Raw genomic sequence first — 57671 nt, 5'->3', positions numbered from 1 at the left:
CCGGACTCCGGAGGGTCACGCGGTCGCGGTCCGGCAGGGCAACCTGCTCGCCACCTCGTTCCACCCGGAGATCACCGGTGACCACCGGGTCCACTCCCTGTTCGCCGCGATGGTGCGCACCCACGTCCACAGTTCGGGGGTTTCCGGCCCAGTCTGATCCAGGCCGGGTGATCCGACCTGTGTGATCCGAATCGTCGGCTCGGAACAGGAACCGCCGGTTCGCGGTTGGTTAGCGTGGGTAACGAACCGTTTCCGCGTCGAACCGAGAGCCTGATGACCGAACTGAGCCCCCGCCGCCGCCGGCTGGTTCTGCTGATCTGCTGCATGAGCCTGCTGATCGTCGGCCTGGAGGCCACCGTCCTGAACGTGGCGCTGCCCGCGTTGCAGGAGGACCTGGACGCCTCCGTGTCGGGCCTGCAGTGGGCTATCGACTCCTACACGCTGGTCCTGGCCAGCCTGCTGATGCTCTCCGGCTCGGCCGGGGACCGGCTGGGCCGGCGCCGGACCTTCCAGACCGGCCTGGCGATCTTCGTGGTGGCCTCGCTGCTGTGTGCCCTGGCACCCAGCCTGGGCTGGCTGATCGCCTTCCGGATGCTGCAGGGGGTGGGCGCCTCGATGCTCAACCCGGTGGCGCTGTCGATCGTCACCAACGCCTTCCCCGAACCCGGCGAACGGGCCCGGGCGATCGGGGTGTGGAGTGCGGTGGTGGGGGTGAGCATCGGTCTCGGGCCGGTGCTGGGCGGCCTGCTGGTCGAGACCGTGGGCTGGCGCTGGATCTTCCTGATCAACATCCCGATCGGGCTGGCCGCGATCGCGCTGACGGCGGTGTTCGTGCCGGAGTCGCGGGCCGCCCGGGCCCGCCGGTTCGACCCGGTCGGGCAGGTGCTGGTGGTGCTGGCCCTGGCCGCTCTGATCTACGCGGTGATCGAGGTGCCGCACCTGGGCTGGGACTCACCCCTGGTGCTGGGGCTGCTGCTGGTGGCCGCCGCTTCGGCAGCGGCTCTGGTGAGGTACGAGAAGCGCCACGCCGAGCCGCTTCTGGACGTGCGGTTCTTCCGCAGCGGCACGTTCTCGGGGGCCACGCTGATCGCCCTCACCGCCTTCGCCGCGTTCGGCGGCTGTCTCTTCGTCAACACCCTGTACCTGCAGGGCGACCTGGGCCTGTCCCCGTTCCGGGCCGGTCTGTACCTGCTGCCGATGGCGGTGGTGATCATGGCCCTGGCGCCGGTCTCCGGCCGGATGGTGGCCCGCTACGGCACCCGGCCCTCGCTGGTGCTGGGCGGGCTCGGGATGACCGCGGGCACGCTGACCCTGACCTTCGTCGAGCCCTCCCGGCCGACGGCCCTGCTGTTCGTGGCCTACGTGCTGTTCGGGGTCGGCTTCGGCATGATCAACGCGCCGATCACCAGCACGGCCGTGTCCGGGATGCCGCCCGCGCAGGCCGGACTGGCCGCCGCGGTGGCCTCGACCAGCCGGCAGGTCGGCACCACCGTGGGGGTGGCGGTGGTCGGCTCGGTCTACACGGCGGCGTCGCGCGGGGCCGGGGGCAGTCTGGACGCGGCCCACGCCGGCTGGTGGGTGGTGGCCGGGTCCGCGCTCCTCGCCCTGGTTTTCGGGGTGGTCTCGTCCGGGCCGCGGGCCCGGGCCAGCGCCGAGCGGGCGGCCCGGGCGACGTCCACGTCCGAGGTCACCCCCGCGCATGGGTAGCATGACTCGCTGAGCTTTGGTTTCTGATTGATTTGCGTAACGGGAGGCGACCCGATGTCGGGCCATTCCAAGTGGGCCACCACCAAGCACAAGAAGGCCGTCATCGATGCCAAGCGCGGCAAGATGTTCGCCAAGCTGATCAAGAACATCGAGGTCGCGGCCCGCACGGGTGGCGGTGACCCGGCCGGCAACCCGACGCTGTACGACGCCATCCAGAAGGCCAAGAAGTCGTCGGTGCCGAACAACAACATCGACAGCGCGGTCAAGCGCGGCTCCGGCGCCGACACCGGTGGGGCCGAGTACGTCACGATCATGTACGAGGGCTACGGCCCCAACGGCGTGGCGATGCTGATCGAGTGCCTCTCGGACAACCGCAACCGGGCCGCCATGGAGGTCCGCACCGCGATGAGCCGGAACAACGGCACGATGGCCGACCCGGGCAGCGTGGCGTACCTGTTCAACCGCAAGGGTGTGGTGATCGTCCCGAAGACCGACGGGATGACCGAGGACACCGTGCTCGAGGCGGTGCTCGAGGCCGGGGCCGAGGAGGTCAACGACCAGGGCGAGGTCTTCGAGGTGGTCAGCGAGCCGACCGACCTGGTCGCGGTGCGCACCGCGCTGGTCGACGCCTCGATCGACTACGACTCGGCCGAGGCCCAGTTCGTGCCGTCGATGAACGTGCCGCTCGAGGAAGAGGGCGCGCGCAAGATCTTCAAGCTGATCGACGCGCTGGAGGACTGCGACGACGTGCAGAACGTCTACGCCAACTTCGACGTGTCCGACGAGGTCATGGAGCTCGTGAACGCCGAGTGACCTTCTCGGCGGGAGTGCGACGGGAACCGGGCCGGGTCGCTCCTGGCCCGGTTCCGCTTTGACTGTGATCGTGGCTGCATGCGTGTTCTAGGGGTGGACCCGGGGCTGACCCGGTGCGGGCTGGGCGTGGTCGACGGGCTGCCCGGGCGGCGGGCCCAGATGGTGGCGGTGGACGTGATCCGCACACCGGCCGGGACCGACCTGGGCTCGCGGCTGCTGGGCATCAGCGATGCGGTGGAGGGCTGGATGGACCAGGTCCGGCCCGACGTGGTGGCGGTGGAGCGGGTGTTCAGCCAGAACAACGTGTCCACGGTGATGGGTACGGCGCAGGCCGCCGGGGTCACCGTGCTGGCCGCGGCGCGCCGGGGCATCCCGGTGGTGATGCACACGCCGTCCGAGGTGAAGGCGGCCGTCACCGGGTCCGGGCGGGCCGACAAGGCCCAGGTCACGGCCATGGTGCAGCGGATCCTGCAGCTCAGTGAGGCGCCCCGGCCGGCCGACGCGGCCGACGCCCTGGCCCTGGCGATCTGTCATCTGTGGCGGGACGGGACGGCCGCGGTGATGCCGGTGTCGAAGGCGGGCGGCGGGGCGACCCGGGCCCAGCAGGCCTGGGTGGCGGCGATCGAGGCGTCGAAGAAGTCGGCCCGGGCTCGCTGAGGGCGCGCGTCCGGGCGCGTCCGGGCCCGGTGGCCGGTTCTGTCGGTGGCAGCGGCTAGATTTCCTTCTCGTACAGATGTTCGGAGGGTGAGGAGTTCGCGGTGATCGCGTCGGTGCGGGGGCGGGTGGCGGCCGTCCGGCTGGACTCGGTGGTTCTCGAGGTCGGCGGGGTCGGGCTGAAGGTGCTGGCCACCCCGGGCACGCTGGCCGAGCTGCGGCCCGGGCAGGAGGCCGAACTGGCCACCAGCCTGGTGGTCCGGGAAGACTCGCTGACCCTGTTCGGCTTCGCCGATCCGGACGAGCGCGACGTGTTCGAGATCGTGCAGACGGTCTCGGGGATCGGGACCCGGCTGGCCCTGGCCATGCTCGCCGTGCACACCCCCGAAGGGCTGCGGCTGGCCGTGGCCAACCAGGACCTGACGGCGCTGACCAAGGTGCCGGGCATCGGCCGTAAGGGCGCCCAGCGCATCGTGCTCGAGCTCACCGACAAGCTGGGGGCTCCCAGCGGTTCCGGGGCCACGGTGGCGGCGGCCGGTGCGCCCGCGGCCGACGCCGAGGGCTGGCGCGACCAGGTGCTCGACGCCCTCACCGGTCTGGGCTGGCCCGCCAAGGCCGCGTCCGACGCGGTCGACTCGGTGCTCGCCTCCTCGCCGGAAGTGAACGGGGCGGCGCCCGACATGGCCCAGGTGCTGCGGGCCGCGCTGCGCCAGCTGGGGCGGACGGGCTGATGAACGAGGACGCGCGGGCCGCCGCCGACGAGTCGCTCGAACTGCTGGCCTCCGGGGCCACCGTCGACGAGCGGGTCATCGAGGGTGCGCTGCGGCCGCAGATGCTCGGCGACTTCGTCGGCCAGCAGGTGGTGCGCGAGCAGCTCAGCCTGGTGCTCGACGCGGCCAAGGCGCGCGGCGCGGCGCCCGACCACCTGCTGCTGTCCGGGCCGCCCGGGCTGGGCAAGACCACCCTGGCCATGATCGTCGCGCACGAGCTGAACGCCCCGCTGCGGGTCACCTCCGGGCCGGCCATCCAGCACGCCGGCGACCTGGCCGCCGTGCTGTCCTCGCTGTCCGAGGGGGAGGTGCTCTTCCTCGACGAGATCCACCGGATGGCCCGCCCGGCGGAGGAGATGCTCTACGTCGCCATGGAGGACTTCCGGGTCGACGTGATCGTCGGCAAGGGGCCCGGCGCCACCGCGATCCCGCTCGAGCTGCCACCTTTCACCCTGGTCGGTGCCACCACCCGGGCCGGCATGCTGCCCGGCCCGCTGCGCGACCGGTTCGGTTTCACCGGCCATCTCGACTTCTACACCCCGGCCGAGCTGGAGCGGGTGCTGCGGCGGTCGGCCGAACTGCTCGGGGTGCGGCTCACCGCCGAGGGCGCGGCCGAGATCGCCGGGCGCTCGCGCGGCACGCCCCGGATCGCCAACCGGCTGCTGCGCCGGGTGCGCGACTGGGCGCAGGTCCGCGGTGACGGGGTGCTCGACCTCGATGCCGCCCGGGCCGCGCTCGAGGTCTACGCGGTCGACGCGCGAGGTCTGGACCGGCTCGACCGGTCGGTGCTGGAGGCGCTGTGCCGTCGTTTCGGCGGGGGCCCGGTGGGGCTGTCCACCCTGGCCGTCGCGGTCGGCGAGGAACCCGAGACGGTAGAGACGGTGGCCGAGCCGTTCCTGGTGCGCGAAGGCCTGCTGGGGCGCACCCCGCGCGGGCGCGTGGCCACCGCGGCCACCTGGGAGCACCTGGGCCTGACTCCGCCCGCGGGATTCTCCTGGGTGGGGGCGGGCACCGGCGGCAGCACGCTCACCAGTCGCTCGGGCATGGTGCAGGAATCGTTACCCGATCCCGACGTCTGACGAACTGCCCAGGTCAAGGGTCGGCTGAACAGAGCACCCAGTCTGCTGTGGGAGCATGCGTGCTCACGAGTGGCGGCCGGTCGGGCATGATGGGTCGGTTGTGACACTCACGAGAACAGCTCCGACCATGTGGAGGACGACATGGAACTGATCATCCTGGCCGTCCCGCTGGTCCTGCTCTGGCTCATGGTCAGCCGCGGCCGCAAGCAGCAGCGCGAGCTGATGGCGCTGCAGGACTCGGTCACCCCCGGCACCCGGGTGATGACCACCTCCGGTCTGTACGCCGAGGTCGTCGAGATCGACGGTGAGGCCGTCGTTCTCGAGATCGCCCCCGGTGTGCACACCCGGTGGACCCGGCGCGCCATCGCCCAGGTCGTGACCGTGACCGCCGACGACCCGGCGGCCGGCACCGAGAACAGCCAGAACATCCAGAACGTCCAGAGCACCGAAGACGCTCCGGTGGTCGACGTCCGCTCCGAGGCGGGACACGCGGCGCCCCCGAGCGACGCCGACGACACCCCCGGAACCAGCGGCCGCTAGCCGGACAGACCGCGACGGCATCCGCCGTCCTTGGGACAACGAGAAGAGACCCGCAACCGTGGCACGATCCAGCAACGCCTCCCGACCAGGTCGGGCACTGCTGTTCATGGTCGCCATCCTGGCCGTCGTGTACGCCGTGGTCGGCGTCCGCACGGTGACCTCGGACGGCGGCTGGACGCCCCAGCTCGCCCTCGACCTCGAGGGGGGCACCGAGATCATCCTCGAGCCCCGGCCGCTCAACGGCGAGAACGTCACGCCGACCGGTGAGCAGCTGGAAGAGGCCGTGAACGTGATCCGCCAGCGGGTCAACGGCTCGGGCGTCTCCGAGGCCGAGATCACCACGCAGAGCGGCAAGAACATCGTCGTCTCGCTGCCCGGCAACCCCGACCAGGCCACCCGTGACCTGGTCAAGCAGTCGGCCCAGATGAACTTCCGGCCGGTCCTGGTCGCGGCCGCGGTGGGCATGCCCACCACCACGCCGACCGAGTCCGCCACCGGTGACGAGTCGGGCGACGAGACCGGGGCCACCCCGTCCGCCTCGGCCTCCGCTTCTGCCTCGGCCACCTCCAAGGCCACGGAGAAGGCGGACGACAAGGCTGACGACAAGGCGGACGAGAAGAGCGACGAGAACAACTCTCTGGTGCCGTCGGCGCTGAGGGCCGACTCCACGCCGACCACGGAGCCCACCTCCTCGCCGTCGGGCTCGGCCGACAAGGCCGACGCAGCCGACAAGGGCGACGCGGCCGAGGAGAGCAGCGAGCCCTCGGCGTCGAGCAGCAGCACCGAGGCTCCCGACGCGACGGCGGCCACCGATCCTTCCACCGGCACGGCCTCGGACCTCGCCCAGCTCACGCCCGAGCTGCAGGAGCAGTTCCAGGCCGAGACCTGCCAGGACCTGGCCAAGATCCAGGGCGCGGCCTCCGACCCGAAGAAGCCGCTGGTCACCTGTGAGCAGGACGGCACCTACAAATACGTCCTGGGCCCGGTGGAAGTTCCCGGCTCGGACATCTCCGACGCCACCGCCGGCATGCAGTCCAACCAGCAGGGCTTCGCCACCGGCGCCTGGGTGGTCAACCTGGAGTTCAACTCCGAGGGCAGCGACAAGTTCGCCGAGGTCACCGAGCGGCTGATCCAGCTCACCGGCGCGCAGAACCAGTTCGCCATCGTGCTCGACCAGCTGGTCGTCTCGGCCCCCACCGCGAACGCGGCGATCACCAACGGCCAGGCCGAGATCTCCGGCAACTTCACCCAGGACTCGGCGCAGCTGCTGGCCCAGCAGCTGAAGTTCGGCTCGCTGCCGGTCTCCTTCCAGGTGCAGACCGAGAACCAGATCTCCGCCCTGCTCGGTGGTGAGCAGCTGGAGCGCGGTCTGCTGGCCGGCCTGATCGGCCTGATCCTGGTGGTGATCTACTCGCTGCTGCAGTACCGGGCCCTGGGCCTGGTCACCATCTTCAGCCTCGGCATGGCCGCCGCCCTCACCTACGGCCTGGTGGTGCTGCTCGGCGAGACCGAGGGCTACCGGCTCAGCCTGGCCGGGGTCACCGGCCTGATCGTGGCCATCGGTATCACCGCCGACTCGTTCATCGTGTACTTCGAGCGGGTCCGCGACGAGGTCCGCGAGGGCCGGCCGCTGGGCTCGGCGGTCGAGGCCGGCTGGAAGCGCGCCCGGCGCACCATCCTGGCCTCCGACGCGGTCAACTTCGTCGCCGCGATCGTGCTCTACCTGGTCGCCGTCGGCGGTGTCCGCGGGTTCGCCTTCACCCTCGGCCTGACCACGCTGATCGACGTCGTCATCGTCTTCCTCTTCACCAAGCCCGCCGTGACCGTGCTGTCGCGGACGCGCTTCTTCTCCGAAGGGCACACGTTGTCCGGGTTCAGCGCCAAGCAGCTCGGCCGGCCCAACGCCTACGCCGGGCGGGGCCGGGTGCGCCCGACCCCCGCCACCGCCGGGCCGGCCGCCACCTCCGGCGCTACTGCGGGTGAGAGCATCGCGGCCCGCCGGGCCGCCGCGGCCCGCGCGGCCAACGGTGGCGAGCCCGGTGATCCGGGCGGTCCGTCCGGCCAGGACCACGTCACCACGTCCGGCTCGGGGAGGAACTCCTGATGTTCAGCTTCGCCGCCTTCGGTAACGACCTGCACTCCGGCAAGCGCTCCTTCGCCTTCGTCGGCAAGCGCCGGATCTGGTACGCGATCGCCGTCGCCATGACGCTGCTGTCGATCCTCTCGCTCGCCCTGATCCGGCTGAACCCCGGCATCGAGTTCCGCGGGGGCTCGGAGTTCCAGCTCTCTCAGGTCTCCGACACCAGCACCATCATCGGCTCCGACGCGGTCGGCGAGGTGGTCTCCGGGGCCGAGGCCCGGGTCACCGTGATCGGTGACGACGGCATCCGGGTGCAGACCGAGACGCTGGACCCCGAGGAGACCGGTGAGGTCCGGGCCGCCCTGGCCAAGGCCTACGGGGTGAACGAGAGCGACGTCACCTCGAACTTCGTCGGCGCCAGCTGGGGCCGCGACGTCACCACCAAGGCCGTTCAGGGTCTGCTGGTCTTCGTCCTGCTGGTCGGGCTGATCATTGCCGCGTACTTCCGGACCTGGAAGATGTCGGTGGCCGCGCTGATCGCGCTGTTCCACGACCTGATCATCACTGCCGGCCTGTACGCGCTCACCGGTTTCGAGGTCACCCCGGCGTCGGTGATCGGGTTCCTGACCATCCTGGGCTACTCGCTGTACGACACGGTCGTGGTGTTCGACAAGGTCCGGGAGAACACCGAGCGGATCACCTCCTCGACCCGGCGCACCTACGAGGAGGCCGCCAACCTGGCGGTCAACCAGACCCTGGTGCGGTCGGTCAACACCTCGGTGGTGGCCCTCCTGCCGGTCGCCTCGATCCTCTTCATCGGTGCCTTCGTGCTCGGCGCGGGCACCCTGAAGGACATCTCGCTGGCCCTGTTCATCGGTATCGCTGCCGGTACCTACTCCTCGATCTTCATCGCCACCCCGCTGCTGGTGGACATGCGCCGCCGCGAGCCGGAGATCGTCGCGCACACCCGCAAGTTGCTCAAGCGGCGGGCCGAGGGCGGCGCCCCGGCCGCGGACCCGGCGCCCGAGTACGGCTCGGCCGACGAGGGCGAGGGCCTCTCCCCGGTGGGTGCCGGTGCCGCCACGGCGGTGCGCAACGCTCCGGCGGCACCTTCCCGCCGGGGTCCGGCGACCAGAAGGGCCGACTCCGGCCAGCGCGCCCAGCCCAAGCGGGGCAAGCGGCGGTGACCGCCGACCAGGCCGACCAGGCCGACCAGGCCGTGCTGCAGAAGCTCGAGGCGGGGCTCCGGGACATCCCGGACTACCCGTCCCCGGGCATCCTGTTCAAGGACATCACCCCGCTGCTGGCCGATCCGGCGCTGTTCGCGGCCGCGGTCGACGCGCTCGCCGCGGCGCACCGGCCGGGCAGCGGGGCCGAGGTCGATCTGGTGGCCGGGGTCGAGGCCCGGGGCTTCATCTTCGGCGCCGGGGTGGCCCTGGCCCTGGGGGTCGGTTTCGTGCCGATCCGTAAGAAGGGGAAGTTGCCCCACACCACGGTGTCGGCGGAGTACACGCTCGAGTACGGCACCGCCGTCATCGAGATGCACGACGACGCGGTACGGCCGGGGCAGCGGGTGCTGCTGCTCGACGACGTGCTGGCCACCGGGGGCACGGCCGAGGCCGCGGCCGGTCTGCTCGAGCGGGTGGGGGCCGAGGTCGTGTCGGTGGCGTTCCTGGTCGAGCTCGGATTCCTCAACGGCCGGGAGCGGCTCGCCGGGCGCGATGTGAAATCGTTGCTGAACTACTGAGAACGGGCGGTCGCCGCCCTTTGGGGCGGACGACCCCTTTTGTTCGACCTGCCGTGATGTATTCAACACGTAGGGCTCAAGTCGGGCGGTTAGTCAAGATCGGAAGTGACCGTTACCCGCAGAATCGGGAATGAATCGGCGTCCGGAGCCGCTCTGGTAACCGCTGGGCGGGCTCAAGGCGGGCGGTGAGCTTGCCGAGAGCCGAGGCACGGGAGCTTCGCGGGCCCTACACTCGTCCAGCAAGAGTCTCCGTGCGAGACGTACGACGTCGGGAGGATCGGGTGTCCGAAGAGGTCGCAGCGAGGGTCGCGCAGCAGGCGCTGCGGGACGGGCGGGAAGGCCGCCCTGCGCTGTCGACCGTGAAGGACCACGACGCCCAGGAGGCCGCCGGTCAGCCGGCCCGCCCCGTCCCCGCTCCCGCAGCACCCCCCGCGAGTTCCGGCGGTTCCGGCGAACCGGCCGGGCAGGAGCCGGCGGGCTACCAGATCCCGCCCGCGCCCGGCCGTCCCCGTCCGGCGGCGGCAACCGCGCCCCGCGCCGCGGTCGAGCCCCGCCCACGCACCAGCGAGCCGCTGGTCTCCCCGGTGCGGGTGTTCTCGCGCATCGCGCGCCTGGGCGCAGCCTCGCGCACCCCCAGTTCGCCCCTGCTCGAGCCGTTGCTGCGCAGCGTCCGCAACGCGCACCCCAAGGCCGACCTCGCCATCATCGAGAAGGCGTTCCAGGTCGCCGAGAAGGCGCACTCGGGGCAGAAGCGCAAGAGCGGCGACCCGTACATCACCCACCCGGTGGCGGTCGCCCAGATCCTGGCCGAGCTGGGCATGACCCCGGCCACGCTGGCCGCGGCCCTGCTGCACGACACGGTGGAAGACACCAGCTACGGCCTGGAAGACCTGCGCGGCGACTTCGGCGACGAGATCGCCATGCTGGTCGACGGGGTCACCAAGCTCGACAAGGTCAAGTACGGCGACGCGGCCCAGGCCGAGACCGTGCGCAAGATGGTCGTGGCCATGTCGAAGGACATCCGCGTCCTGGTGATCAAGCTGGCCGACCGGCTGCACAACGCCCGCACCTGGCGCTACGTGCCCGCCCACAAGGCCGAGAAGAAGGCCCGCGAGACCCTCGAGATCTACGCGCCGCTGGCCCACCGGCTGGGCATGAACACGATCAAGTGGGAGCTCGAGGACCTGAGCTTCGCCACGCTCTGGCCCAAGGTGTTCGACGAGATCGTCCGCCTGGTGGCCGAGCGGGCCCCGGCCCGGGAGGACTACCTGGCCCAGGTGCGCGAGCAGGTCTCGGCCGACCTGCGGGCGGGCAAGATCAAGGCGGTCGTCTCCGGCCGGCCCAAGCACTACTACTCCGTGTACCAGAAGATGATCGTGCGCGGCCGCGACTTCGCCGACATCTACGACCTGGTGGGCATCCGGGTCCTGGTCGACTCGGTGCGCGACTGCTACGCCGTCCTGGGTGCGCTGCACGCGCGCTGGAACCCGGTCCCGGGCCGGTTCAAGGACTACATCGCGATGCCCAAGTTCAACATGTACCAGTCGCTGCACACCACGGTGATCGGTCCCGAGGGCAAGCCGGTCGAGATCCAGATCCGCACCCACCAGATGCACCGCCGGGCCGAGTACGGCGTGGCCGCGCACTGGAAGTACAAGGACGACGCGAACGGCGCCCCGGGCGCGGGCACCGGCAACGCCACCGACATGACCTGGCTGCGCCAGCTGCTCGACTGGCAGCGGGAGACCACCGACCCGGGCGAGTTCCTGGAGTCGCTGCAGTTCGAGATCCAGGCGCAGGAGGTGTACGTCTTCACGCCGAAGGGTGACGTGGTGGCGCTCCCGGCCGGGTCCACCCCGGTCGACTTCGCCTACGCCGTGCACACCGAGGTCGGGCACCGGTGCATGGGCGCCCGGGTCAACGGCCGCCTGGTGCCGCTGGAGAGCTCGCTCGACAACGGCGACGTGGTCGAGGTGTTCACCTCCAAGACCGACGCGGCCGGGCCCAGCCGGGACTGGCTGAACTTCGTCCACAGCCCCCGGGCCCGCAACAAGATCCGCCAGTGGTTCTCCAAGGAGCGCCGCGAGGAGGCGATCGAGTCCGGCAAGGACGCGATCACCAAGGCGATGCGCAAGCAGAACCTGCCGATGCGCCGCCTGCTCACCCACGAGTCCCTGATGGGCCTGGCCACCGAGCTGCGCTTCCAGGACGTGTCCGGTCTGTACGCGGCGGTCGGCGAGGGCCAGATCTCCGCCGCGCACGTGGTGCAGAAGCTGGTCGACTCGGCCGGTGGCGAGGCCGGCACCGAGGAGGACCTGGCCGAGACGGTCACCCCGATGCGGCCGCGCCGGCCGCGGATGGGCGACCCGGGTGTGGTGGTCAAGGGCGTCGAGGACGTCTGGGTCAAGCTCGCGCGGTGCTGCACCCCGGTGCCGGGCGACCCGATCATCGGCTTCGTCACCCGGGGCTCCGGTGTCTCGGTGCACCGGGAGGACTGCAACAACGTGAGCGGTCTGCGCGAGGAGCCCGACCGCATCGTGCAGGTCGAGTGGGCGCCCAACCAGGCCAGCGTGTTCCTGGTGCAGATCCAGGTCGAGGCGCTCGACCGTAACCGGCTGCTGTCCGACGTGACCAGCACCCTGTCCGACGAGCACGTGAACATCCTGTCGGCGAACGTGACCACCTCACGTGAGCGGATGGCGATCTCCCGGTTCACCTTCGAGATGGCCGACCCGGCCCACCTGGGGCACGTGATCGCCGCGGTCCGCCGGGTGGACGGCGTGTTCGACGCCTACCGCATCACCGGGCGCCGTAGCGACACCGATCTCGACTGAGACGACGCCGATCCGGAGGGAGCCCGCTCCGCCTCCCCAAGGCGGGCGGGCACCCGTCCATTGTTGGAGAGCTCTTCGCAGTCAGGCCATTTCGGCCCACTCCCGCACCACCGCCCGCGCGACTGCTGCCCCTCGGGCGTAGGGCATGGCCGTAAGCAGGTCGAGCACCTGGGGCGGGTGCACGTCGTGCATCTCCTGCAGAAGCCGTAGCCGGGGGAGCGCCTCGTCGCGGGGGAGATCACGCGCCAGGTCTGCTGCGGTGCGTACCGGGGTGGTGATCTGGAGACCCTCCAGGACGTACAAATGCTCGGCGGGGACATCGATCTGGCGTACGCGCACCTGAGCCAGCCGGGGGGAGCGTCGATTTCGGCCGATGATCAGATCAAGGCGCCGTTCGTGCTCGGCCGATGCGTTGCCTGAGGGCCAGGAACCGGTGAGAACCCAGCCCGCAGTACCGAACCCGATCGAGCGCCCCCGAGCCGGATCCGTCTCCCAGTGGCCCAGCTTCTCCCGCACCGCCAGCGCCCGGATGCTCGGCGTGATCGGCGTGGAGGGTGAAACCACCACCAGATCAAGCACTTCCCGGGCCAGACCGTCGCGCAGAAGTTCGGCGCGCTCACGGTATCCGGCGACCAGGAACGGCCCTTCGCCCTCCGACATGCTCACGGGAGCAATCTGCCCGGTCCGGGTGCCGGCCCGCAGCCCGCCGGACCACGCCTGTGGATGACCGGGGGTTCCTGCCGACCGCAGCCTGCAGAAAACGCAACGGGCGCCGAGGGCAGGTGAAAACCTGCCCTCGGCGCCCGAAGTCGGGGCCTACTCGGTGAACTCGTTCATCGCCTGCTGGGCCTGCTCCAGCCAGGCGCGGCGGGAGGCCAGCGACTGCTCGAGCTCCTTGATCTTGCGGGCGTTGCCCGAGGCCTGCGCCTTGGCCAGGTCGGCCTCGGCGTCGGCGATGGTGCGCTCGAGCTGGCTGACCATGTCGTTCGCCCGGGCCCGGGCCTCGGGGTTGCTGCGCCGCCACTTGTCCTGCTCGGCGTCGCGCACGGCCTGCTCCACCCGTCGCAGCCGGCCCTCGATGCGCTGCATGTCGTTGCGCGGCACCTTGCCGGCCTCGTCCCAGCGCACCTGCAGATCCCGCAGCGCGGCCTTGGCAGCGGCGATGTCGGTGACCGGCAGGAGCCGCTCGGCCTCCTCGACCAGCTGCTCCTTGATCTCCAGGTTGCCGCGGAACTCCTCGTCCAGCGCCGAGTTCGCGTTCTGCCGGGCGGTGAAGAACGCGTCCTGCGCGGCCCGGAAGCGGGCCCAGAGCGCGTCGTCCTCCTTCTTCGCGGCCCGCCCGGCGGACTTCCACCGGGTCATCAGGTCGCGGTAGGCAGCGGCGGTGTTGCCCCAGTCGGACGACGTGCTGAGCGCCTCGGCCTCGGCGATCAGCTGTTCCTTGGCCGCCTTGGCCTGGTGCCGCTCCTCGTCCAAGGCGCCGAAGTAGTGCCGGCGCTTACGGTCGAAGGTGGTGCGGGCGTGGCTGAACCGCTTCCAGAGCTCGTCCTCGGTGTGCTTGTCGAGGCGCGACTCCTTCTGCAGGCGACGCCACTCGTCGAAGAGCTCGCGCAGCCGGTCGCCGGAGCTCTTCCACGGGATCCGCTGCGGGTCGGCCCCGGCGAGCGCCTCGGCCTCCTCGACCAGGGTGGTGCGCTCGGCCACGATCGCCGCGCGCGCCTCCTGCTTGGCCCGCTGCGTCTCCTCGCGCAGGTGCTCCACCGCCGGGGCCAGCCCGGTGAGCCGGGTCAGCAGCCCGTCCAGGTCGCCCACCGCGTTGGCGTCGCGGATCGTCGGCTCGAGCCGCTTGATGGTGGTCTCGGAGTCCGCGGGGGAGACCTGCCCGGCCTTCACCCGCTGCTCCAGCAGACTCACCTGCGCGGCCAGGTCCTCGTACTTGCGCACGAAGTAGGCCAGCGCCTCGTCCTGGCTGACACCCGGGTACTGGCCGACCTTGCGCTCCCCGTCGGCCGTCCGCACCCAGACGGTGCCGTCCTCGTCCGCGCGGCCCCACTCTTGTCCGGTCACGATCTCACGCCTTCTGCTTCGCCACCCATGTCAAACCCGTCAACCCCGTGTGCCCTGCTCACTTCTGCTCACATCTACTCGGCCAACTCGGCCACCCCGGTCGTCTCGATCGACACCGCGGAGACCGGCTTCCCGTCACCGGAGCCGGTGTCCTCGCCGCCTTCCGCGATCTTCTTCACCACGTCCAGGCCCTCGGTGATCCTGCCCAGCACGGTGTAGCCGCCCGCGGCGTCGTCCGGGATGTCGGTGTCGCCGTAGACCAGGAAGAACTGGCTGCCCATGCTTTCACCGTCGCCGCCGGCCCGGGCCATCGCCACCGTGCCCTCGGTGTACACCTGGTCCTCGGGAGCGTTCTCGATCGGCCCGTAGCTGTACCCCGGGCTGCCGGTACCGGTGCCGGTGGGATCGCCGCACTGCAGCACCTTGAAGCGCTCGGCGGTGGTCAGCCGGTGGCAGGGGGAGCCGTCGTAGAAGCCGTCGCGGGCCAGCTGGATCATCGAGGAGACCGCCTGCGGGGCGGCCTTGCCGTCGAGTTCGACGGCGATGTCGCCACACGTGGTCTTCATCTCGAGGGTCCAGCTCTTGCCCGCGGCGAGGCTCTTGTCCGGGACCTTGTCGAACTGCTTCGGGCTCTCCGGGGCCTTGACCTCGACCGGAGGGCAGGTGGAAGCGGCGGCAGAGGCGGTCGCAGCGGGGGTGGTGCTGCCGGCCGAGGGCGTCGACTCGTCGTCGTCCGCCTCGTTCATCAGCAGGAACGCCATCACCATCACGAGCACGACGATCAGCGCACCACCACCGATGGCCAGTCGCTGCCGGATCTGCTGGGCGCGCACCTGCTTCGCAGAGAGCCGGCCCTGCCACTCCTCGTAACGACGCTTCTCGTACGCGCGCTCCCGATTCTTCGGGGTCACGTGCTTCCCTCCAGCCGTTGTCGCCCCGTCGGTACACCTGCCGCGGGTCACCCGTTAGGCAGTCTAGGGGGTACGGAGTGAGTGATCGGCGCAGTGAGCTGCCACGACGTGCCGAGCGGTGGACGGTAGGAGGCCGGGGAGCCGTCAGGGGACTGAGTACGCTCGGGGAATGCTCTTGCTGGGGTTCCCGTCAGAGGTGTTCGGCACCAACTGCTACATCCTCGCCCCGGCGGCGGGCGAGGAGTGCGTGATCGTCGACCCGGGGGTGGCGGTGCTCGACCGGCTCTCGGCGGTTCTGCGGGAGTACCGGCTGAAGCCCGCATCGGTACTGGTCACCCACGGGCACATCGACCACGTCTTCTCGGTGACCCCGGTGTGCGGGGCGCACGGCGTGGCGCTGAGCGTGCACGAGGACGATCGTTACCGGCTGACCGATCCGCTGGGCTCGCTGCCGGAGGCCTTCGGCGACATGCTCCGCCAGCAGTACGGCGCGACCAGCTGGAAGGAGCCGGACGACATCCGCACGATCAGGGACGGGGAACGCCTCACCCTGGCGGGGTTGGACCTGGGCGTGGTGCACGCGCCGGGACACACCGAGGGGTCGGTGATGTTCTCGCTGGACGGCGTACCGGCGGGGATGGCGGCCGAGGCGGGACTGACCTCGACCATGCTGACGGGGGACGTGCTGTTCGCCGGTTCGATCGGGCGTACGGATCTGCCGGGGGGAAGTTCGGAGGCGATGAACCGGTCGCTGCGCGAGCAGGTGCTGCCGCTGGACGACGCGACGCTGGTGATGCCCGGGCACGGGGACCCGACCACGATCGGGCGAGAGCGCCGGGACAACCCGTTCCTGCGCGCGGTGATGTGAGGTTGTATCCCGGGTTTCGAGCCTGAGGACGGGTCACAGCAGTTTGAGTTGCTCGCGGACGGGGCTGTCGGTCGCCTTCGGAGAGGTGGGCCGGATCGTCGCAGGCTGGTCGCCGTCTGTTCGGCCGGAGCCGCCGCCGGGCATGCTGCCGGCCGGAAAGCGGCTCTCCGGATCGCCCGGGATGCCTTCCATTCCAGCGCCTCGGTCGCCCCGGGTTCCCGCCCCGGCCTGATGAATACCGTGCCGACGTAGCAGCGGCTGCACCCGTTCGGCCAGCCATCGGCGGTAGTCGGGGGTGGCGTAGGCGCCCTTGCCGTAGAGCTCGCGGTAACGCCGGACCAGCTTGGGGTGCTCGCGCTGCAGCCAGGCGAAGAACCACTCACGGGCGCCGGGCCGCAGGTGCAGGGGGACCACGGTGACCCCGGTCGCCCCCGCGGCGGCCAGCCGGCCGATCGCCTCGTCGAGGTGCTCTTCCGTATCGGTGAGCCAGGGCAGCACCGGCGCCAGGAAGACCCCGCACGGCAGACCCCGCTCGCGGGCGGCCCGGACCACCTCGAGCCGGGCCTTCGGGCTCGGTGTGCCCGGTTCCAGACTGCGGTGCAGCGACTCGTCCCAGATCGCGATCGACATGCCCAGGCCGACCTGCACGTCGGCGGCGACCTGCTGCAGCAGCGGCAGGTCGCGGCGCAGCAGCCCGCCCTTGCTGAGGATCGAGAACGGTGTGCCCGAGCCGGCCAGGGCGCGGATCACCCCGGGCATGAGCCGGTAGCGCCCCTCGGCCCGCTGGTACGGATCGGTGTTGGTGCCCATCGCCACGTGCTCGCGCTGCCACGACGGGCGGGCCAGTTCGCGCTGCAGCACCTCGACCAGGTTGACCTTGACCACGATCTCGGTGTCGAAGCCGGAGCCGGTGTCGAGCTCCAGGTAGGAGTGGGTGCCCCGGGCGAAGCAGTACACACAGGCGTGGGAGCAGCCGCGGTAGGCGTTGACCGTGTAGCGGAACGGCATCGGTGAACCGCCCGGCACCTGGTTCAGCGCACTGCGGGCGGCCACCTCGTGGAACGTCATCCCGGCGAACTCGGGCGTGGTGACCGAGCGCAGCAGACCGCTGATCGCCCGGACGGCCGGCGCGTCGAGACCGGGCAGAGCCGGAGCCACCACCGGGCCGGTCCCTCCGAGCGGCCCGGTGGTGGCTCGATGGGCCTGGCCCACCCGTTGTGCATCCCAACGCATGCCAATATTCGAACACGTGTTCGAAGCTACGGGCAAGTACGGAAAGCGGCCCTGCGTGTCACCGGTGGGAACCCGGGTGAAGCCGTCGCCGTGGATCCGTAGAATCGCCGTCGTCCAGACAGGAACCACCAACTTTCGAGAGGCCACACCGTGCTGCGCACCCATCAGGCCGGATCCCTGCGGTCCGGCCACGTCGGCGAAACCGTCATCCTCACCGGATGGGTCGCCTCCCGCCGGGATCACGGCGGGGTGGCGTTCGTCGACCTTCGGGATGCCTCCGGCGTCGCCCAGGTGGTCGTCCGCGACGAGGCCGTCGCCCACGGCCTGCGCTCGGAGTTCTGCCTGCGGGTCACCGGTGAGGTCTCGCCCCGGCCGGAGGGCAACGAGAACCCGGCCCTGGCCACCGGTGAGATCGAGGTGATCGCCACCCGGGTCGAGGTGCTCAACGAGTCGGCGCCGCTGCCGTTCCAGCTCGACGACCACATCGAGGTCGGCGAGGAGACCCGGCTGAAGTACCGCTACCTGGACCTGCGCCGCAGCGGCCCGGCCGCGGCCATCCGGCTGCGCAGCAAGGTCAACCAGGCCGCCCGCAACGTGCTGCTCGACCAGGACTTCGTCGAGATCGAGACGCCGACCCTGACCCGCTCCACCCCCGAGGGCGCCCGCGACTTCGTCGTCCCGGCCCGGCTGAAGCCCGGCTCCTGGTACGCCCTGCCGCAGAGCCCGCAGCTGTTCAAGCAGCTGCTCATGGTCGGCGGGATGGAGCGCTACTTCCAGATCGCCCGCTGCTACCGCGACGAGGACTTCCGGGCCGACCGCCAGCCCGAGTTCACCCAGCTCGACATCGAGATGTCGTTCGTCGAGCAGGACGACGTGATCGCGGTCGGCGAGCAGATCGTCAAGGCGCTGTGGAAGCTGATCGGCCACGAGATCACCACGCCGATCCCGCGGATGACCTACGGCGACGCGATGGCCCGGTACGGCTCCGACAAGCCCGACCTGCGCTTCGGCAACGAGCTGGTCGACATGACCAAGTACTTCGCGGGCACGCCGTTCCGGGTGTTCCAGTCCGAGTACGTGGGCGCCGTGGTGATGCCCGGTGGTGGCTCGCAGCCGCGCCGGCAGCTCGACGCCTGGCAGGAGTGGGCCAAGCAGCGCGGCGCCCGGGGGCTGGCCTACGTGCTGATCGCCGAGGACGGCACGCTGTCCGGCCCGGTGGCCAAGAACATCTCCGAGGCCGAGCGGGCCGGTCTGGCCGAGGCAGTCGGCGCGAAGCCGGGCGACTGCGTGTTCTTCGGCGCCGGCGTCACCTCCGAGGCCCGGGCCCTGCTGGGCGCCGCCCGGCTGGAGATCGGCAAGCGCTGCGGCCTGATCGACGCCGACCGCTGGGAGTTCGTCTGGATCGTCGACGCCCCGCTGTTCGAGCCCGCCTCGGCCGCGGTGGCCAGCGGTGACGTGGCCGTCGGCTCGGGCGCCTGGACGGCCGTGCACCACGCCTTCACCTCGCCCAAGCCGGAGTGGATCGACAAGTTCGAGTCCGACCCGGGCAACGCCCTGGCCTACGCCTACGACATCGTCTGCAACGGCAACGAGATCGGCGGCGGGTCGATCCGTATCCACCAGCGCTCGGTGCAGGAGCGGGTCTTCGCGATGATGGGCCTGAGCGACGAGGACGCCCAGGAGAAGTTCGGCTTCCTGCTCGACGCCTTCAAGTTCGGCGCCCCGCCGCACGGCGGCATCGCCTTCGGCTGGGACCGGATCGTCATGCTGCTGGCCGGGGCCGACTCGCTGCGTGAGGTCATCGCGTTCCCGAAGAGCGGCGGCGGCTACGACCCGCTGACCGCTGCTCCGGCGCCGATCACCCCGGCCCAGCGCAAGGAGGCCGGGGTCGACTTCGTGCCGCCCAAGCCCAAGCCGGCCACCGACGAGGCGTTCGTGGAGCAGGGCCTGGAAGGCCAGAAGCAGGCCTGATTTCCGCATTTACGATCCCCGGTCCGCGTCGTGCGGGCCGGGGATCGTGTTTTGCTGCCCCGGCACCGCCCTCCAATTAATGGACGCTTCGTGCCCCCGTACCGTCGTTGGGTTGGGGGGAGAGGGGGAGACATGGGTAACGGGGCGATCGTGCTGACCGTCGAACTGGGCGTCGCCGTGTTCGCAGGCTTGGTGAGCCTGCTGGGCGGGGCATCCGTTCCGGTCGCGCTGGGCATCACGGCAGGCGCCTTCGTGGTCGCCTTCGTCGTGGGAATGATCTGGAAGCGGATGACCGCATCATCGGTCGCCGGGGGGACGAAAGGCCGGGGAGTCGGCTCGTCCGGTGCGGCGGGCGGATCGGCCGCTTCTTACGACGGCGGCTGGAGCCCTCCGTCAGACAGCTCCGGCGGCGGTAGCGATGGGGGTGGCGGCGGGGCAGTTACTGAAACCCCGGCATTTTCCTCTTCGCCGGCATCGCGACCCTGGCCGCCACTGCCGACCCGGCCGTGGCAGCCGTCGTGCTGTCCCCGGTTCGGGCCTCTACGGTGGTGCTCATGAGACACAACAGCCACAAGGTCCGGTCGTGAGCCCTCAGTTGCTGCGGTCGTTCCTGTTCCCGGCCGTGGCCTTCGTGATCGCCCTGGTGCTCAACCTGGTGCTCGGCAACGGTGTCGTGGTGGGGCTGGTCCTCGGCCTGGTGGCCGCCGTGCTCTCGTTCGGCGTCGACTGGCTGCTCAACCGCGGCCAGAACGGCACCCCACCCCGCTGATCACCCTGCGGCGCATCGTTGTCGGTGGCTGCGGATAATCTGCGACCGATGGCCGATCTGTTCTCCTCCGACGAAGCCGAGGCCCCCGACGCGGGGGCGGCGGCCGCGCTCAACCCTGTCCGCCCCGGCAGCCTCGGCCACGCGGGCAGCGGCGACCGCCCGCCGCTGGCCGTCCGTATGCGTCCACGCACCCTCGACGAACTGGTCGGCCAGGAGCATCTGCTCGGCCCCGGTTCCCCTCTGCGCCGCCTGGCCGAGGGGGCCGACGGGCTGGCGGGCCCGGCGTCCGTCATTCTCTGGGGCCCTCCGGGAGCCGGGAAGACCACGCTCGCGCACGTGGTCTCCAACACCGGCGGCCGCCGGTTCGTCGAACTGTCGGCCGTCACCGCCGGCGTGAAAGACGTGCGCCGGGTGATGGAAGAGGCGCGCCAGCTGCGCGACCGGTCCGAGACCCGCACCGTCCTCTTCCTCGACGAGATCCACCGGTTCACCAAGTCCCAGCAGGACGGCCTGCTGCCGGGGGTGGAGAACCGCTGGGTCATCCTGGTCGCCGCGACCACCGAGAACCCCTCGTTCAGCGTGATCTCCCCACTGTTGTCCCGCTCGCTGCTGCTCACCCTGCGGCAGCTGGAAGACGCCGACATCGCGGGTCTGCTGCAGCGCGCGGTGCAGGACGAGCGCGGCCTGAACGGCACGGTCGAGCTGGGTGAAGAGGCCACGGCGGCGCTGGTCCGGCTCTCCGACGGAGACGCCCGCCGGGCCCTCACCTCGCTCGAGGCGGCAGCCGGCAGCGCGCTCAGCCGGGGCGAGCACGAGACCGTCACCGTGGAGGACGTGGAGCAGGCCGTCGACAAGGCGATGGTCCGCTACGACCGCGAGGGCGACCAGCACTACGACATCACCAGCGCGCTGATCAAGAGCATCCGCGGTTCCGACGTCGACGCCGCCCTGCACTACCTGGCCCGGATGCTCGAGGCCGGTGAAGACCCGCGGTTCATCGCCCGCCGGCTCATGATCGCCGCCTCCGAGGAGATCGCCATGGCCGACCCGACCGCGCTGCCGGTGGCCGTGGCGGCGGCCCAGGCGGTGCAGATGATCGGCATGCCCGAGGGGCGGATCATCCTGGCCCAGGCCACGGTGCACCTGGCGATGGCGCCCAAGTCGAACGCCTCCTACATGGCGATCAACGCGGCCACCCAGGACGTGCGCTCCGGGCTGGGCGGTCCGGTGCCGCCGGACCTGCGCGACGCGCACTACTCCGGTGCCAAGAAACTCGGCCACGGGCGGGGTTACAAGTACGCCCACGACCATCCCCACGGGGTGGTGGCCCAGCAGTACCTGCCCGACGACCTGGCCGGCCGGGAGTACTACGCCCCCACCGACCGGGGCGCCGAGCGAGGTATGGCCGAACGCCTGGCCCGCCTGAGATCCGTGCTCCGCGGCGGCAACCGGCGCCGCTGAACGCCGCTGCGGCACCGGCCGGGGAGTGTCGCAGAACCACCGGGACAGCGGTACCGCCGGACCGCGATAGGGTCAACCCCGTTCGGCCGGGAAGTGACCGGTTTACCGGACCTGGCCGAACCAGTCCGCAGCGCGCGATGAAAGGGATAACTCATGGTGGGCGACATCGCCGGGCTGATCGCAGCCATAGCCTTCGTCCTCCTCGTCGGCGTGATTGCGATCCCCCTGATCAAGCTGGGCAAGGTGCTGGACGAGACGCGCAACACCGTGCGTGGCCTCTCCGACGGTGCGCTCCCGCTGCTGTCCGAGGTGACCACCACCGTGGCCTCGACCAACCAGCAGCTGGGCAAGGTCGACACGATCACGAACAACGTGGCCCAGGTGTCCACCAACGTCTCCGCGCTGACCGCGCTGTTCGCCGCCACCCTGGGCTCGCCGGTGGTCAAGGTCGCCGCGTTCACCTACGGCGTGCGCCAGGCCGTCGGGGGCCGCAAGGCCGCCGGTCAGCGGAAGCGGTGAGGCACTGATGGCCAGGCTCTTCTGGATCGCGGTCGGCGCCGGGGCCGGCGTCTACGCCGTGCGCAAGCTGACGAAGACGGTCGAGCAGTACTCCCCGGCCGGGATGAGCGACTCGCTCTCCTCGTCGATCTCCTCCCTCGGTGACGGCCTGCGCGAGATGGCCGCGGTGATCCGTGAGGGGATGGCCGAGCGCGAGCAGGAGCTGCGTCTCGCCCTGGGTGTCGAGGCCGGGACGATGAGTCCCGAGGCCGCGCAATCGCTGGTGGACGACCCCACCGGCCCGTCCCGCCCGGGGCAGTACCCCCGGTACGACGACGAGGACGAGTTCGGCCTGGGCGGGCCGGGCAACGGTCGCCGCCCCTACTGAATCGCCGGAAAACCCCTGGCCCCCGCCGTCGCCCTCCGGGCACGGTGAGGGGCTACAGGCACAACCGGTCCGCGACGCAGGTCGCACCGTGACGCGAAAGGTCAGATCCATGGAGACGGCAGAGATCCGCCGCCGCTGGCTGCGGTACTTCTCGACGCGTGGGCACACGGTCGTGCCGAGTGCTCCGCTGCTGTACGACGACCCGACCCTGCTGTTCGTCAACGCCGGCATGGTCCCCTTCAAGCCCTACATGCTGGGCCAGGAGACTCCGCCGTACCAGCGCGCCACGAGCGTCCAGAAGTGCATCCGCACCCTCGACATCGACGAGGTCGGCAAGACCAGCCGGCACGGCACGTTCTTCCAGATGAACGGCAACTTCTCCTTCGGTGACTACTTCAAGGAGAAGGCGATCGAGCTGGCCTGGGAGCTGATGACCCGCGACCAGTCCGACGGCGGCTACGGCCTGGACGAGTCCCGGCTGTGGGTCACCGTGCTGCAGGGCGACGAGGAGTCGCGCGGCATCTGGCGCCGGGTGGCGGGCCTGCCCGACGAGCGGATCGTCCAGCGTGGTCTGGCCGACAACTACTGGCACATGGGGGTTCCGGGCCCGGGCGGCCCGTGCAGCGAGATCTACTTCGACCGCGGGTCGGCCTACGGCCCCGACGGCGGCCCGGAGGCGGACGAGGACCGCTACCTGGAGATCTGGAACCTCGTCTTCATGCAGGAGATGCTGAGCGAGGTCCGCACCAAGATCGACTTCGACGTCGAGGCGCCGCTTCCGTCGAAGAACATCGACACCGGCATGGGCCTGGAGCGGATGGCCAGCCTGCTGCAGGGGGTGGACAACCTCTACGAGATCGACGAGGTCTACCCGGTCATCGCCCGGGTCGAGGAGATCACCGGCCGGCGCTACGGCGCCGACGCGCAGGACGACGTGCGGATGCGGGTGATCGCCGACCACGTGCGCAGTGGCCTGATGCTGATCGGCGACGGCGTCACCCCGTCCAACGAGGCGCGCGGCTACGTGCTGCGCCGCCTGCTGCGCCGGGTGATCCGCTCGGTGCGGCTGCTCGGTGTGCAGGACGCGGCGATCACCGACCTGCTCACCGTGTCGAAGGACCGGATGGCGGCCTCGTACCCCGAGCTGGAGACCAACTTCGCCCGGATCAGCCAGATCGCGCAGGCCGAGGAGCAGGCGTTCACCCGCACCCTCAGCGCCGGCACGACGATCCTGGACACGGCCGTGGCGAGCGCGAAGTCGGCGGGTGAGAGCACGCTCTCCGGCGAGCGCGCGTTCCAGCTGCACGACACCTACGGCTTCCCGATCGACCTGACCCTGGAGATGGCCTCCGAGCAGGGCCTGACCGTCGACCACGACGGTTTCCGCCGGCTCATGGCCGAGCAGCGCAACCGGGCCAAGGCCGACGCCAAGGCGAAGAAGGTCGGGCACGCCGACACCTCGGTCTACCGCGAGCTGCGCGAGCCCGGCATCACCGAGTTCACCGGCTACCGCGAGCTGTCCACCGACTCCACCGTGCGCGGCCTGATCCTCGACGGCAGCCCGGTCGAGTCGGCCGACAAGGGCCAGACCATCCAGGTCGTGCTCGAGCGCACCCCGTTCTACGCCGAGTCCGGTGGCCAGATCGCCGACGAGGGCGAGATCACCGCCGACGGTGCACGGCTGCGCGTGCTCGACGTCCAGCGTCCGGTCAAGGGCCTGATCGTGCACACGGTGGAGGTCACCGAGGGCACCATCCGGTCCGGTTCCGACGTGCTGGCCAGCGTCGACCGCGAGTGGCGGCTGTCCGCCTGCCAGGCGCACTCGGGCACCCACGTGGTGCACGCGGCGCTGCGGCAGGTGCTCGGGCCCACGGCGCTGCAGAGCGGTTCCTTCAACCGCCCCGGCTACCTACGGCTCGACTTCGCCTGGACGTCCGGGCTCGACGCGGCCGTCAAGGAGGAGCTCGAGCAGGTCGCGAACCTGGCGCTGCGCTACGACTACCCGGTCTCGGCCACCTACATGCCGATCCAGAAGGCGCGCGAGATCGGCGCCCTGGCGCTGTTCGGCGAGACGTACGACGAGGAGGTCCGCGTCGTCGAGATGGGCGGGGCCTGGTCGCGTGAGCTGTGCGGTGGCACGCACGTCGAGCACAGCTCCCAGATCGGCGCGATCTCGCTGATCGGCGAGTCCTCGGTCGGCGCCGGCACCCGCCGGCTGGAGGCCTACGTCGGTCTCGACGCGCTGCGCTTCCTGGGGCGTGAGCGCGCCCTGGTCAGCCAGCTCACCGAGGCGCTGAAGGTGCGCCCCGAAGAGCTGCCCGAGCGGGTCAACGCCCTGGTCGCCCGCCTGCGCGAGGCCGAGAAGGAGCTCGAGAAGGGCCGCCGTCAGGTTCTTCTGAACGCGGCCTCGTCGCTGGTCGACAAGGCCGCCGACATCAACGGCGTGGCCCTGGTCGCGCACGACGCGGGCCCGGCCGACCCGGCCGACGCCCGGGCGCTGGCGCTCGACGTGCGGGGCCGGATCGCCGAGTCCCGGGCCGGGGTGGTCGCGGTCGCCGCGGTCGCCAAGGAGCGGCCGGTCGTGGTCGTCGCCACCAACGAGCAGGCCCGGGCGCGCGGCGTCAAGGCCGGCGAACTGGTGCGCGAGGCGGCCAAGGTCCTCGGTGGCGGAGGCGGCGGCAAGGACGACGTGGCGCAGGGCGGTGGCGCGGACGCGTCGAAGATCGCCGAGGCGATGCGCCGGATCGAGGCCGTCGTCGCCGAGCGATCGGCCGGCAGCTGAGCGGCATGCGTCAGGGTGTCCGCCTCGGGGTGGACGTCGGCAGCGTCCGGGTGGGTCTTTCCCGCTCGGACGCGGCCGGGCTCCTGGCCACACCGCTGGAGACCGTGCAGCGGACAGAGGGCGACGATTCGCATTATGAGCGGATCGCACTCTTAGTCACGGAACTTGCGGTCTGTGAGGTAATCGTCGGGCTTCCGCGATCACTTTCCGGTGCCGAGGGGGCAGCGGCGGGGCTCGCGCGCGCGTACTCTGTCGAAGTCGCCCGTCGGGTGGCGCCCGTACCCGTGCGCCTCGTCGACGAGCGGCTCAGTACCGTGACCGCTCACCAGCGGCTTCGCGAGGCTGGTGTGAAAGGACGCAAACGCCGTCCCGTCGTCGATCAGGCGGCAGCGGTGGTGATCCTGCAGTCGGCCCTGGACAGCGAACGCTCGTCCGGCCGCCCGCCCGGATCGCCGGTCGTCCCGGAATCGGATCCGGATGGTCCGGGTCCTGGCCATGGAGAGGCACTGACGTGAGCGAGGCTGCGGCGTGAGCGATCTTTCGTCGCTGCATGACGTGCTCCCCGGGGGTTTCCCGGGAGAGCAGCCCGGGCGGCGCCGTCGGGCCGGCCGCCAGCAGCGTAAACGTCGCAAGCAGCGCCGACGTCGTACCACCACCGTCGTGCTGGTGTCCCTGCTGATCGCCGGCGCCGGGGTCTACGGCGCCTACCTGGCCATCGCTCCCATCGTCGAGCGGCTGACCGCTCCGAAGGACTACGCGGGTCCGGGCACCGGCAAGGTCGAGGTGGTCATCCCGGACGGCGCCTCGGGCCGCACCATCGCCCAGGCCCTGGCCGACGCCGGGGTCACCAAGACGCCGGCCGCCTTCATCGACGTCATTGCCGAGGACGAGCGTTCCACCAGCATCCAGCCCGGCACCTACGCGATGAAGAAGCAGATGTCGGCCGCCGGTGCGCTGGACATCCTGGTCGATCCCGAGAACCAGATCGTACGCAGGGTCACCATCCCGGAGGGCACCCGGCTCGCCGACGCCCTCAGTGTCATCGCCAAGAAGCTCGACCTGAAGGAACCCGATCTTCGGAAGGCGGCCAAGTCCGGCGACATCGGCCTGCCCAAGGCGGCCAAGGGCAACCTCGAGGGCTTCCTCTACCCGGCCACCTACGACTTCGGGCCGGACGTCACCGCCGAGTCCGCACTCAGGGACATGGTGAAGCGTGGGCAGCAGACCTACGACGAGCTCGGGATCCCGGACAAGGAGCTGCGCCGGGTGGTGATCGAGGCCAGCCTGCTCGAGGCCGAGGCCGGCACCGAGAAGTACATGGGCAAGGTGGCCCGGGTGATCGAGAACCGGATCAAGTCCAATACGGCCCTGCAGTTCGACTCCACGGTCAGCTACGCCACCGGCAAGTTCAACGTGACCACCAGCGACGCCGACCGCAGCAACCCGAGCCCGTACAACACGTACTACCACAAGGGGCTGCCGGCCGGCCCGATCAGCAACCCGGGGGAGGCCGCGCTCAAGGCGGCGCTCAACCCGACGCCGGGCAAGTGGATGTACTTCGTCACCACGAACCCGAGCACCGGTGAGACCAAGTTCGCCAACGACTTCGCGCAGCACCAGGTCTACGTGAAGGAGTTCCAGGCCTGGCTGCGGGAGAACCCGGGTAATTGACCTTGCCTGAGCATCGCGCAGCGGTGCTGGGGAGCCCGATCGCACACTCGCTCTCCCCAGCACTGCACTGCGCTGCCTACGAGGCACTGGGGCTGCGCGACTGGCACTATGGCGCGTTCGAACTGGACGAGGACGCGTTCGGTGCCTGGTTCAGTGAGCTCGGACCGCAGTGGTCAGGGCTGTCACTGACCATGCCCCTCAAGCGGGTGGTGATGCCCCTGCTGTCCGAGGTGACCCCCCTGGCCGAGGCTGTGGGGGCGGTGAACACGGTTACCTGGACAGCAGATCGGCGGACTGTAGGCACCAACACGGACGTGTACGGCCTGGTTCAGGCCCTGCGTTCAGTCGGTGTGTCGGCACCTCTGGAATCGGCGTGCATCGTCGGCGCGGGGGCCACGGCCTCTTCCGCAGTGGCGGCGCTGGCCGAGCTGGGGTGCCGCAATGTGACAGTTCTGGCGCGTTCTGCTGAACGGGCGGGCCAGCCGTTGGAAGTAGCCGAAAAACTCGGCGTCCAGGCGCGTGTGGGCACGCTCGACGAGCACGCTGTCGTCATGTCGGCTCAGGCAGTGGTAGTCACTCTGCCGGGGCCGGCGGCGGGGGAGTGGGCGAAAGGGCTGCACGTCTCCGGTCGGCCTGACGGGCCGATGCTCGATGTCTCGTACCATCCGTGGCCGACCAGAGCAGCCCAATTGTGGACGTCCGCGGGCGCGGCTTCCGTAGGTGGTTTCGAGATGCTCCTGCACCAGGCCGCGGAACAGGTGCGGCTGATGACCGGGCTGCAGGCCCCGGTCGATGAGATGCGGGTCGCGGGCGAGAAGGTTCTGGCCTCCCGCTGAGCCGTCCGGGTAGATCCCCGGCTCAAGCACGTCCTCCCCTTGGCCGAAAGGCCTACGGACCGGTGGCTCGTACGCGCGCCACCGGCCGTGACCGCGGACCGCCCCGGCACGGTGCCAAGGAGGATGCGGTGGAAAGCAGCGCCGAACGACCCGCCGGGGAAGACCCGCAGCCCGCTGGTCAGCCGCCCACTCAGCCTCCCGGGCAGGCAGCTGCCCCGCTCGCGCCGCAGCCCCGGCTGCATCCCGCGGTTACCCCGACCTATCCGGCCGCTGCCCAGCCTGGGCAGGGCGGCGCCACCCCGGGTCTGGTACCCCCGCCGCAGGCGCATCCCGCCGCGGCTCAACCAGGCGTGGGGCCGGTTACTCCGCCCGTGCCGGCGGGACACTATGCCGCCCAGCCAGGGGCCCAACAGCAGGGGCACGTTCAGCCCGGCCTGGTGGGTGGCGCTGCGGCGGCCCAGCAGCCCGGCGCTCCGGTGCAGCCCGGCCTGGCGCCCCCGGTGCAGGCGCAGCCGTTTGCTCAGCAGCCCCCGGTTCAGCCCGGTCTCATGTCCCCCTCACCGCAGCAGACCCAGAGTCAGCCGGGGTATGGGCAGCAGATGCAGGCGCCTGGGCAGCAGCGCCCCCCGCAGCAGACTCCTGTCCAGGTTCAGGCGCAGGGGAGCCAGACGCAGCAGACCTACGTACAGGCCCAAGCGCAAACACCTGGGGTGCAGGCCCAGGTTCAGACGCAGGCCCAGGTTCAGACGCAGCACGGTCTCGTGCAGCAGGTCCAGGCGCAGCAGGTGCACGTCCAGCAGGTGCAGCCGCAACAAGGTCAACCCCAACTGGCCCAGCCGCAGATGCCCCAACCCCAGCAGGGACAAGCGCAAATGACCCAGCCCCAAGCGGCCCAGCAGCAGGGGCAGCCGCGATTGGCTGCGGCGCAACAGCCTTCCGGTCAGCCCGGACTCCAGCCTCCCGGTCAGTATCAGACCCCCGTCCGGCAGCAGGTTCCCCCGCAGCAGACTCCCGGCCTGCAGCCCGCCGGGGCCCCCCAGACCGTCATGCCTCCCACCGTCATGCCCCCCACGGTGATGCCGCCCGCCCAGCAACAACCCCAGCCGCCCCAGGCACAGCCCGGGCTCATTCCGCCCTCGCAGCAGCCCCCGCCGGTGCAGCCCGGCCGCCACGCCGCCCCCGCCGGGCAGCCGCCCAAACCGTCCCGCGGCGCCGAAGAAATGGGCTTCGACCTGCACAAGGTGCTCCAGTTCCTGGTCCAGCAGGGCGGTTCCGACCTCCACCTGTCCAACGGTGCGCCCCCGCTGGTCCGGATCCGCGGCCACCTGGCCCCGATCCCGAACCACCCGCCGCTGAACCCCAACACGATCATGTCGACGATCTACGCGATCCTCACCCAGAAGCAGCGTGAACGCTTCGAGGAGAACCTGGAACTCGACTTCGCCTACGCCGTGCCCGGCGCGTCCCGCTTCCGGGTGAACGTCTACCGGCAGCGCGAGTCGATGGGCGCCGTCATGCGGGTGATCCCCTACGAGATCAAGACTTTGGAGCAGCTCGGGATCAACCCCAAGGTCTCGGCGCTGGCCGCCCTGCCCCGCGGCATGGTCCTGGTCACCGGCCCCACCGGCTCCGGCAAGTCGACCACCCTGGCCGCCCTGATCGACCTGGCCAACCGCACCCGGCACGACCACATCATGACCGTCGAGGACCCCATCGAGTTCCTCCACCCGAACAAGAACTGTCTGGTCAACCAGCGTGAGGTGGGGGAGGACACGCACTCGTTCGGGGCCGCCCTGAAGAGCGTGCTGCGCCAGGACCCGGACATCATCCTGGTCGGTGAGCTGCGTGACCTGGAGACCATCTCGGTCGCCCTCACCGCCGCCGAGACCGGCCACCTGGTGTTCGGCACCCTGCACACCCAGGACGCCGCCCAGACCGTCGACCGGATCATCGACGTCTTCCCGCCCGAACAGCAGCAACAGGTACGCGTCCAGCTGGCCGGCGCCCTGCAGGGCGTGGTCTGCCAGGCCCTGGTCCGCTCCGCCGACGGCAAGGGCCGCGTCGCCGCCACCGAGGTCCTCTTCGCCACCGGCGCCATCCGCAACCTGATCCGCGAGGGCAAGACCCACCAGATCTACTCCTCCATGCAGGCCGGGGCCCAGGCCGGCATGCAGACCATGGACCAGTGCCTGGCCGACCTGGTGAAGCAGAACAAGGTGCAGTTCGACCAGGCCCTCGAGAAGGCCCACCACGCAGACGACTTCAAGCGCCTGACCGGCCGGGCCTGAGGGGAGCGGAACGATGGCCACCGCGACCGCGGCCAAGACCTACGAGTACTCCTACCGCGACAAGAAGGGCAAACTCGTCAAGGGCAAGCTCGAGGCCCCCAGCGAGGAAGTGCTGATCCAGCGCCTGCGGCAGCAGGGCTTCGCGCCTCTGGACGTGAAGCAGGCCAACACCGGCCTGAGCATGGAGATCAAGCTCCCCGGCAGCAACAAGGTCGACCTGAAGGACCTGGCGATCATGAGCCGCCAGTTCGCCACGATGATCGACTCCGGCCTGTCGCTGCTGAAGTCGCTGAGCATCCTCGCCGAGCAGACCGAGAGCGCGCCCCTGGCAAAGGTTCTCAACGAAGTGCGCCACGACGTCGAGGGCGGCGGCGCCCTGTCCACGGCGATGGCCAAGCACACCAAGGTCTTCCCGCCCCTGATGATCAACATGTGCCGGGCCGGCGAGGTCGGCGGCTTCCTGGACAAGGTGCTGCTCCAGATCGCCGAGAACATGGAGGCGGAGGTCAAGCTCCGCGCCAAGATCAAATCTGCGATGACCTACCCCGTAGTGGTATTCATCATGGCCATCATCGCGGTGGTCGGCATGCTGCTGTTCATCGTGCCGGTGTTCAGCAACATGTTCGCCACGCTGGGCGGTGAACTACCGGCCCCCACCAAGGCCCTGGTCTTCCTGTCGAGCGCCATGAAGATCATTGCCCCGGTGGCGATTGTTCTGGCTATTCCGGGTGGCGTGCTTTGGGGAAAATATAGAAACACGGAAGCTGTTCGAGGCGTCGTCGACCCGATGAAACTGAAGGTGCCCATCTTCGGGGACTTGTTCCGAAAGGTTGCGATCAGCCGTTTCTCCCGCAATCTGGGCACGATGCTGACTGCGGGTGTGCCGATTCTGCGCAGCCTGGAGATCGTCGGTGAGGCGGCCGGCAATGTGGTGCTGCGCGACGCTGCCAAGGCCGTGGAAGAAAGCGTGCGGCAAGGAAAGACCCTCGCGGGTCCCCTGTCTGAGCACAAGGTGTTCCCGCCGATGGTGGTGCAGATGCTGTCGGTCGGTGAGGACACCGGCGCCATGGACAACATGCTGCACAAGATTGCAGACTTTTACGACCAAGAGGTCGAGGCCACCACGGAAGCGCTGACCAGCATCATCGAGCCGCTGATGATTGCCGTGCTGGGATCGGTGATCGGCGCCATGATCGTGGCCCTCTACATGCCCATCTTCTCGGTGTTCGAGCTGATCGAGTAGCCCAGAGATTCCGGTCGCAGCTTCCTCAACTTCTGTTCAGGACAGCCGATATCACACGTGTCATCGAGTAGCGCCAGCTTGCCCAGGCCGGGCGGCGCACTCAGCAAGCCGCACCGTCAGATCTCAGAAGGAGCACTCGATGCTCGCTCGTATCCGCAAGTCGATGAAGGAGAAGGACCAGGGCTTCACCCTGATCGAACTTCTGGTCGTGATGATCATCATCGGTATTCTGGCTGCCATCGCCGTGCCGGTGTTCCTCAGCCAGCGGAAGAAGGCTCAGGACAGTGCGACCAAGTCGGACGTGTCCTCGCTCGGTAAGGAAATCGCCTCCTACTACGTCGACTCGACTACCCCGCCGACTGTGGTCATCGCTTCCGGCCGGTACGTCGTCGGTGGCAACGATGCAGGCAAGGTCAGCTCAGGCGTTTACTTCAACGGCGACTCCACGAAGTCGAGCACCACTTACACGCTGGTCAACAGCACCTGGACCAGCAGTAGCTGGTGTGTCTCACTGAGCAACGACGGTGGCAGCAAGACCTGGAGCTACTCCGCCCAGAACGGCCTTCAGTCAGCTGCGCTCGGTACTGCCGCCTGCTGATCGCGCTACGGGATTGACGTGCGAAGGCCAGCCGGTTCGTATCCGGCTGGCCTTCTGCCGTGGACTCTCCCAAGGCTTGCCGTAGGTGTTTCGAGAAGGAGAAAGGTTCGCCTCGTTGGGACCAGGTGCACGGACGCGCGAGCCGGAAGTGGGCATTTCCCTGCTCGAGGTGGTCATCGCCATGGCCATCTTCTCCATCGGTGTGACCGCCGTACTCGGCATCTTCATCAACTCCTCCCGCGTGGCCGGCGACAACATCCGCCGCACGGCCGCTGCCAGCCTGGTGAACGAGAAGCTGGAGGCGGCCCGGGGACAGACCGCACAGCAGATCACCAACGGCCGGGAGGTCACCACCAGGCAGGTCGGCGACATCACCTACACGATCACCCAGAACGCCAGCTACCTGACCTCGAACGCGACCGGGAACGTCTGTCAGAGCAGCGGTTCCGCGCTGGCCTACAAGCTGGTCCGGGTGGCGGTCACCTGGCCGGACATGGGCACGGTGCAACCGGTCACGGGTGATGTGCTGCGGGCCGTCGGGATCGGGCCTACCGACGGTACGAAGGCGACCCTGGCAGTACTGATCACCGGCGCCACCGGGCGGCCGGTGTCCGGGGTCACGGCCACCCTGACCGGTACGACCCAGAGTCAGGTGACCGGGGACGACGGCTGCGTGGTCTTCGCAGGCCTCACGGACGGGTCGTACTCCGTGTCACTGAACCAGACCGGTTACGTCGGAACAGCGAACACGACAACGGCAAGAACCCAGACCCTGAGCGTGGCCACCGGTGTCGTCACCCGGGCCACCCTGCTCTACGACTCGGCGCGCACCCTGAATTTCGCCTTGTCAGCTCCGGTGAGCACCTATGTGGTGCCGACGGGGCTGCCCATCCGGATCGGGAACACCTACCTGAGCGAGACGACGGTCAGCGCCACCTGCTCGAGCTCGAGCGCCTCCGCTTGTCTGACCGGTGTCCCCGGGCAGATCCGGAACCTGTTCCCGGAAAGCTATGTCGTCAAGGCGGGCTCCTGTACCGGGACCGACGTCTCGCAGGCTCTGGTCGACATCCGCCGGGCCTCGGCCAACAACAGTTCGGTCACCCTGCCCATGGGGGCCGTGACGGTGAACGTGGAGAGGAACAACAAGAAGGCGGCCAATGACCGCGCAGTGACCTTCACGCCGGCCAGCGGCAGCAGTTGCGGCACGTCGGAGTCCTACTCGGTCAACACGGTGTCGGGCACCACCACGGTGTTGCTGCCCTACGGGAGCTGGCTGGTCAGCACTTCCTTCAACCTGCTCAATCTCGGTGTGGGTACCGCCTCACAGACCGTGACGCTCAACAGTTCCAGCCGGGTCGCGACAGTGACCCTGACGGTGGCGCAGTGAGTTACGGCGGCCGGCAACGGAACGCCTTCTTCTTGCGCAGTTCCCGGCGACGCAGGTCCGATGACGACGGTCTGACGCTGGTCGAGCTGATGGTGACCATGGGGGTCGCGTCCGTCCTCATGGTCGCGATCGGTGTGGTCTTCCTCGGCACCATCCGAGGAGTCACCACCATCAACGTGAAAACGGCGGCCACTGCGGACGCCCGGATCACGATGGAGGCGATGACGCGCTCGCTGCGGGTGGCAGTCCGCCCGGTCGGCGTGGACGCCGCCATCGTGTCGGCGACCATGAATCAGGTCAGCTTTTACTCGTTGCTCAATCGCACCGGTACGCCGGCAGCGACGGCGCCCAACCCGACCTTGGTGCGCTACTGGCACGACGGCAGTTGCGTCAATCAGTCGTCGACGCCGGCCACCACCGGGGCAGACGGGTCTCTGACCTGGAACCCGGCCGGCACACGGACCATCTGCCTGGCGCGCACGGTCACCGCACCCGTCTTCACCTACTACCTGACGTCGGCCACGACAACAGAGATGACCATCGGTTCCGGTCTGTCCCTCAACGACCGCAACCTCGTCCGTAGCGTCGGCATCAGCCTCAGCATGAAGAGCGCAGCCAGCCCGACGGTGTCGCCGGTGCCGCTGGTCGACCGGGTCACCCTGACCAATCTGATCGCCGACGACAGCAACAGCGCCGAATCCGGCTGAGAAGGGCGGAAAGAAGTGGGCAGGCAACATCCGGTGGGTCGGGGGGCCAGAGCCGAGCGGGTACGGGACCAGGGGTTCGCCCTGGTGGCGGTGATCGTGACCATCGCGGTGCTGAGTCTGTTCCTGCTCACCGCGCTGGCCTACACGCTGAACGGGATGGCTCCAGCCCGGCGTGGGCAGGATGCGAAGACGGCCGAGCAGGCCGCCCAGGCCGGGGTGGACGAGTACATCGCCCGGCTGAACGCTGACGACAACTACTGGAAACGCGGCAGCGTCGATCCCGACAACGCGGCGTTCACCAGTACCGGGCAACCGATTCAGGGGACGGGTGGGGCGGCCTCGACGGCGGCCCGGTACACGTACTCGGTGCTGAGCACGTCCGAGGAGACCACGGCCAAGGGCATCATCCGGATCCGGGTCACCGGATCCAGTGGCCGGTTCGCCAGCGCTGGGACGGTGACCCGCACTGTCACAGCGGAACTCAAACGGGCCGGCGTGCTGAACTACGTCTACCTGACCGACTACGAGGTGGTGGACCCGGACCTGACCGGTCAGTCGAGCAACTGTGGGCGGTACTACTACGCCACCAGTGACAGCCTGGCTCGCCCGCGCAGCGGATGCTCGGAGATTCAGTGGGGTGGCAATGACACGGTCAACGGGCCGCTGCACTCCAACGATGCGCTGCAGATCAATGGTCAGGTGAACTTCACGGAGACGAAGACCGAGACGTCCTGGCCCGCGACCCAGGGGGCGGCCAAGGGAACCAAGACCTGGTGGGGGACCCAGGCTGCTCCGTTGTCGCCCAACCCGCCGAGATGGGCCGCCACTGTCTCGCTTCCCGCCAGCAACAACGAACTGCTCAAGAGCGTTCAGCCTGACGTGGACGGGGACGGCGACGTCGGGCCGGGCTGCTACTACAAGGGGGCCACCCGTGTGGTCCTGCAGGGCACCACGATGAAGGTGCTCAGCCCTTCGACCACCGACTCGGACATTCCCTCACGGTGCTACGACGTCACTCGGCCGGGGGTCGAGCAGACCGTCACCGTTCCACCGGTGATCTACGTCGACTCCTCGACTGCGAGCTGCACGATCGGGACGGTCGGCTACCCGGCGGCCAACGAGCGCTACACCGTGGGCTCGACCACTGCCGCAGCCTGGAACAGCAGCACGAACTACGCCTGCACCCGGGGAACGGTGTTCGTCTCCGGAACGGCGGCCACCCAGGTCACGGTTGCAGCCTCTGACGACGTCGTGGTGGTGGGCGACCTGCAGCCTGACGCCAACGGCGGTACCAACGTGATCGGGCTGATCGCCGGCAACTGTGTCTGGGTCTACCACCCCTTGCGGGCCAACACGTCCAACAATCTCTACACGACCTCCCCGGTGAACACGATCCAGGCCGCCATTCTGGCCCTGCGCCACAGCTTCGTCGTGCAGAACTGGGCCAGCGGCAGTCCGTTGGGCACGCTCAACGTCTACGGTGCGATTGCCCAGAAGTTCCGCGGCCCGGTCGGCACGGGAAGCGGTGCGAACATTGCTACCGGTTTCGTGAAGAACTATGTCTACGACACTCGTCTCAAATACACGCAGCCCCCGTACTTCCTGAACGCGGCCAACGCCCCGTTCCAGATCCTGCAGGTCACGGACGGCTGACCGACGCCGGGGCGGTGGGCGGAACGATACTGTCTGTGCGTGAACGAGAACGATCTGCTGCCTGTCCCACTGCTGGCCGCCGTGGTGGCCGGGTTCGGCCTGATCATCGGCTCGTTCGTGAACGTGGTGATCATCCGGGTGCCTGAGGGGCGCTCGGTGGTCACCCCGCGCAGCGCCTGCCCGACCTGCGGCCGGCCCATCAGCGGGTTCGACAACATCCCGGTGCTCTCGTGGCTGCTTCTGCGCGGACGTTCGCGTTGCTGCGGCGAGCGGATCAGCCTGCGTTACCCGGTGATCGAACTGCTGACCGCAGTCGCCTTCGCTGCCGTGGTGGTCTGGAAGGGCTGGTCGTGGGAAGTGCCGGGGCTGCTCTACCTGGCGGGGATCGGGATCGCGCTGGCCGTCATCGACTACGACGTGCACCGGTTGCCGAACGCCATTGTGCTGCCGTCCTACCCGGTCGCGGCGGCCCTGCTGGTGCTGGCCGCTCTCGGTGAAGGCCGACCCAATGCTCTGGTCGGCGCCGCCGTCGGGTGTGTCGCCATGTACGTCTTCTATTTCGTCCTCATGTTCGTCTATCCGAGCGGAATGGGCTTCGGAGACGTGAAACTCGGCGGAGTGCTGGGCCTCTACCTGGGCTGGTACGGCTGGGAAGAGGCCGTCGTCGGCGGCTTCGCGGCGTTCGTGCTGGGGGCCGTGGTCGGCATCGGGGCGATCGTCTTCCGGGGCGCAACCCGGAAGAGCATGATCCCCTTCGGTCCCTTCATGCTGGTCGGCGCATGGACTGGGCTGATCTGGGGAGCCCGTCTGGTGGACTGGTACCTGGGGCTGTCCGGTCTGCGCTGATCGAGGCCCCGAGACCGAACCGCAGCGTTCGGGCGTCCCTTGTTTGGTTGACACCCGAAAGTGACAACGCCGGTTACCCGCCGCTGACACTCAAGACCTGTGCAAGCCCTCCCGATCACGCTTTTGGGCGATCGATGCAAGGGACGCGTCGGAACCACACGCTCCCCACGGGAAGGGACTGCAGGCATGGCACGACGAACGGCCATCGGACTGGACATCGGCACCTCCGTCGTCCGCGCCGTCGAGCTGTCGTTCGGTCGCGACGGCGTCACGCTGGACCGCTTCGGTCAGGTCGTCCTGCCCGACGGAGCGGTGCGTGACGGTGAGGTCGTCGACCCCGAGGCGGTCACCGCGGCGATCAAGGAGCTCTGGTCGGCGACCCGGTTCGGCGGCAAGAAGGTGGTTCTGGGCGTCGCCAACCAGCGCGTCATCGTGCGCCAGCTCGACCTGCCCTGGATGGAGCAGGGAGAACTGCGTAAGAGCCTGGGTTTCCACGTGGCCGACTTCCTGCCGATCTCGGTCGAGGAGTCGGTACTGGACTTCTACCCGCTCGAGGAGATCACCAACGACGAGGGCAACCGGCAGCTGCGCGGTCTGCTCGTCGCCGCCCAGCGGGACACCGTGCTGCTCAACGTGCAGTGCGCCGAGAAGGCCGGGTTGCGGGTCGAGAGCGTGGATCTCACCTCGTTCGCGGTGTTGCGGGCGATGGGTCGGCAGACCGACCTGACCGTCGGGACCGAGGCCCTGATCGACGTCGGCGCCCGGGTCACCAACATCGTCGTGCACTCGGCCGGCGTGCCGCGCTTCGTCCGGATCCTGCTGATGGGTGGACAGGACGTGACCGACGCCGTGTCCGAGCAGCTCGGGGTGCCGCTGGACCGGGCCGAGGGGCTCAAGCAGAACTTCACCCGGATCGCCACCGGCGACCAGCTGGCGATGGTCTCGCGGACGGTCGCCACCACCGCCCAGGACTTCGTCGACGAGATCCGCGGTTCTCTGGACTACTACGCGGTCTCCTCGGTGGGGGCCCGGGTCGAGAGGATCGTCATCTCTGGTGGCGGTTCCCGGCTCGAAGGGCTGGCCGAGCGGCTGGCCGCCAGCACCCGGCTGCCGGTGGTGCTCGGTGACCCGCTCTGGCCGCTCAAGATCGGGCGCACCGGGCTGGACGCCGACCAGATCGAGTTCATCAAGCCGCTCGCGGCGGTGCCCGTCGGGCTCGCGCTGGGGGCGATCTGATGAGCGAGGAGTCCACCACCAAGGTGCAGCCGGAGGCCGACACCGGGCCGAAACCGGTCAGCTGGGCGCCGATTCCGAAGGTCAACCTGCTGCCGGTCGAGATCGTCGAGAACCGGGCGTTCCGACGTACTCAGTTGGTGCTTGCCGGTCTGGTCGTCGTGGTTGTGGGGGCGATCGGGGCGGGGACGGTGTGGGCGCAGAGCGGCGTGGACGACGCGCAGGCTGAGGCCGATACGGCGCAGGCCCGGGTGGCTGATCTTCAGCAGCAACAGACTGAGTACGCCGAAGTCCCCAAGATCTACGCGCAGGTCGAGGCGGCCACTGCCGCCCGCAAGCAGGTCTATGTGGGCGATGTGCCCTGGTCGCGGTACGTCAACCAGCTCGACCGGGCGCGACCGTCCGGCCTGGAGTTCAAGTCGGTCCAGATGACGTTGTCCGCTACCGGCGCGGCCGTCCCCGCGGTCGATCCGCTGACCCCGGCCGCGGTGGCCACCTTGGCCATCGATGGTGGTGCCGACAACTACACACAGGTGGCGGACTGGATGACGGCCTTCGAAAAGGTCCGTGGCCTGCAGTCGGCCGAACTGAAGAGCGCAGCCGAGGCCGCCGCTTCCGGGGACACGACTACTACGTCTTCGGACCCCTCGATCGAGTTCGCCTCCACCGGTGTGGTGGGAGCGCAGTCCCTCTCCGGCCGGTACCAGAAGCCGGAGCAGGAGAAGAAGTAGCCGCCTCGTCCTCATCGACCTGGGCACCGGCGTCCGCCGCGAGCCCACTGAACGTCAGCAAAGGATCTTCCGTGACCTCCTTTCTAGCCGGCCGGACCGTGCGATGGTCGCTCGGCGCCATCGCGCTCTGCCTGGTGCTGCTGGTCGCCGCCTGGTTCCTGCTGATCACCCCGCGCCGGGACGATGCGGCCGCCCTCCGCGACCAGGCTGTCGCCTCTCGGGACCAGGCCTCTCTCCTGGAGATCAAGCTGGCCCAGCTGAAGAGTCAGGCGGCCGACCTGCCCGAGCAGAAGAAGAAGCTGAAGGAGATTGCCAAGGAGCTGCCGCCGGACGCTGACATCCCCGCCTACCTGCGCACTCTGGACACGATCAGCGGTGAGGCCGGGGTAGGGCTGACGACGGTCACGCCCGGCACCCCCGTACTGGTCACCTTGGCCACCGCTGCCGCCGACGCCGGGGCGGCTACCACGGATGCAACTGGTCTCGGGGCACCAGGTGACCTGGTCTCCATCCCGATGAACCTGGAACTGGGCGGGGACTACTACCAGTTGTCCAGCTGGCTGAAGTCGTTGCAGAGCAAGGTGTCCCGGTCGTACATGATCACCGCGTTCACCTTGACGGCCAACGAGGAGGAGACCAGTTCGACCGCCGGCCTCGTGGGAGCCCAGATCGCCGATGGGGATCCCGCCGCGACGGCGACGACCTCCTCGTCCGCCAAGGGGCAGGAGGGCGTTGTCCCGACCGCTACGGCGACCGACCCCTCGGTGGTTGTCCCCACCACCGACGCCACCTCCACCGCTACAGCTACTGCGACCGATGGCACGGGCACCGGCACGACGGGTACAGGCAGCGAGACCTACCCCTGGACCCTCTCCCTCACCGGCACCGTCTTCGTCCTCCTCACCGAGGACTCCACCCTCGAGGACGTCAAGGCCGACGCCGCCGCGGCCCAGGCCTCGCTCAGCGGCACCTGGACCGAGGTCACCCCGTCGCCCACAGCCAGCGCCACCGCGAGCGCCGGAGCAACCACCGCCCCGACCGCCACCGCGACCGACCCGAACGTCGGCACCAACTGATCGCCCAGCCCCAGGTCGTTTCCGGAGCCCACCCGCTGTCATGGCAGGATCACCCCCATGCTTCGTTGGCTCACTGCGGGCGAGTCCCACGGCCCCCTGCTGATCGGCGTCCTCGAGGGGCTGCCGGCCGGTGTCAAGATCACCACCGCCGAGATCCAGGCCGCTCTGGCCCGGCGCCGGCTCGGCCACGGCCGCGGCGCCCGGATGAAGTTCGAGCTGGACGAGGTCCGGGTCACCGGGGGCCTGCGGCACGGGGTCAGCCAGGGCGGGCCGTTCGCGGTGCAGATCGGCAACACCGAGTGGCCCAAGTGGGAAGCGGTCATGGCGGCCGACCCGCCGGCCGACGAGATCACCGACGACCCGAACGACAAGCCGCTCGACGGGCAGGGCCGCAGCGCCCCGCTGACCCGGCCCCGGCCCGGTCACGCCGACCTGGTCGGCATGCAGAAGTACGGCTTCGACGACGCCCGCCCGGTGCTGGAGCGGGCCTCGGCCCGGGAGACCGCCGCCCGCGTGGCCCTCGGTCAGGTGGCCGCCAGCTTCCTCGAGCAGGTGGCCGGCGTCCGCCTGGTCAGCCACACCGTCTCGATCGGCCCGGTCGGCACCCCGGACGATGCGGCGCTGCCCGGCCCCGACGACGTGGCGGCGCTCGACGCCGACCCGGTGCGCAGCTTCCACGCGCCCACCAGCGCGGCCATGGTCAGCGAGATCGACGAGTGCAAGAAGGCCGGTGACACCCTCGGCGGCGTCGTCGAGGTCCTGGCCTACGGCCTGCCGCCGGGCCTGGGCAGCCACGTGCACTGGGACCGCCGGCTCGACTCCCGGCTGGCCGGTGCGCTGATGGGCATCCAGGCGATCAAGGGCGTCGAGGTCGGCGACGGGTTCCGCACCGCGGCCCGGCGCGGCTCGGTGGCGCACGACGAGATCGAGCGCAGCGAGGACGGCCTGCTGCGCCGTCGCACCGACCGGGCCGGTGGCGTCGAGGGCGGGATGAGCACCGGTGACGTGCTGAAGGTGCGGGCCGCGATGAAGCCCATCTCCACCGTTCCGCGTGCCCTGGACACGGTCGACGTGGCCAGCGGCGAGAAGGCGGTGGCGATCCACCAGCGCTCGGACGTGTGCGCGGTGCCGGCCGCCGGGGTCGTCGCCGAGGCGATGGTCGCGCTGGTACTGGCCGAGGCCGTGGTGGAGAAGTTCGGGGGCGACAGCGTGCCCGAGACCGCCCGCAACGTGCGCTCCTACCTGGAGTCGATCCCCGAGCTGATGCGCTCGGACATCTCGTGAGCCGGCCCGCGGCCGTCCTGGTCGGCCCGCCCGGGGCCGGCAAGACGACCATCGCGCACGCCCTGGCCCAGCGTCTGGGCCTGGCCGTGCGGGACACCGACGAGGACGTGGAGGCGGTCGCCGGCAAGACGATCGCCGACATCTTCGTGGAGGACGGCGAGCCGCACTTCCGCGAACTGGAGCACGCGGCGGTGGCCAAGGCCCTGGCCGAGCACGAGGGCGTCCTGGCCCTGGGCGGGGGGGCCGTGCTCGACCCGCGTACCCAGGAGGCGCTGCGCGAGCACACCGTGGTCTTCCTCGACGTCCGCATCACCGATGCGGCGCGTCGCGTGGGCCTCAACACCAATCGTCCGTTGTTGTTGGGCAACCCCCGGGCGCAGTGGACGATCATGATGGACCACCGCAGGCCGATCTACACCGAGATCGCCACGCACCGGGTCGCCACCGACGGGCTGAGCCCCGAAGAGGTGACCGAGGCCGTGCTGGAGGCCCTGGGTGAGGCGGCGAGGGAGCAGGTATGAGCACCACGATCACGGTCGGCACCGACGACCGGTACGAAGTCACCATCGGCTCCGGGGTGCTCGCGCAACTGCCCGCCGCACTGGGTGAGAAGGTCTCCCGGGTCGCCGTCGTCCACCCGCGCACCCTGCGGGCGCTGGGCCGGACGGTCAATCAGCAGCTCGCCGATCTCGGCCTGCGCCCGCTGCTGATCGAGGTGCCCGACGGCGAGGGCGCGAAGACGGCGGAGACCCTGACCATGTGCTGGGCGCTGCTCGGCCAGGCCGGTTTCACCCGCTCCGACGCGGTGGTGGGCCTGGGCGGGGGAGCGGTCACCGACCTGGCGGGCTTCGTCGCTGCCAGCTGGCTGCGCGGGGTAGGCGTGGTTCAGGTACCTACGACGCTGCTGGGCATGGTCGACGCGGCTGTCGGGGGTAAGACCGGAATCAACACGGCCGAGGGCAAGAACCTGGTCGGCGCCTTCCACCCGCCCCGCGCGGTGATCTGCGACCTGGACGCGTTGCGCACGCTGCCGCACGCCGACCTGGTGGCCGGTCTGGCCGAGGTGGTCAAGTGTGGCTTCATCGCCGACCCGGCCATCCTCGACCTGGTCGCCGCCGATCCGGCCGCGGCCACCACCTGGAACTCGGACGCGTTGCGCGAGCTGGTCGAGCGGGCCATCGCGGTGAAGGCCCGGGTCGTGACCAACGACCTGAAGGAGTCGGGGGAGCGCGAGTTCCTCAACTACGGGCACACTTTCGCGCACGGCGTGGAGCAGGTCGAGCAGTACACCTGGCGCCACGGCGAGGCGGTCGCGGTGGGGATGATGTACGTGGCGCGCCTGGGTGAACTGGCCGGCCGTACCCCGCCCGAACTCGTCGCCCGTCACACCGAGGCACTCACCAGTCTCGGTCTGCCCCGTACCTACCGCGGTGATCGCTGGCCGGCGTTGATCTCGGCCATGGGCCGCGACAAGAAGAACCGCGGCGACCTGATGCGCTTCATCGTGCTCGACGACCTGGCCAAGCCGGGCCGTCTGGAAGGGCCGGACCAGACCATGCTCGAAGAGGCCTACCGTCTGATCAGCGAATAAGAACCAGAGGACGCCGGTGGGCGCCTTCGCGGACCTCGGTCCGCCGGCTTCGCCCGGGAGGGCTACCTGCTGGCCCTGCGCGCCGTCGCTGCACCAAGCTGATTGCCGCAGCGGCTAGACTTCACCGAAACCCAGACCATTCGCGCGCCTCCCGCGCGTCCGCAGGCAGACGAGAGAGATCCACACGTGGCTTCGACCAACGAACTCAAGAACGGCATGGTGCTCAACCTCGACAAGCAGCTTTGGTCGGTTGTCGAGTTCCAGCACGTCAAGCCCGGCAAGGGCCCGGCCTTCGTGCGCACCAAGCTGAAGCACGTGCTCTCCGGCAAGGTCGTGGACAAGACCTTCAACGCGGGCACCAAGGTCGAGACCGCCAATGTCGACAAGCGCGACATGCAGTACCTGTACAAGGACGGCGAGGACTTCGTCTTCATGGACAGCGAGACCTACGACCAGTTGCACGTGAGTGCCACCACCGTGGGCGACGCCGCCAACTTCATGCTGGAGAGCACCGAGGCGATCGTGGCCACCCACGACGGCACGCCGCTCTACGTCGAGCTGCCCACCTCCGTGGTCCTGGAGATCACCTACACCGAGCCGGGCCTGCAGGGCGACCGCTCCACCGGTGGCACCAAGCCGGCCACCCTGGAGACCGGTTACGAGATCCAGGTTCCGCTGTTCATCGAGAACAACACCAAGGTCAAGGTGGACACCCGCTCGGGCGACTACCTCGGCCGCGTGAACTGATCGCGTGGGAGCCCGCAGCAAGGCCCGGAAGCGGGCCCTGGACATCCTGTTCGAGGCCGACGTGCGCGGGGTCGACCCGCTGACGCTGCTGGCCGAGCGCCGGGACGCCGAGAAGGACCCGAACCGGGTGCTCCCGGCCTACGCGGTCGAGCTGGTGGAGGGCGTCCGGGCGCAGACCGGGCGGATCGACGAGCTGCTCTCGACCTACTCGCACGGCTGGACGGTCGAGCGCATGCCCGCGGTCGACCGGGCCGTGCTGCGCCTGGGCACCTGGGAGCTGCTGTTCAACAACGACGTGCCGGACGCGGTGGCGATCGACGAGGCGGTGGAGCTGGCGCGCACGCTCTCCACCGACGACTCGCCGAACTTCGTCAACGGCCTGCTCGCCCGCCTCATGGAGGTCAAGGCCTCCTTGTAGGTCTGTCCGTAATCAGCCTGTACGGAAGGTGACGGGCGGTTACGCTGTCCAGGTGGTCCCGCAGCACGCCTGCCTCACGGCCGGGTACGTAGAGACGCCGGATTCCTCGCCGGACCGCCCGTGCTGCCGACAGTGGCAACAGCGACGCCAACTGGTGTCGGCGTGCGGGCGGGGCGAAGGAGTCGCGGTGAATTCGTGCGAGCCCCCGCCGGCGGGCGGTCCGCCCGCCCGGCTGACCGCTCTGCTGGCTGCTTCCGAGGAGGCCCTCGAGGCGGGCCGCTGCGAGCAGGGCATCGCCCTGTCCCGGGAGGCGGTCGTCCTGTCCGGCGCCCTCGGCGACCGTCGGCGTGAGGCGAAGGCCCTGGTCCTTCTGGCCCGCCAGTTCAGCGAGGCCGGTGAGAACGAGGCCTGCAGCCGCGCCTGCGACCAGGCCGCGCAGGTCCTGCGCGAGCTCGACGACCAGATCGGTCTGGGCGAGATCCTGGTCGTGCAGGCCCTGGCCCTGAACGAGCTGGGGCTGTCCGAGGAGGCCCTGGACGGTCTGGCCGTGGCCCGGGAGGTCGCGGCCCGGCTCAACGACCGTCCTCTGCTGTTCTGGGTCCTGAACCGGATCGCCGTGGTCCACTGCGGTCGGCAGGACCACCGGCGGGCCCGGGAGTTCCAGATGCGCGCCCTGGAACTGGCCGCCGGCCTCGACATCCACGCCCGGTTCTGCATCATCAACAACATCGCCGACAACTCGATCGGGCTGTTCCGCCAGTTGCGCGACGAGGGGCTCGACGCGCAGGCCGCGACGATCGTGGCCGAGGGGCTGGACTACGCCGGCCGGGCGGTCGAGCTGGCCGAGGACCCGAGCCACGGCACCCCCTACCGGCAGGCCCTGGCCCAGGACAACCACGGGATGCTGCTGGCGCTGTCCGGGCAGACCGAGGCCGGGCTGGCCGCGATCGGCCGGGCCCGCCGGATCTCCGTCCAGCACGGCTTCCAGGCCATGGAGGTCGCCACGGTGTACCACGCCGCGTGTGCGCTGCTGGCCCGCGGCGACGCCGAGGCGGCGACCGGGGAGCTGACCGTCGCGCTGGAGCGGGCCGACGCGCTCGGCGAGCTCACCATCCGCCTGCAGATCGTGCTGGAACTGTCCCGCGCGCTGGAGGCGGCCGGCCGGTTCGAGGACGCGCTGCAGCGCTACAAGGAGTTCGTGGCGACGGAACGCCAGATGCGCTCGGCCGTCTCGGCGACCCGGGCGCGCCGGCTCGAGCAGCTGGTCGAGGTGGACCACGCCCGGCTGGACGCGGCCGACGCCCGCACCGAGTCGCAGCTGTACCGGGCCCGCAGCCGGGAGCTCGAGGCGGAGATCCTGGCGCTCGAGAAGATGGCCGCCGACCTGGACCGGCGGGCGAACGTGGACGCGCTGACCCGGCTGTCGAACCGGCACCACATCGAGGCCGAGCTGCCCCGGATGCTCGAGGCCGCGGTGGCCGGCGACCTGCCGCTGAGCCTGGCGGTGCTCGACATCGACCACTTCAAGCACGTCAACGACACCTGGGGGCACGCAGCCGGCGACGAGGTGCTGGTCGTGGTGGCGGAGCTGCTGCAGCGTTCCTGCCGGGTGGGCGACCTGGTCGGCCGGCTCGGCGGTGAGGAGTTCCTGGTCGCGTTGCCGGGGCTGAACCGCGCGGCCGCCCTGGACGTGTGCCGCCGGGTGCGACTGAGTGTGCAGGACCACGACTGGTCCTCGATCCGGCCGGGACTGCGCGTGACCATCAGTGCCGGCGTCACCCTGCGCACGAAGGGTGACCAGATGCGTGACCTGGTCGAACGGGCCGACGCGCAGCTCTACCGGGCCAAGCGCGGCGGCCGCAACCGGGTCGAGTGCGACCAGGGGGCCCGAGGCTGACCGAGCCCCTCCGAAGGGCTCTCAGAACCGCTTGAGGACGTTTGTGGCGGGCGAACGACGTGATGTGGCGGTGCCAGCCGCTCCTGAGGTTCCAGGGGCTGCTCGCACCGCCACATCACCGATTGCGCCGAACCGTTACTGCCGAACCGTGGTGCCCAACGCTGACCTGGCCTGCCGATGGTGCCGAACTGACGTACTCGGTCGAAGGAGAGGTGCGGGCGAGGACGCCGGCCGCCCCGGCGTCCTCAGTCGTGCTCCGTCCCGCTCAGGTCCCGGGACGGAGGTGGTGCCGTACCGGCCGTCAGGCCGGTCAGTCCTCCTGGGCCACCGCGCGACGGGCGTCCGCGTTCAGGACCCCCCACGTGATGAGCTGCTCGGCCAGCACGGCCGGCGGCACGTCGTAGATCACCGCGAGCGTGCGCAGGTCGTCGGTCCGGATGGAGAGGACCTTGCCGTTGTAGTCACCGCGCTGACCCTGGATCGTGGCCGCGTAGCGAGCCAGCGGACCGGCCTTCTCGGCCGGGACGGACTGCAGCCGCTCCAGGTCGAGGACGAGCTTCGGCGGGGGCTCGCTGCTCCCCGTCGGAGCCGCGTCCGGCAGGAGTGCCTGGACCGGCACACCGTAGAAGTCGGCCAGCTCCGCGAGCCGCTGAACGGTGACCGCACGGTCGCCCCGCTCGTACGAGCCGACCACCACCGCCTTCCAGCGGCCTTCGGACTTTTCTTCCACCCCATGGAGGGAAAGCCCCTGCTGGGTGCGGATCCCACGCAGGCGGGCGCCCAGCGCCCTGGCGTAATCAGATGCCATGCCGATGATAGTCACGGAGAGTCACTGACTCCGTCAAGTCACATCGGCAAACTTCTCCAAGGAATTCGCCACTCGGCGTAGGCGAAGCGCCCCCTGGCTACACGCGCCGTCACCGGCTGGTAGCCTCCGGGAGCCGAAAGACGCTCGAAAACGTCATCGACGACCAGTCCTTTAACGATCCGTCCCGTGAGGCGGAGAAGGAGGTCGACTCAATGTCGCCCGCACGCCCTGCTACGAACTCACCCAGCGCACCGGACGATCCGCCCGGCAGCAGCACGGGCACCAGCACCGGTCCCGGCAGTCCCGAGGCCGTGAGAGCAGTCCTGGAGCCCGCCGAGATCGGCCGCGCGCTCAGCCGCATCGCCCACGAGGTGCTGGAGCGGAACAAGGGCGCGGAGAACCTCGTGCTGCTCGGCATCCCCACCCGGGGCGTCACCCTGGCCCACCGCCTGGCCGCCCGGCTGGCCGCGATCGAGGGCACCGAGGTGCCGGTCGGCACCCTCGACGTCACGATGCACCGCGACGACCTGCGCCGCCAGGCGTTCCGGTCGATCGCCGCCACCGAGCTGCCGCCCGGCGGGGTCGACGAGAAGGTCGTCGTGCTGGTCGACGACGTGCTCTACTCCGGCCGCACGATCCGCGCCGCGCTCGACGCGCTCTCGGAGTTCGGCCGCCCCCGCGCGGTCCGGCTGGCCGTCCTGGTCGACCGCGGCCACCGCGAGCTGCCGATCCGCGCCGACCACGTGGGCAAGAACCTGCCCACCTCCGCGCTCGAGCGGGTGCGGGTCCGGCTCAGCGAGATCGACGGCGGCGACGACGTGGTCAGCATCGTGGGCGGGGTGGCCAAGTGAGGCACCTGCTCTCCGCCGCCGACCTGACCCGCGACCAGGCGGTCTCGATCCTCGACGTGGCCGGCCAGATGGCGGCCACCCAGCGCCGCGAGATCAAGAAGCTGCCGACGCTGCGCGGGCGCACCGTGGTGAACCTGTTCTACGAGGACTCCACCCGGACCCGGATCTCGTTCGAGGCGGCGGCCAAGCGGCTGTCCGCCGACGTGATCAACTTCTCGGCCAAGGGCTCGAGCGTGTCCAAGGGCGAGAGCCTGAAGGACACCGCGCTGACCCTGAAGGCGATGGGGGCCGACGCGGTCGTCGTCCGGCACCCGGTCTCCGGGGCCCCGCACCGGCTGGCCAACGCCGGCTGGATCGACGGCATCGTGGTCAACGCCGGCGACGGCACCCACGAGCACCCCACGCAGGCCCTGCTCGACGCCTACACGCTGCGCTCGCGGCTGAACGCGGACGCCCCCGGCTCGGACCTGAAGGGCCGCCGGGTGGCGATCGTGGGTGACGTTCTGCACAGCCGGGTGGCGCGTTCCAACGTCCGCCTGCTCACCACCCTGGGGGCCGAGGTGGTGCTGGTCGCGCCACCGACGTTGCTACCGGTGGGGATCGGCAACTGGCCGTGCTCGACCTCGTACGATCTGGACGACGTGGTCGGTGGCGGTCACGGCGACCTGGACGCGGTGATGATGCTGCGGGTCCAGCGCGAGCGGATGAACGCGGCGTTCTTCCCCAGCGCCCGGGAGTACTCCCGCCGCTACGGGCTGGACGCCCGCCGGATGGACCGGCTGCCGGACCACGCGCTGGTGATGCACCCGGGCCCGATGAACCGCGGCCTGGAGATCACCGCGGAGGCGGCCGACTCGCCGCGCTCCACGATCGTCGAGCAGGTGGCCAACGGGGTCGCCGTCCGGATGGCCGTGCTGTACCTGCTCCTTGCTGGGCAGGCCGATGGGAAGGACGCCTGATGAGCGCGAAGTACCTGGTCAAGGGCGCCCGCCCGCTCGGCGGCGAGGCCACTGACATCCTGATCGAGGACGGCCGGATCGCCTCCCTGGGCAGCGGCACCTCGGGCGATGCGCAGGTGATCGACGCGGACGGGCTGATCGCCCTCCCCGGTCTCGTCGACCTGCACACCCATCTGCGTGAACCCGGCCGGGAAGACGCCGAGACGGTGGAGACCGGCACCCGGGCCGCCGCGCTCGGCGGCTGGACGGCCGTGCACGCGATGGCCAACACCGACCCGGTGGCCGACACCGCCGGCGTCGTGGAGCAGGTCTGGCGGCTGGGCCGGCAGTACGGCTGGGTCGACGTGCGCCCGGTCGGTGCGGTCACCGTGGGTCTGGCCGGCGAGCGGCTGGCCGAGCTCGGCGCGATGGCCGACTCCGCGGCCGGCGTGCGGGTGTTCTCCGACGACGGCCACTGCGTCTGGGACCCGGTGCTGATGCGCCGCGCCCTGGAGTACGTGAAGGCGTTCGACGGGGTGGTGGCCCAGCACGCCCAGGAGCCCCGGCTGACCGAGGGCGCGCAGATGCACGAGGGCGAGGTCTCGGCCGAACTGGGTCTGGCCGGCTGGCCGGCGGTCGCCGAGGAGGCGATCATCGCCCGCGACGTGCTGCTGGCCGGGCACGTCGGTTCCCGCTTGCACGTCTGCCACGTCTCCACGGCCGGCTCGGTGGAGATCCTGCGCTGGGCCAAGACCCGCGGCATCGACGTCACCGCCGAGGTCACCCCGCACCACCTGCTGCTGACCGACGAGCTGGTGCGCAGCTACGACCCGGTGTTCAAGGTCAACCCGCCGCTGCGCACGGCCGCCGACGTGCAGGCGGTGCGCGAGGCCCTGGCCGACGGGACGATCGACATCGTGGCCACCGACCACGCGCCGCACCCGGTCGAGGCCAAGGACTGCGAGTGGGGCGTCGCCTCGATGGGGATGACCGGCCTGGAGACCGCGCTGTCGGTGGTCCAGGAGGCGATGGTCGACACCGGCCTGCTCACCTGGGAACAGGTGGCGACGCGGATGTCGCACGCCCCCGCCCGGATCGGCCGGGTGTCCTCCCAGGGCCGCCCGATCGCGGTCGGGGAGCCCGCCCACCTGACCCTGGTCGACCCGGCCGCCCGGTGGGAGTGCGATCCTGCAGTTCAGGCCACGATGGGCCGTAACTCTCCGGTGCGGGGCCGGACGATGCACGGCAGCGTGGTCGCGACGATCTACGCCGGTCGTGCCACTGTGCTCGACGGCAAGCTGAACGAGGCTCTTCTGGAGGTGCCCCTGTGACCCACAGCCCCGCGGTGCTCGTCCTGGAGGACGGCAGCACCTGGCGCGGTCGTGCCTACGGTGCGGTCGGCGCGACGGTCGGCGAGGCGGTGTTCTCCACCGGGATGACCGGCTACCAGGAGACGCTGACCGACCCGTCGTACCACCGGCAGGTCGTGGTGATGACCGCCCCGCACGTCGGCAACACCGGCGTCAACGACGAGGACCTGGAGTCCGCGAGGATCTGGGTGGCCGGCTACGTGGTGCGCGACCCCGCGCGCCGCGCCTCCAACTGGCGCTCGAAGCGCGAACTGCCCGCCGAGCTGGCCGGGCAGGGTGTCGTCGGCATCTCGCACGTCGACACCCGCGCCATCACCCGCCACCTGCGTGAGCGCGGGGCGATGCGGGTGGGCATCTTCTCCGGTGACGCCCTGGCGCCCGAGAGCGAACTGCTGGAGCAGGTCCGCAACGCGCCCCCGATGAGCGGCGCCGCACTGGCCGACGAGGTCAGCACCGACCGGGCCTACGTCGTGCCCGCCCTCGGCGAGAAGCGTTTCACGGTGGCCTCGATCGACCTGGGCATCAAGTCCATGACGCCGCAGCGGATGGCCCAGCGCGGGATCGAGTCGCACGTGCTCCCGGCCCGGGCGAGCATCGAGGACGTGCTGGCGACGAATCCCGACGGGGTGTTCTTCTCCAACGGCCCGGGCGACCCGGCCACCGCCGAGCCGCAGATCGCGCTGCTGCAGCAGGTGCTCGAGCGGCGGATCCCGTTCTTCGGCATCTGCTTCGGCAACCAGCTCTTCGGCCGCGCCCTCGACCTGGGCACCTACAAGCTGGGCTACGGCCACCGCGGGATCAACCAGCCGGTGATGGACCGCACCACCGGCAAGGTCGAGGTCACCGCGCACAACCACGGCTTCGCCGTCGACGCGCCCCTGGAGGGCACCTTCGCGACGCCGTTCGGGCAGGCTCAGGTGAGCCATGTCAACCTCAACGACGACGTCGTCGAGGGTCTCAATCTTGTTGACGGGCCTGCATTCTCGGTGCAGTACCACCCCGAGGCGGCAGCCGGTCCGCACGACGCCGGCTACCTGTTCGACCGCTTCGCCGATCTGATGGGGGAGCACAGCGCCGATGCCCAGAAGAACTGACCTCTCCAGCATCCTGGTGATCGGGTCCGGCCCGATCGTGATCGGCCAGGCCTGCGAGTTCGACTACTCCGGCACCCAGGCCTGCCGGGTTCTGCGCGAGGAGGGCCTGCGGGTCGTCCTGGTCAACTCCAACCCGGCCACGATCATGACCGACCCGGAGTTCGCCGACGCCACCTACGTCGAGCCGATCACCCCCGAGGTGGTCGAGGCGATCATCGCCAAGGAGCGCCCGGACGCGCTCCTGGCCACCCTGGGCGGCCAGACCGCGCTCAACACCGCGATGGCCCTGCACGCGGCGGGCGTGCTGGAGAAGTACAACGTCGAGCTGATCGGCGCCAACGTGGCGGCGATCGAGGCCGGCGAGGACCGCCAGCTGTTCAAGGGCGTGGTCGACCGGGTCCGGGAGAACTACGGCCTGGACGCCTCGGTCGCCCGCAGCTTCATCTGCCACTCGATGGACGACTGCGTCGCGGCCACCGCGGAACTCGGCTACCCGGTCGTGGTCCGGCCCAGCTTCACCATGGGCGGCCTCGGCTCGGGCATCGCCTACGACCGCGACGACCTGGAGCGGATCGCCGGCGCCGGCCTGCACTACTCGCCGACCACCGAGGTGCTCCTCGAGGAGTCGATCATCGGGTGGAAGGAGTACGAGCTCGAGCTGATGCGCGACCACAACGACAACGTCGTGGTGGTCTGCTCGATCGAGAACCTCGACCCGATGGGCGTGCACACCGGTGACTCGATCACCGTGGCCCCCGCCCTCACCCTGACCGACCGGGAGTACCAGCGCCTGCGCGACGTCGGCATCGCGGTCATCCGCGAGGTCGGGGTGGACACCGGCGGCTGCAACATCCAGTTCGCGGTCAACCCGGTGGACGGCCGGGTGGTCGTCATCGAGATGAACCCGCGGGTCTCCCGCTCCTCGGCGCTGGCCTCCAAGGCGACCGGCTTCCCGATCGCCAAGATCGCCGCCCGCCTGGCGGTCGGCTACTCGCTCGACGAGATCCCGAACGACATCACCGAGAAGACCCCGGCCAGCTTCGAGCCCACGCTCGACTACGTCGTGGTCAAGGTCCCGCGGTTCGCGTTCGAGAAGTTCCCGGCCGCCGACCCCACGCTGACCACCACGATGAAGTCGGTCGGCGAGGCGATGGCGATCGGCCGGAACTTCACCGAGGCCCTGCAGAAGGCGCTGCGCTCGCTGGAGAAGAAGGGCGCGGCGTTCCACTGGGACGGTCCCGTGCCCGAGCTCGCGCCGCTGCTCGAGGCCGCGAAGGTGCCCACCGAGAACCGGCTGCTGCAGGTGCAGCAGGCGGTCCGGGCCGGGGCCACGATCGAGCAGCTGCACGAGGCGACGAAGATCGACCCGTGGTTCCTCGACCAGCTCATGCTGATCGAGGAGCTGGCCCAGGAGATCAGCGGCGCCGACGCGCTGACGCCGGACCTGCTGCGCGAGGCCAAGCGGCACGGGTTCTCCGACGTCCAGCTGGCCGCCCTGTCGGGGCTGTCGGAGGACGTGGTGCGCGGGGTGCGGCACGCGCTGGGGGTGCGCCCGGTGTACAAGACGGTCGACACCTGCGCCGCCGAGTTCGCCGCCAGCACGCCGTACTACTACTCCAGCTACGACGAGGAGGACGAGGTCACCCCGTCCTCCCGGCGCAAGGTGATCATCCTCGGCTCCGGGCCGAACCGGATCGGCCAGGGTGTGGAGTTCGACTACTCCTGCGTGCACGCCTCGTTCGCGCTGCGCGACGCCGGCTACGAGACCGTGATGGTCAACTGCAACCCGGAGACGGTCTCCACCGACTACGACACCAGCGACCGGCTCTACTTCGAGCCGCTCACCCTCGAGGACGTCCTCGAGATCGTCCACGCCGAGCGGCGTTCCGGTGAGCTGGTCGGCGTGATCGTCCAGCTCGGCGGGCAGACCCCGCTGGGCCTGGCGGCCGCGCTGAAGGCCAACGGGGTGCCGATCGTGGGCACCAGCCCGGAGGCCATCGACCTGGCCGAGGACCGGGGCGAGTTCGGGCAGGTCCTGGCCGACGCCGGGCTCCTGGCCCCCAAGCACGGCACCGCGATCAGCTTCCCGCGGGCCCGGCAGATCGCCGCCGAGATCGGTTACCCGGTCCTGGTGCGCCCCTCCTACGTGCTCGGCGGGCGCGGCATGGAGATCGTCTACGACGAGAACCAGCTGGCCGACTACCTGGAGCGCGCCACCGAGGTCGGCCCCGGCCGTCCGGTGCTGGTCGACCGCTTCCTCGACGACGCGATCGAGATCGACGTGGACGCGCTGTTCGACGGCGAGGAGATGTACCTCGGCGGCGTGATGGAGCACATCGAGGAGGCCGGGATCCACTCCGGCGACTCGGCCTGCGTGCTGCCGCCGGTCACCCTGGGCCAGCGCGACATCGAGCGGGTCCGCGTCTCGACCGAGGCCATCGCCCGCGGGGTCGGGGTCCGGGGCCTGCTGAACGTCCAGTTCGCCCTGGCCGCCGGCGTCCTCTACGTGCTCGAGGCCAACCCCCGGGCCAGCCGGACCGCGCCGTTCGTGTCCAAGGCCACGGCGGTGCCGCTGGCCAAGGCCGCGGCCCGGATCATGCTCGGTGCCTCGATCGCCGACCTGCGGGCCGAGGGCATGCTGCCGGCCCAGGGTGACGGCGGCACCATGCCCGCCGAGTCGCCGGTGTCGGTGAAGGAGGCGGTGCTGCCGTTCAAGCGCTTCCGCACCGCCAAGGGCGAGTTCGTCGACACCCTGCTCTCCCCGGAGATGCGCTCCACCGGCGAGGTCATGGGGATCGACACCGACTTCCCGCACGCCTTCGCCAAGTCCCAGTCGGCGGCGTTCGGCGGGCTGCCGGACTCCGGCACGGTGTTCGTCTCGGTCGCCGACACCGACAAGCGGGCGATGATCTTCCCGGTCAAGCGGCTGGTCGACCTCGGCTTCACCGTGCTGGCCACCGACGGGACCGCAGATGTGCTGCGCCGTAACGGAATCGCCTCCACCCGCGTCCGCAAATTGGGGCTCGGACGGGGAGCGGCGGGGGAGCCGACGATCGTGGACATGATCGCCGCGGGCGAGGTGGACATGGTGGTCAACACCCCGTCCGGCCCCGCCGCGCGGATGGACGGCTACGAGATCCGGGCCACCACCACGGCCGTGGACAAGCCGATCATCACCACGATCCAGCAGTTCTCGGCCGCCGTGCAGGCGATCGAGGCGGCCCGGAACGAGCCGATCCGGGTGGCCTCGCTGCAGGAGCACGCGGTGCGGCTGGGCGAGCTGCGCGCGGAGCAGCAGCTGTGACCTCGCTGATCCCGTTCGGCGAACGTCTGAGCGCGGCCGTGCGCGAGCGCGGCCCGCTCTGCGTCGGCATCGACCCGCACCCGGCCCTGCTGGCGCGCTGGGGTCTGGACGACGACGTGGCCGGTCTGGAGCGTTTCACCCTGACCACGGTGGAGGCCCTGGCCGGCCAGGTCGCGGTGATCAAGCCGCAGGCGGCGTTCTTCGAGCGGTTCGGTTCCCGGGGGGTGGCCGTGCTGGAACAGGCCCTGGCCGGTGTCCGGGAGGCGGGCGGGCTGAGCATCGTCGACGCCAAGCGTGGAGACATCGGCTCGACCATGGCGGCCTATGCCGACGCCTACGCCGGACCGGCCTCCCCACTGGCCGGCGACGCGGTGACGGTCTCACCGTTCCTCGGATTCGGTTCTCTGCGGCCGCTTCTCGACGTGGCCAGGGCGAACGGCCGCGGTGTCTTCGTGCTCGCTCTCACCTCGAACCCGGAGGGCGGCCAGGTCCAGCACGCCCGGGGCGCCGAGGGCCGCACCGTGGCCCAGACGATGATCGACGCCGCGGCGGCCGAGAACACGGGCGCCCAGCCGCTCGGTTCCGTGGGCGTGGTGGTCGGGGCGACCGTCACCGGAGTCGGGCGCGAGCACGACCTCTCGGCCCTGAACGGGCCGATCCTGGCGCCCGGGATCGGTGCGCAGGGGGCCACCGCGGCCGATCTGAAGGCAGTTTTCGGTGCTGCGGTCGGGCACGTGCTGCCGAATTCCTCGCGGGAGGTGCTGGGGGCCGGTCCCTCGGTGGCGCAGTTGCGTGAGGCCGCCGCCCGGACCGTCGAATCAGTACGCGAGGTTCTCGGAGCGTAATTGCCAAAGGACGCCCGGCAACCGGATTCTTCCGGCGGCCGGGTTTTCTTTTGTCCAGTTTGATAACGGAACACCGACGAATGTCCCGGACCATCCGTGAATAGCCGGTGGCTTTCCGTCACGAACAACGAATGTCGGATATGACTTCGTCAAGGGAGTGTTCACGGCTGTACACAGAGCTATCTGCACTTGACTCCCATAAGCGAACAGTGCTTATGTTGCACCCCTCAGGGCCATATCCGTACCAAATCGGATGGGGCGCAACGGGTGTGCGGGAGTCGCCAGCGGGATCCCGTGCAAGTCACAAAGCCGGAAACGTCACAAGCGGACCCGGACTCCAGGAGATCGTCACTGCCTGACGGAATGCGAGCAAGGGTGCACGCTGGGTAATTCGTTGATCGGCATGCACCTGTTGCCGGACTCCGGGCCCAGCCCCTGTTCGTGGCCGTGATCCGCCCGCCCGGTCCCACCGGCGCGACGGGAGTGGCCCCTACCCCAGAGTCCCCGGGGTTCGGGAAGGAATGCCGTCTCGATGGCTCCGAAGGCCAGCGGTGCCCGAAAGCGACTGGGCGGCCGGTCGATCCGCACCCGCATCCTGATGATCGGCTGGTTCCCCAGCCTCTCGCTCGTCCTGGTCGGCCTCACGGTGGCGTCCTACTTCGCCTACAACGCCTGGGACCTGCGCGGCGCGAACAGTGTGGTGAAGGACAGCCTCGGCTCCTCCCAGTCGTTCATCCCCGAGGCCCGGCGCGAGCTCCTGCTCAGCGCGGCCTACCTGGCCGACCCCTCACCGGAGAACAAGAGCCGGCTGGACGCCCAGCGCGCCAGCACCGACCAGGCCCTGGTGACGATCGGCGAGGACGCGGGTTCGCTGGCCGAGAGCGCGCCGCCGGAGCTCGACCCGGTGTTCGCCGCGTTCGCCGGGCGGATGGCCGAGATGCCGAAGATCCGCGGGCGGATCGACACCGGCGACGCCACCGTGCTGGAGGCCACCGACTACTGGGGCGGCATGATCCGCCAGATCGCCGAGAGCGTGTGGGCCCTGGCCCGGGTCGCCCCGAACGGTAACGCCTCGGTCGAGGAGAACACCTCGGCCAGCCTGATCATGGTGGTCAACCAGCTGGCCCGGGGCAACGGCCTGGCCTACGTGGCGTTCTCGAACGAGGGCCTGACCCCGCAGGAGTACCAGACCTTCGTCCGGACCGGCGGCAACTACCGCGACGACCTGGAGACCATCGCCACCCAGCTCCCGGCCTCGGAGCAGGCCCAGCTGGAGGAGATCACCTCCAGTGCCGCCTGGCGCCAGCAGGCCCAGGTCGAGCTGGCGGTGCTCGAGGCCGCCCCGCTCACCCAGAAGCAGAAGCGGGCCTTCGCCGAGGCCGACGGCAAGGGGCCGCAGAACGACGACGCCCCGGCGCAGCCCGACGCGGGCGAGGACCAGGGGCAGGGGAGCGGGACCGAGCCGGAGAACGCCGGTGACCTGCCGGCCGGTGCGCTCGGGCTGTCGGACACCGCCCCGACCAAGGGTCAGGTGAACAACGGCAAGCTCAAGGCCGAGCTGCCGATCGCCTCCTCGGCCTGGGAGACGGCCAACGACGAGGTCACCCAGCAGCTGACCGACCTGGCCCTGCTGCACCTGGACTACTCCTCCACACTGGCCGTGGACGCGGCCGACGACCAGGTGAACGCGGCGATCTACGGCGGGGTCGGCTCCCTGCTCTTCGGCGCCCTGGTCTTCATGCTCACCACCCGGGAGTCCAACCGGCTGGCCGCGCGCCTGCGCGGGCTGCGCGACCAGACCCTGGACATGGCCCAGAACCGGCTGCCCGCCCTGATCGAGGGGCTGCGGGCCGGTGAGGTCGACGAGGAGCACCGGCAGATGCCGACCCTCAGCTACGGCTCCGACGAGATCGGTGAGGTGGCCGACGCCTTCAACCGGGCCCAGTCGATGGCGGTCAGCGCGGCCGTGCAGGAGGCCGAGACCCGAGCCGGCCTGCGCGAGGTCTTCCTGAACATCGCCTACCGCAGCCAGGTGATCGTGCACCGGCAGCTGGGCGTGCTGGAGAAGGCCGAGCGCTTCGAGGAGGACCCGGAGCAGATCGAGCTGCTGTTCGAGCTCGACCACCTGGCCACCCGGGCCCGCCGCAACGCCGAGAACCTGGTCATCCTGGGCGGCGGCCAGCCCGGCCGGCGCTGGCGCAACTCCGTCGACCTGCTGCAGGTGGTCCGCTCCTCGATCTCCGAGGCGCAGGACTACGCCCGGGTCTCGATCGGGCGCCTGCCCCGCCTGTCGATCAACGGGTCCGCGGTGGCCGACGTCATCCACCTGCTCGCCGAGCTGGTCGACAACGCCACCTCGTTCTCCCCGCCGATGTCCAAGGTCGAGGTCCGGGGCAACCTGGTCGGCAAGGGCCTGGTGATCGAGATCGAGGACCAGGGCCTGGGCATCCCGGCGGACAAGCTCACCGAGCTCAACGAGATGCTGACCACGGCCCCCGACTTCCACGCGCTGACCCTGCGCGAGGAGCCCCGCCTGGGCATGTTCGTGGTGGCGCAGCTGGCGGCCGGCCAGAACATCCGGGTCACCCTGACCCCGTCCCCGGCCTACGGCGGCACCAAGGCCGTCGTGCTCATCCCGACCGAGCTGTTCGAGGCCAACCCGGCGGGCGGCCTCACCGGCAGCACCCAGACGCTGGCCATCGACGGCGCCGACGCGGCGCCGGGCGGGCAGGCGGCGCGGTCGCTGCACGAGCGCATGGCGATCACGGGGGAGATGACCGGTGAGATCAGCCTCGTCCCCTCACCGGGCGAGACCACCGGTGCGGCCCCGGCCCTGACCGTGGCCCCCGGCGAGGCCCGCACTGCCACCGGCCCGATCGACCGTCCCGGCCGGGACGAGCTGGGCGCCCGGCCGACCGGGTTGCACCCCGTTCCACCGGTCGGCAGCCGGCCCGCTGCGCCGGGCCAGTCCGCTCCGACGCAGACCGGCCCGATGCGGCACGCCCAGTCCAGCTTCCCAGGCACCCCGGGTACGCCCGGTGGTCCGGGCCTCTCGGCCGGGTCGCAGAACCCGCGGGTGGACG

At 70.1% G+C, this 57671-nt stretch carries 50 protein-coding genes (2 of these 50 cut by a window edge); 44 read left to right on the top strand and 6 right to left on the bottom strand.

Annotated features, from left to right (window positions below):
* The 11 genes from pdxT to QSK18_RS21430 all read left to right on the top strand — a co-directional run.
* A protein-coding gene (gene pdxT / locus QSK18_RS21480) for a pyridoxal 5'-phosphate synthase glutaminase subunit PdxT (protein ID WP_269811147.1) crosses the window boundary here: on the top strand, window positions 1-157 show its final stretch. The gene continues 467 nt to the left of window position 1, outside the view; the window shows 157 of its 624 coding nt (coding positions 468-624); its start codon lies beyond the left edge, outside the window; the stop codon is at window positions 155-157.
* 116 nt (window positions 158-273) lie between these two features.
* A complete protein-coding gene (locus QSK18_RS21475) occupies window positions 274-1707 on the top strand; it encodes an MFS transporter (RefSeq protein ID WP_232814525.1) in 1434 nt (477 codons plus the stop codon).
* Window positions 1708-1761: 54 nt separating this feature from the next.
* On the top strand, window positions 1762-2520 hold the full coding sequence (locus QSK18_RS21470) for a YebC/PmpR family DNA-binding transcriptional regulator (RefSeq protein ID WP_232814526.1): 759 nt from the start codon (window positions 1762-1764) through the stop codon (window positions 2518-2520).
* A gap of 78 nt (window positions 2521-2598) precedes the next feature.
* Window positions 2599-3177 (top strand): crossover junction endodeoxyribonuclease RuvC, encoded by a 579-nt coding sequence (gene ruvC, locus QSK18_RS21465; RefSeq protein ID WP_285622356.1) that lies wholly within the window; start codon window positions 2599-2601, stop codon window positions 3175-3177.
* A 101-nt stretch (window positions 3178-3278) separates the two neighbouring features.
* The gene (ruvA, locus tag QSK18_RS21460) at window positions 3279-3905 is read left to right on the top strand and encodes a Holliday junction branch migration protein RuvA (protein WP_232814528.1); all 627 of its coding nucleotides are present in this window, start codon (window positions 3279-3281) and stop codon (window positions 3903-3905) included.
* Window positions 3905-5023, top strand: a complete 1119-nt coding sequence (gene ruvB, locus QSK18_RS21455; protein WP_232814529.1) for a Holliday junction branch migration DNA helicase RuvB — start codon at window positions 3905-3907, stop codon at window positions 5021-5023. Before ruvA ends, ruvB begins: the two co-directional genes overlap by 1 nt.
* Window positions 5024-5164: 141 nt before the next feature.
* Window positions 5165-5563: a preprotein translocase subunit YajC gene (gene yajC / locus QSK18_RS21450; RefSeq protein ID WP_232814530.1), complete on the top strand. Its 399-nt coding sequence runs from the start codon at window positions 5165-5167 to the stop codon at window positions 5561-5563.
* Window positions 5564-5621: 58 nt separating this feature from the next.
* Complete coding sequence (gene secD, locus QSK18_RS21445) at window positions 5622-7667, top strand: protein translocase subunit SecD (protein WP_232814531.1); 2046 nt, start codon at window positions 5622-5624, stop codon at window positions 7665-7667.
* Complete coding sequence (secF, locus tag QSK18_RS21440; protein WP_285622347.1) at window positions 7667-8830, top strand: protein translocase subunit SecF; 1164 nt, start codon at window positions 7667-7669, stop codon at window positions 8828-8830. The genes secD and secF overlap by 1 nt, the downstream gene beginning before the upstream one ends.
* Window positions 8831-8862: 32 nt before the next feature.
* Window positions 8863-9390: an adenine phosphoribosyltransferase gene (locus tag QSK18_RS21435; RefSeq protein WP_408624385.1), complete on the top strand. Its 528-nt coding sequence runs from the start codon at window positions 8863-8865 to the stop codon at window positions 9388-9390.
* A 584-nt stretch (window positions 9391-9974) separates the two neighbouring features.
* Entirely contained in the window at window positions 9975-12224 is a 2250-nt protein-coding gene (locus QSK18_RS21430) for a RelA/SpoT family protein (protein ID WP_352396608.1), read from the top strand.
* 81 nt (window positions 12225-12305) lie between these two features.
* Here the strand turns inward: QSK18_RS21430 and QSK18_RS21425 are convergent, their stop codons facing one another.
* The 3 genes from QSK18_RS21425 to QSK18_RS21415 form a co-directional block, all read right to left on the bottom strand.
* On the bottom strand, window positions 12306-12890 hold the full coding sequence (locus tag QSK18_RS21425) for a hypothetical protein (RefSeq protein WP_232814533.1): 585 nt from the start codon (window positions 12888-12890) through the stop codon (window positions 12306-12308).
* A 150-nt stretch (window positions 12891-13040) separates the two neighbouring features.
* On the bottom strand, window positions 13041-14291 hold the full coding sequence (locus QSK18_RS21420) for a DUF349 domain-containing protein (RefSeq protein WP_232814534.1): 1251 nt from the start codon (window positions 14289-14291) through the stop codon (window positions 13041-13043).
* 74 nt (window positions 14292-14365) lie between these two features.
* Window positions 14366-15202 (bottom strand): peptidylprolyl isomerase, encoded by an 837-nt coding sequence (locus tag QSK18_RS21415; RefSeq protein ID WP_285622338.1) that lies wholly within the window; start codon window positions 15200-15202, stop codon window positions 14366-14368.
* A 169-nt stretch (window positions 15203-15371) separates the two neighbouring features.
* On the opposite strand from QSK18_RS21415, the gene QSK18_RS21410 reads away from it, so the two are divergent.
* The gene (locus tag QSK18_RS21410) at window positions 15372-16070 is read left to right on the top strand and encodes an MBL fold metallo-hydrolase (protein ID WP_285622333.1); all 699 of its coding nucleotides are present in this window, start codon (window positions 15372-15374) and stop codon (window positions 16068-16070) included.
* Window positions 16071-16103: 33 nt separating this feature from the next.
* Here the strand turns inward: QSK18_RS21410 and QSK18_RS21405 are convergent, their stop codons facing one another.
* A complete protein-coding gene (locus tag QSK18_RS21405; RefSeq protein WP_285622331.1) occupies window positions 16104-17303 on the bottom strand; it encodes an Rv2578c family radical SAM protein in 1200 nt (399 codons plus the stop codon).
* A gap of 150 nt (window positions 17304-17453) precedes the next feature.
* On the opposite strand from QSK18_RS21405, the gene aspS reads away from it, so the two are divergent.
* From aspS to QSK18_RS21360, 9 genes are all read left to right on the top strand, one after another.
* On the top strand, window positions 17454-19274 hold the full coding sequence (gene aspS / locus QSK18_RS21400; RefSeq protein ID WP_285622329.1) for an aspartate--tRNA ligase: 1821 nt from the start codon (window positions 17454-17456) through the stop codon (window positions 19272-19274).
* Between the two features lie 583 nt (window positions 19275-19857).
* The gene (locus tag QSK18_RS21395; RefSeq protein WP_232814540.1) at window positions 19858-20043 is read left to right on the top strand and encodes a hypothetical protein; all 186 of its coding nucleotides are present in this window, start codon (window positions 19858-19860) and stop codon (window positions 20041-20043) included.
* A 48-nt stretch (window positions 20044-20091) separates the two neighbouring features.
* Window positions 20092-21504 carry a replication-associated recombination protein A gene (locus QSK18_RS21390; protein WP_232814541.1) on the top strand — a complete coding sequence of 471 codons (1413 nt, stop codon included), beginning with the start codon at window positions 20092-20094 and terminating at the stop codon, window positions 21502-21504.
* Between the two features lie 153 nt (window positions 21505-21657).
* On the top strand, window positions 21658-22023 hold the full coding sequence (locus QSK18_RS21385; RefSeq protein WP_232814542.1) for a DUF948 domain-containing protein: 366 nt from the start codon (window positions 21658-21660) through the stop codon (window positions 22021-22023).
* Window positions 22024-22030: 7 nt separating this feature from the next.
* Window positions 22031-22390, top strand: a complete 360-nt coding sequence (locus QSK18_RS21380; RefSeq protein ID WP_232814543.1) for a DUF6167 family protein — start codon at window positions 22031-22033, stop codon at window positions 22388-22390.
* A 109-nt stretch (window positions 22391-22499) separates the two neighbouring features.
* Window positions 22500-25172, top strand: coding sequence for an alanine--tRNA ligase (gene alaS / locus QSK18_RS21375; RefSeq protein WP_285622321.1), 2673 nt, complete (start codon window positions 22500-22502; stop codon window positions 25170-25172).
* 5 nt (window positions 25173-25177) lie between these two features.
* Window positions 25178-25687, top strand: coding sequence for a Holliday junction resolvase RuvX (gene ruvX / locus QSK18_RS21370; RefSeq protein ID WP_269811135.1), 510 nt, complete (start codon window positions 25178-25180; stop codon window positions 25685-25687).
* A gap of 13 nt (window positions 25688-25700) precedes the next feature.
* On the top strand, window positions 25701-26843 hold the full coding sequence (gene mltG / locus QSK18_RS21365; RefSeq protein ID WP_285622316.1) for an endolytic transglycosylase MltG: 1143 nt from the start codon (window positions 25701-25703) through the stop codon (window positions 26841-26843).
* Between the two features lie 2 nt (window positions 26844-26845).
* Window positions 26846-27679 (top strand): shikimate dehydrogenase, encoded by an 834-nt coding sequence (locus QSK18_RS21360; RefSeq protein ID WP_285622313.1) that lies wholly within the window; start codon window positions 26846-26848, stop codon window positions 27677-27679.
* Between the two features lie 557 nt (window positions 27680-28236).
* On the opposite strand, the gene QSK18_RS21355 is transcribed toward QSK18_RS21360, so the two are convergent.
* A complete protein-coding gene (locus QSK18_RS21355; RefSeq protein WP_232814548.1) occupies window positions 28237-28545 on the bottom strand; it encodes a hypothetical protein in 309 nt (102 codons plus the stop codon).
* 6 nt (window positions 28546-28551) lie between these two features.
* Between QSK18_RS21355 and QSK18_RS21350 the strand changes: the two genes are divergently transcribed.
* From QSK18_RS21350 to QSK18_RS21275, 16 genes are all read left to right on the top strand, one after another.
* Window positions 28552-29967: a type IV pilus twitching motility protein PilT gene (locus tag QSK18_RS21350; protein WP_269811136.1), complete on the top strand. Its 1416-nt coding sequence runs from the start codon at window positions 28552-28554 to the stop codon at window positions 29965-29967.
* A gap of 13 nt (window positions 29968-29980) precedes the next feature.
* Entirely contained in the window at window positions 29981-31210 is a 1230-nt protein-coding gene (locus QSK18_RS21345; RefSeq protein WP_232814549.1) for a type II secretion system F family protein, read from the top strand.
* 139 nt (window positions 31211-31349) lie between these two features.
* Window positions 31350-31808 carry a type II secretion system protein gene (locus tag QSK18_RS21340; RefSeq protein WP_232814550.1) on the top strand — a complete coding sequence of 153 codons (459 nt, stop codon included), beginning with the start codon at window positions 31350-31352 and terminating at the stop codon, window positions 31806-31808.
* A gap of 148 nt (window positions 31809-31956) precedes the next feature.
* Window positions 31957-33195 carry a hypothetical protein gene (locus tag QSK18_RS21335; protein WP_285622306.1) on the top strand — a complete coding sequence of 413 codons (1239 nt, stop codon included), beginning with the start codon at window positions 31957-31959 and terminating at the stop codon, window positions 33193-33195.
* Window positions 33192-33902, top strand: a complete 711-nt coding sequence (locus tag QSK18_RS21330) for a PulJ/GspJ family protein (RefSeq protein ID WP_232814552.1) — start codon at window positions 33192-33194, stop codon at window positions 33900-33902. Before QSK18_RS21335 ends, QSK18_RS21330 begins: the two co-directional genes overlap by 4 nt.
* 33 nt (window positions 33903-33935) lie before the next feature.
* On the top strand, window positions 33936-35555 hold the full coding sequence (locus QSK18_RS21325; RefSeq protein WP_285622302.1) for a type IV pilus modification PilV family protein: 1620 nt from the start codon (window positions 33936-33938) through the stop codon (window positions 35553-35555).
* A gap of 39 nt (window positions 35556-35594) precedes the next feature.
* A complete protein-coding gene (locus QSK18_RS21320; RefSeq protein WP_285622299.1) occupies window positions 35595-36401 on the top strand; it encodes a prepilin peptidase in 807 nt (268 codons plus the stop codon).
* A 186-nt stretch (window positions 36402-36587) separates the two neighbouring features.
* Window positions 36588-37637, top strand: coding sequence for a type IV pilus assembly protein PilM (pilM, locus tag QSK18_RS21315; RefSeq protein WP_285622296.1), 1050 nt, complete (start codon window positions 36588-36590; stop codon window positions 37635-37637).
* Window positions 37637-38365: a PilN family protein gene (locus QSK18_RS21310; RefSeq protein WP_285622293.1), complete on the top strand. Its 729-nt coding sequence runs from the start codon at window positions 37637-37639 to the stop codon at window positions 38363-38365. Before pilM ends, QSK18_RS21310 begins: the two co-directional genes overlap by 1 nt.
* Before the next feature lie 71 nt (window positions 38366-38436).
* On the top strand, window positions 38437-39441 hold the full coding sequence (locus QSK18_RS21305) for a hypothetical protein (protein ID WP_285622290.1): 1005 nt from the start codon (window positions 38437-38439) through the stop codon (window positions 39439-39441).
* A gap of 57 nt (window positions 39442-39498) precedes the next feature.
* The gene (aroC, locus tag QSK18_RS21300) at window positions 39499-40725 is read left to right on the top strand and encodes a chorismate synthase (protein ID WP_285622288.1); all 1227 of its coding nucleotides are present in this window, start codon (window positions 39499-39501) and stop codon (window positions 40723-40725) included.
* Window positions 40722-41246, top strand: coding sequence for a shikimate kinase (locus tag QSK18_RS21295; protein WP_285622283.1), 525 nt, complete (start codon window positions 40722-40724; stop codon window positions 41244-41246). Before aroC ends, QSK18_RS21295 begins: the two co-directional genes overlap by 4 nt.
* The gene (gene aroB / locus QSK18_RS21290; RefSeq protein ID WP_232814560.1) at window positions 41243-42316 is read left to right on the top strand and encodes a 3-dehydroquinate synthase; all 1074 of its coding nucleotides are present in this window, start codon (window positions 41243-41245) and stop codon (window positions 42314-42316) included. The genes QSK18_RS21295 and aroB overlap by 4 nt, the downstream gene beginning before the upstream one ends.
* Before the next feature lie 186 nt (window positions 42317-42502).
* The gene (efp, locus tag QSK18_RS21285; RefSeq protein ID WP_232814561.1) at window positions 42503-43063 is read left to right on the top strand and encodes an elongation factor P; all 561 of its coding nucleotides are present in this window, start codon (window positions 42503-42505) and stop codon (window positions 43061-43063) included.
* Between the two features lie 4 nt (window positions 43064-43067).
* The gene (gene nusB, locus QSK18_RS21280) at window positions 43068-43481 is read left to right on the top strand and encodes a transcription antitermination factor NusB (protein WP_232814562.1); all 414 of its coding nucleotides are present in this window, start codon (window positions 43068-43070) and stop codon (window positions 43479-43481) included.
* A gap of 187 nt (window positions 43482-43668) precedes the next feature.
* A complete protein-coding gene (locus QSK18_RS21275) occupies window positions 43669-45378 on the top strand; it encodes a GGDEF domain-containing protein (RefSeq protein ID WP_232814563.1) in 1710 nt (569 codons plus the stop codon).
* Between the two features lie 310 nt (window positions 45379-45688).
* Here the strand turns inward: QSK18_RS21275 and bldD are convergent, their stop codons facing one another.
* Window positions 45689-46186 (bottom strand): transcriptional regulator BldD, encoded by a 498-nt coding sequence (gene bldD, locus QSK18_RS21270; protein ID WP_231449190.1) that lies wholly within the window; start codon window positions 46184-46186, stop codon window positions 45689-45691.
* Window positions 46187-46398: 212 nt separating this feature from the next.
* On the opposite strand from bldD, the gene pyrR reads away from it, so the two are divergent.
* The 7 genes from pyrR to QSK18_RS21235 all read left to right on the top strand — a co-directional run.
* Complete coding sequence (gene pyrR, locus QSK18_RS21265; RefSeq protein WP_285622270.1) at window positions 46399-47037, top strand: bifunctional pyr operon transcriptional regulator/uracil phosphoribosyltransferase PyrR; 639 nt, start codon at window positions 46399-46401, stop codon at window positions 47035-47037.
* On the top strand, window positions 47034-47996 hold the full coding sequence (locus QSK18_RS21260) for an aspartate carbamoyltransferase catalytic subunit (protein ID WP_232815184.1): 963 nt from the start codon (window positions 47034-47036) through the stop codon (window positions 47994-47996). The genes pyrR and QSK18_RS21260 overlap by 4 nt, the downstream gene beginning before the upstream one ends.
* Window positions 47996-49306, top strand: a complete 1311-nt coding sequence (locus QSK18_RS21255) for a dihydroorotase (RefSeq protein WP_232815183.1) — start codon at window positions 47996-47998, stop codon at window positions 49304-49306. The genes QSK18_RS21260 and QSK18_RS21255 overlap by 1 nt, the downstream gene beginning before the upstream one ends.
* Window positions 49303-50439, top strand: coding sequence for a glutamine-hydrolyzing carbamoyl-phosphate synthase small subunit (gene carA / locus QSK18_RS21250; protein WP_285622264.1), 1137 nt, complete (start codon window positions 49303-49305; stop codon window positions 50437-50439). The genes QSK18_RS21255 and carA overlap by 4 nt, the downstream gene beginning before the upstream one ends.
* Window positions 50423-53743 (top strand): carbamoyl-phosphate synthase large subunit, encoded by a 3321-nt coding sequence (gene carB, locus QSK18_RS21245; protein ID WP_285622261.1) that lies wholly within the window; start codon window positions 50423-50425, stop codon window positions 53741-53743. Before carA ends, carB begins: the two co-directional genes overlap by 17 nt.
* Window positions 53744-53748: 5 nt before the next feature.
* Window positions 53749-54588: an orotidine-5'-phosphate decarboxylase gene (gene pyrF / locus QSK18_RS21240; RefSeq protein ID WP_269811329.1), complete on the top strand. Its 840-nt coding sequence runs from the start codon at window positions 53749-53751 to the stop codon at window positions 54586-54588.
* A 532-nt stretch (window positions 54589-55120) separates the two neighbouring features.
* On the top strand, window positions 55121-57671 hold the 5' portion of the coding sequence (locus QSK18_RS21235; protein WP_285622257.1) for a sensor histidine kinase. The gene runs 449 nt beyond the window's last position; only the first 2551 of its 3000 coding nucleotides appear in the window; its start codon is at window positions 55121-55123; its stop codon lies beyond the right edge, outside the window.

The sequence above is a fragment of the Kineosporia sp. NBRC 101677 genome, from assembly GCF_030269265.1.
In the GTDB taxonomy this organism is placed as follows: Bacteria; Actinomycetota; Actinomycetes; order Actinomycetales; family Kineosporiaceae; genus Kineosporia; species Kineosporia rhizophila.
Note: the sequence above shows the minus strand (reverse complement) of the source record. Positions and strands in the feature narration are given on the sequence as shown.

Excerpts from the sequence above, each read along its gene's own strand:
- QSK18_RS21385 (WP_232814542.1), top strand. The coding sequence starts at position 21,658 with ATGGTGGGCGACATCGCCGGGCTGATCGCAGCCATAGCCTTCGTCCTC.
- QSK18_RS21255 (WP_232815183.1), top strand. The coding sequence starts at position 47,996 with ATGAGCGCGAAGTACCTGGTCAAGGGCGCCCGCCCGCTCGGCGGCGAG.
- aroB (WP_232814560.1), top strand. The coding sequence starts at position 41,243 with ATGAGCACCACGATCACGGTCGGCACCGACGACCGGTACGAAGTCACC.
- ruvB (WP_232814529.1), top strand. The coding sequence starts at position 3,905 with ATGAACGAGGACGCGCGGGCCGCCGCCGACGAGTCGCTCGAACTGCTG.
- ruvC (WP_285622356.1), top strand. The coding sequence starts at position 2,599 with ATGCGTGTTCTAGGGGTGGACCCGGGGCTGACCCGGTGCGGGCTGGGC.
- bldD (WP_231449190.1), bottom strand. The coding sequence starts at position 46,186 with ATGGCATCTGATTACGCCAGGGCGCTGGGCGCCCGCCTGCGTGGGATC.
- yajC (WP_232814530.1), top strand. The coding sequence starts at position 5,165 with ATGGAACTGATCATCCTGGCCGTCCCGCTGGTCCTGCTCTGGCTCATG.
- QSK18_RS21310 (WP_285622293.1), top strand. The coding sequence starts at position 37,637 with ATGAGCGAGGAGTCCACCACCAAGGTGCAGCCGGAGGCCGACACCGGG.
- pyrR (WP_285622270.1), top strand. The coding sequence starts at position 46,399 with ATGTCGCCCGCACGCCCTGCTACGAACTCACCCAGCGCACCGGACGAT.
- QSK18_RS21380 (WP_232814543.1), top strand. The coding sequence starts at position 22,031 with ATGGCCAGGCTCTTCTGGATCGCGGTCGGCGCCGGGGCCGGCGTCTAC.
- QSK18_RS21410 (WP_285622333.1), top strand. The coding sequence starts at position 15,372 with ATGCTCTTGCTGGGGTTCCCGTCAGAGGTGTTCGGCACCAACTGCTAC.
- secF (WP_285622347.1), top strand. The coding sequence starts at position 7,667 with ATGTTCAGCTTCGCCGCCTTCGGTAACGACCTGCACTCCGGCAAGCGC.
- pilM (WP_285622296.1), top strand. The coding sequence starts at position 36,588 with ATGGCACGACGAACGGCCATCGGACTGGACATCGGCACCTCCGTCGTC.
- QSK18_RS21350 (WP_269811136.1), top strand. The coding sequence starts at position 28,552 with ATGACCCAGCCCCAAGCGGCCCAGCAGCAGGGGCAGCCGCGATTGGCT.
- QSK18_RS21405 (WP_285622331.1), bottom strand. The coding sequence starts at position 17,303 with ATGCGTTGGGATGCACAACGGGTGGGCCAGGCCCATCGAGCCACCACC.
- alaS (WP_285622321.1), top strand. The coding sequence starts at position 22,500 with ATGGAGACGGCAGAGATCCGCCGCCGCTGGCTGCGGTACTTCTCGACG.
- carB (WP_285622261.1), top strand. The coding sequence starts at position 50,423 with ATGCCCAGAAGAACTGACCTCTCCAGCATCCTGGTGATCGGGTCCGGC.
- QSK18_RS21345 (WP_232814549.1), top strand. The coding sequence starts at position 29,981 with ATGGCCACCGCGACCGCGGCCAAGACCTACGAGTACTCCTACCGCGAC.
- QSK18_RS21340 (WP_232814550.1), top strand. The coding sequence starts at position 31,350 with ATGCTCGCTCGTATCCGCAAGTCGATGAAGGAGAAGGACCAGGGCTTC.
- QSK18_RS21390 (WP_232814541.1), top strand. The coding sequence starts at position 20,092 with ATGGCCGATCTGTTCTCCTCCGACGAAGCCGAGGCCCCCGACGCGGGG.
- QSK18_RS21470 (WP_232814526.1), top strand. The coding sequence starts at position 1,762 with ATGTCGGGCCATTCCAAGTGGGCCACCACCAAGCACAAGAAGGCCGTC.
- ruvX (WP_269811135.1), top strand. The coding sequence starts at position 25,178 with ATGCGTCAGGGTGTCCGCCTCGGGGTGGACGTCGGCAGCGTCCGGGTG.
- aroC (WP_285622288.1), top strand. The coding sequence starts at position 39,499 with ATGCTTCGTTGGCTCACTGCGGGCGAGTCCCACGGCCCCCTGCTGATC.
- QSK18_RS21475 (WP_232814525.1), top strand. The coding sequence starts at position 274 with ATGACCGAACTGAGCCCCCGCCGCCGCCGGCTGGTTCTGCTGATCTGC.